Raw genomic sequence first — 57,671 nt, 5'->3', positions numbered from 1 at the left:
TTTGACTTCGTCATGCTCTTTCAATGTAAAATTGCAGATAGGACATTGTTTGGTCATGATTACACCTAAATATAACTCTCTCTAATCCTGAGTATAACGAACCAATTATTAACAAACTCCTAAGATGAATTGCGTTTGAGTTTTTGAGTGTATTCCTTTAGTGTGAAGCGTATCCTAAACGCCTTGAAAACCTCAGACATGTCGGTGCAAATGAGAGGAAGATTGCCATTGGGCTGGGCAGCCCTCGCAGATATCTTTGAGGCTTTAAAAGTAACCCGCGTCGGTACCATACGTTTAACAAATAGTAGGAATAATTTATGAAGCGACTTTTAATTTTATGTGGCGGCAAATCAGCAGAACACGAAATTTCCCTTAAAACAGCTAAGAATATTCTGAAAGCTTTGGACCGAAGCAAATTTATGCCCATTCTTGTGGCAGTGAGTCGCTCGGGTACCTGGTATTATTTCGAAGACGAAACCTTTCTTGAGGAACAAGAGTATATTAACGATGTTTATGATATTGGCCTCATTGCAAGTTTGGTAAAGTTCCCCGCCTATCCCTGCCTTTCAACTCAGCAAGGCGTTACCATTCCGATTGATATCGCTCTGCCTATTTTCCATGGCCCCAATGGGGAAGATGGAACAATTCAAGGGCTTCTTGATTTATGCGACGTTCCCTACGTTGGCTCTGGTGTTATGGCGTCAGCTATTGGAATGGATAAAGACATCTTTAAGCAAATCTTGGGTTTTCATAACATACCTGTAACCCCTTCCATCACCCTCACTCAAATGCACGACCGGCCAACGTACACCCATTTGGTGAATGCGTTGGGGGGACAAACCTTCTTTATTAAGCCCGCCTGTATGGGATCTTCTGTAGGTGTCTCAAAGGTTAAAGATGCCGAAGAATTAGACGCAGCAATCGATCAGGCTTTTCATTATTCCCATAAAGTTCTCATCGAAAAAGGTATTAATGTGCGCGAGATTGAATGCGCCGTTTTAGGGAATCTTGTTCCGCAAGCTTCTGTTCCCGGTGAGATTTGCCCCACCCACGATTTTTATTCCTACGAAGCTAAATATATTGACCCAGAGGGAGCTGGTCTGGTGATTCCCGCTATGCTCGATCCCGAAATAACGAAAAAAATTCAGGAGCTTTCTTTGAAGGTTTTTTAAGACAATCGATTGCCGGGGTTTAGCACGCGTTGATTTTTTCTTAACACCTGAGAGTTATATTTATGTCAATGAAATTAATACATTCCCTGGCTTTACTAATATCAGCATGTACCCCAAACTATGGCAAGAAAGCGGAATTTCCTATCCGGATCTCATTTCAAAATTAATTGATTTTGCCCTTGAAGAGCATGAGTTAAAGAGAAATTTAAAGGTCGACTATGAATACTTAGGAAATATGGCAGTGGAGTTGACGAGACCCACTGTATCTCAATAAAAGGAGACGACACATGAGAATTTGGCAGAAAGACTATACGCTTGATAATCTGCAACCCAGGGCAATGCCATCTATGGCCGACCATTTAGGCATTGAGGTTATAGATATTGGTGATGATTATCTAACAATGCGGATGCCTGTGGATGATAGAACACGCCAGCCACGCGGCCTTTTACATGGGGGTGCTTCATGTGTTCTGGCTGAGACAGTAGGCAGTGTTGCGTCTTTCCTATGTGTTGATGCGGAAAAATACGTTGTCGCCGGCCTTGAAATTAACGCTAATCACGTGCGCGGCATTAGTGAGGGCTATGTCGTGGGAACTGCACGACCGCTTCATATTGGGCGCAGCACCCATGTTTGGGATATTCGCATTGAAGCAGAAGCAACCAAGAAACTCATCTGCGTTAGCCGTCTCACCGTGGCTGTTCTGGAAAGATGAGGCATCAGCTCGCGCTCGTCTTTAGAAAGCGACCTTATGAGAACTGAAACTCAGAGGTCGCCCTCATTAAATATTACGACTTCTCAACAAAGTCAGCCATAATCGTTTTATTGCCTGATATTTCAAACTTAATTTCAAGCTGATCCCCATCCGCCGTTTGAATGATACCATAGCCAAACTTTTGGTGAAAGACGCGGTCGCCAGCTTGTAAAGAATGCTTCGACGCCACAGAATATTCGGCCTCAAAAATCGGACGCTTTGGTTTCAGCGTTGCGCTGTTGAATAGTTTTGTTGGCCTTGAGGGCATCGCATCGAAGCGTGGCGCGGCTGCCTCCCTGCCATTCGCCTGCACATGAGTCACATGGTCATCTGGCAATTCTTTCACAAAGCGTGACGGGACAACGTGTTGCCATCCTTGATAAGAGCGGCGGTTGAGGGCGTAGGTAATCGTTGCAGCTTTTTTAGCACGCGTAATGCCAACATAGGCAAGACGCCGCTCCTCTTCTAGTCCTTCAAGACCTGATTCATCTAGGGAGCGTGGATGCGGAAACAATCCCTCTTCCCATCCTGGTAAGAAAACCACGTCAAACTCAAGCCCTTTGGCAGCGTGAAGCGTCATGATGCTTACCATTTGCTCATGCGATTGTTTAGTGTTATCCATGACAAGACTAACGTGTTCCAAAAACCCTTGTAGTGAGTCAAATTCTTTAATCGCCGAAATTAACTCTTTCAAGTTTTCAAGACGGCCCGGGGCATCGGCGGATTTGTCCTGGCGCCACATCTCTGTATAGCCGGATTCGTCTAAAATAACTTTAGCGACTTCGGCGTGATCTGCTTCGGACAATAGCCGGCGCCAGCGATCAATATTTGTAAAGAACTCGCGCAAGGTTGTACGTACACCGCCCCGAATTAAGTCAGAGTCACACAATTCAAAGGCAGTGCGAGAGAGAGAAATCCCGGCTGCCCGCGCTTCTTTATGGATCAGCTGCAGAGTCGCCTGACCGATCCCCCGACGTGGCACATTAATGATGCGCTCAAATGCCAATCCATCATCCGGTTGCATAACTAACCTTAAGTAAGCCATCGCATCACGAATTTCTTGGCGTTCATAAAAGCGCAATCCACCTACCACGCGGTAAGGGACCCCAAGGACCAGTAAGCGGTCTTCAAACTCACGGGTTTGAAAGCCAGCACGCACCAAAATCGCCATGTTGGAAAGGGAGTCACCATAGCGTTGACGAGTCTCGATTTCTTCCCCAATAAAGCGTGCTTCTTCATCAGAATCCCAGGTGCCCCGCACCAAAACTTTCTCACCAGAATCATGATCAGTCCACAGCTTTTTGCCCAGACGGCCTGTATTGTGCTGAATTAATTCAGACGCCGCCCCAAGGATGTCCGGCGTAGAGCGATAGTTTTGTTCTAACCGGATGACAGTTGCGCCTGGAAAATCTTGTTCAAAGCGAAGAATATTACCGATTTCTGCGCCCCGCCAAGCATAGATCGACTGATCATCGTCACCCACGCAGCAAATATTGCGATTATTCATCGCCAGCATTCGCAACCATAAATATTGGGCGATATTGGTGTCTTGATACTCGTCCACCATGAGGTATTTGAATTGATGCTGGTAGATTTCCAGAACATCAGGAAATTCTGTAAATAAAGTCAGGCAATGGAGGAGAAGGTCACCGAAATCCACAGCGTTCAGAGTCAATAATCGCTGTTGGTATTCTTTATATATTTCCAGCATCAAGCTGTTACTACCTGCCTCTGCACGCGTCACTTTTGCCGGCGTCAGTCCCCTATCCTTCCACCGATTAATAATGGAAGCTGCCAGGCGCGGTGGGTTTTTCTTATCATCGATACCTTGGGCCTGCAAAATTTGTTTTAAGAGTCGTTGTTGGTCATCGGAATCAAGAATGGTGAAGTCGGGGCGCATACCAATGCGTTCCCCATGCCGTCGAACAATACGCAAGGACAGGGAATGAAAGGTCCCAAGCCATAATCCTTCAGTCGCGCGGCCTACAAGTTGCGAAACTCGTTCACGCATTTCATTAGCCGCCTTATTGGTAAAGGTCACCGCTAAAATTTGTGAAGGAAAAACATTGCCAGACGCCAAAATATGCCCCAATCGAGTGGTAAGCACACGTGTTTTACCTGTTCCAGCTCCTGCCAAAACCAACACAGGTCCTTCCGTGGTTTCAACAGCAAGTCTTTGCTCAGGATTAAGGGAATCCAAAATATTATTAGTTGGATGACGTTGCATTGCTGATGTAACTAGCACCTTTCAAGCTCACATTCTTGGCATTTTTTGAGTCGTATAGACTGATCACAATTGAAACCACTGCGGCGTCCGCATCACGCGCTTTTGAAGAAGGTGTAGCGATCTCCTAAATAACAGAGCCAGGAGATTGTCACGTCACTTCGTGCCGCGCAAGGACGAGATTGTATAATACCTCCAATTAACCTGAAGGCACTCAATTATGTCAAGTAGATTTGAATTAAACTTCAATGGTCAGTTGACTATCTTCTTCATTCCAAGGATCTGGATGGTCCTCTTTCTTGCGTGTGGCCTCTTTGTTATCGCCATCGGGTTTTTGATCGTGCCCTTCATCATCATAATCAAATAGATCAATATCAAAAGGACTGGTAAAGTCACCTAGCTCCCGAAGTGGAGGATTTTCTGAAATAAGAGGGGCCACAAGCCCAATTAAGGTTAAAATAATCACTTAAATTTATCCATCCTGGAACGCCTATTTTTATTCTGGCATAAGAATGGTTAATATAACGTCAACTCCTTATAGAAGAAATTACTGCTGTATTGATTGAGTTTGAGGTTGCGATTGCTGTTCCAATTCTTCAGGGGACTTGGATAAAGTGTCGATTGATTCAGAATTAGGAATGACATCACCCCAATTTTCTTTGAGTTTAGCGTGTTTTTCCAACAACTTTTGCAAATTTGACTGGTCATGGTTGCGATAATAACTCACCGTCAACATTGGCACCCCTAAGTGTATGAGCCAGCCTACTCCCGTTCCCCCCAAGACTAAGAGGAGCATAAAGGGGTCATGAATCAATTGGTAAACCGATATTAAAGAAAATCGATTACTCAAAAGGGTATAAAAACATGGTAGAGACACCGCTAAATTACAAATCCCCACACAAAAAGATAAAGAATAATTGGGTGAATTGTCTGATAACAAGGCACTTAACGTTGGGATAAAGATGATAAATCCTATCAAAACCATTCCAGGATAGGTCACAATCCCAACCACAAAAAGAATTAAGAGTATAACAACGATTTTTGAATTATCACGCTTTTCTTGTTTGCTCATACTAACACCTTTGCAATGATGTAGAATAGCGTAAATCCAAGGGACAAGATAGCAGACAGAATCATTGCATTATTCTGACCAATACTTTCCGAATAATGTTGATCATTATTTAATGAGGCAGCGATAGCCTTAACTTTCTTATCAATAAAAGCGGCTTCTGCCTGAGCCTGACGCAATCCCATTTGATCTGTTTCAACCAGTTTACGGTTATCTAATAATTTGACAATGGGCTTCAAATTACCTTCTTCAGCAAGCTCAATGAGCCTTTTTTCAAGATTTTGGCGCAAATGAATATTTTTAAATTGACTTAAGAGAGGAATAGTCACATCCACAACCCATTTTGCCAGTCCTTTCAGGTGAGCCAGCTTGTAGCGATACTGTAATTCAGCCAGCAATTTAATCATTGCGATATGTTTTTTAAACTTATTATTGACATCCATTTCGTGAAAAAATCGTTGAGGCACATTGGTCTCACGGGCAGCGATAAAGGCCGCAATATGGCGATCAATAATCATTTCAGGGCGATTATTTCCCATCCCAATGAAGTTTAATCCCACGACAATATCAGCTATCTTCAACGCATTAAAATTTTTCAGATTCGCACTCAAGCAAGGGATGTCGGGGCAAAGATGATAAAGGCAACTTTCAATTCCCCCTCCCATACCACGATACTCCATCGTATTACGTATCAATTGAATTTTGCGACCTAGAGTCTCATCAGGAGAATTTGCCGCCACGATTCTTACATCATTGAGATAATAAGATAATATCGGGGATGCAATTAAACGTATATAGCTTTCTAACGCATTATTATGGACAATTGCATGCGCCAGACTATTACCTAACCCCAATGGTGTAAATGATTTGCCCTGCCAGAATAAAGGGCTTCCTCTATCTAAAATCTGTAAAACACCTATAAGTCTTTCAGGAGAGGAGGTTTGGCTTGGCATAATTGCTTTTAGTTCTTCAAGAAGATGAACGCGCACATGGTCATGAAGACCATTTTTCAGCCACATAACAATATCATTTTTAGCGATAAGGTCCAGAGCAGCAATTGGATTGCGCCGCATTTCATAAGCTAAAACAGTAGGCGTATAAATATCGTCTCTCCCATTAAAAGCAAGGGGACGAGAGGCTCTACGGGACTGTATAAAATTGGTCTGAACCACCCTACCATTGGCCAACCAACTAGCAACTTCTTTTAAATTCCAGCGCAAATCATCTGTATCTGTTAGCAAGCCCCGCAATAGATCTGTCATCGCCGCGGACAGCTGCTTTTTAGGTAAAAAAGTTGCAAAACTGCCAAATTCAATGCGATCAACAATGATTGCTCGTTCGTCGGATAAATCTACAGGAGATTCACCATTTAGTAAAAAGCAGATCGTCACCCCAAGGGCAAATAGGTCAGCACAAACAGTTGCTTCCCCACGGCTGATTGGATCAGCAAGAGCAAGGGATAATGGCTCAAAAACAGAATTTTGCCCGTAACCTGGGGGCTCAGATAAACATTCACCCAGAAGAATATCATCCTGTTTACCTGTAATATCTAAAAAGATATTTGTTGGCCTTATCGCATGGTGAGAAATTTCTTCTTGGCGGAGATTTTGTAAAATATCATAAATAGGCGCGATTAGTTTTTTTGTGATTCGCTCTTCCGTCCAGGGAGTAAAGACGTCCGTTAACGACTGCATGATCGGTGCACCGGGGCGCTGATAAACCAAGGCCACGGAGCGATCTAATAATCCTTGATCCCAAGTTGTATTAGCTGCATGGGCCAACCGTAATATTCTGGCTGTTGGATTGTTATGAAATAAATTGAAAACCTTTTCAATAATGGACAAGCGGGGCGTAGGAAAAACCGAGGTCTTAAGCGCATAAAGTTTTGCTTCCGGTGACTTGAGATCCCGAACTTCATAGGCTTCAGCCGTTGCCGTATCTAATTCTGGCAGTGGCGAATACAATAAAACCTCATATCGATCTGCTAGAGTTATGCTCGTCATTACAAAACTAAATGTTACGTTTCATACTTCCAGCATACCGGGAATTTTTTAAGGATTCATTAACAAAAAACTAAGAGCTTGCCTGTTAAAAGATTAAACATGCTTTGAAAGCAAATTTTTCCCTAATGAAGATAAGTTCATCGCTTAAGAAATGATAGTTTAATGCAGTATTTATTTATGAAAAGTATGATGATTAGGAAGTAATCCGTGGAAATTAGGTGATTTTACCAGCAAAAAGTCCCCACTGGATTTGAAAATATGAGAAGGCCCAGCATCTGGGCTCTGTCCAGTTAACCTAAATACTGACCACCGTTAGTGGCGATGGTAGCCCCTGTGATAAAGCCTGCAGCATCACTGCTCAAGAATTCAACAACAGCAGCTATTTCTTCTGGTGTTCCCAGTCTGCCTACAGGAATCTGACTCACGATGGACTGTAGCACATTTTGGTCAAGCGCTCCCACCATATCTGTCTTAATATATCCAGGAGCAATCGCATTTACCGTAATTCCCTTTGAGGCACATTCTAGAGCCAAAGCTTTAGTCAATCCAATCATTCCCGCCTTCGCTGCTGAATAATTGACTTGGCCAATCTGTCCTTTTTGTCCGTTGATGGAGGAAATGTTGATCACCCGACCAAAGGCTCTTTCACGCATATATGGGACGACAGAATGACACATATTAAAACAAGAAGTTAGATTGGTGTTAATCACCTCATGCCACATTTGTGGAGTGGTTTTGTGCAGGAAAGCATCGCGTGTAATCCCAGCGTTATTAACCAAAACGTCGATTGTGCCATGCTTGGCCAAAATCTCATGCACTGCCTTTTTACAAGGCTCGTAATCGCCCACATCCCAGCGCATCACCTCAACACCTGTTTGATGATGAAATTCTTGCGCCGCTTCGTCGTTACTCATATAATTAGCAACAACCATATACCCTGCCTCTTTCAGTTGTTTTGAGATTGCCGCTCCAATTCCACGTGTTCCACCAGTCACAACTGCGATACGCATTTTAATTCTTTCTCTATCAGTTTTCTTAGATTTTACTATAATAAACAGTAATTAGTTAAATTTTTATTAAAAATATTAATTAATTACGGAAAAATGATAAAATAGATTTCGTTGTAATTAGAATTAAACTTGAATTATGTGACAGAAGAACAAATTCTCCCCTCGGCCCTGGTTGTCCACCATTGAATTTGACTCGAGGATGGCAAAGCTCTCCAGGGTGGGGGTGCCAGAGTACAGTATTTTATAGCTACCAACGTGTCCCTAGGCTCTGGCTGCTTCGAGAAATTTAAGGAAACTAGCGCGATAGATATAATCTAATCCGCATGGGTAATTTCTTGAGAAACTTTCGAGGTATAAGCTAAAAAGAACGCCGACAATAAAAATATGCTATGGATAACAACCTGCCAGAAAATTTCTCTATCAGGAATTTTATGAATATTAATAAATGTTTTGAGTAAGTGGATTGAAGAAATGCCAATCAACGCTAATGCCAATTTTATCTTCATTGTATTTGCATTGACGTGGGTAAGCCATTCGGGACTATCGGGATGCTCATCCATTTTTAGTCGTGAAACAAATGTTTCATATCCGCCGATAATCACCATAATGAGGAGATTAGAGATCATCACCACGTCTATAAGGCCCAATGCAACCAGCATCACATCTGTTTCTGCTATTTTGCCAATATCCATAAAAAGATGAACAATCTCTTTTATAAACTCATATAAATAAGCGCATTGGACAATTATTAATCCCACATAAAGGGGGGCCTGCAACCAACGGCTTGAAAAAATTGTAAAGGCCAATAATCTTTGCGGGGTATTTTTTGTCAAATTCATTATCGTTTCTCTTTAAAGGAATGCTGCCTTAATCTAAAAGGTTTAGAAGGATTTGTTAACCACTTTTATTGCCTCATCTTTTTTTTTAAAAAAAAAGAATGTTTTTAAATTGCTTGAAGTGAAATCCTTGAATGCATAGGTAGATGGGAGATTATTACAATCATATATTACGCTCAAAAGAGCTGAAAAAGTGGATTTATAATTTAGTTTAGAGGATGTCTTAAACCTCTGTAAATCAGGCTTTTTTGCATAGATTTTTTTAAAAAAGGTGCCGCGTGAGCCGTCGGGAATTAATGATCCTCTCACGACCTGTCTCAACAGGTGGGAACCATATACCAAGGCCACAGCCTTGACAGAGACAGTCCCCGAGGAAAATGTATGGTCCGGGGATTCATACCCTCATCGAACTCCGCAGCATAATAAAGGATAGTGTGAAGCGGTTCTTTTTTCAATCTAAATCGCTTTTCATCTCAATTTTAAGTTCTATGAACATATTCTTTCATTATTATTCGCGAAAAGGAATGGCAGCGAGGGAAACTGAGATTGACGATTTCTCTCTAGATTGGTAGGTTGGGGAAAAGAAATATAGATTCGAGTTTTATTTTGACACAAGCTTTTAGACAGAAAGAGCAATTAATGGAGAGAATTCCCAACGATCAACTCCATCAACAAATGGCAAATGCGATTCGTTTTTTGTCAATCGATGCTGTTGAAAAAGCAAAATCAGGGCATCCAGGAATGCCCATGGGAATGGCGAATGTCGCAACCGTTTTGTGGCAAGAATTTTTGCGATTCGACCCCACCTGCCCAACTTGGCTGAATCGCGACCGTTTTGTCCTATCAGCCGGCCATGGATCGATGCTCCTCTACTCATTGCTTTACCTAACAGGGTACAAGGACATTACGCTTGAAGAAATTAAGAATTTTCGCCAGTTAGATAGTAAAACCGCAGGTCACCCTGAATATGGTCATGCGGCTGGCATTGAAACAACGACTGGTCCCCTCGGTCAGGGTCTTTCCAATGCTGTTGGTTTGGCACTGGGGGCAAAATTGTTGCAGGCAGAGCTGGGCAACAATGTGATTAACCATAAAGTTTATACGATTGCAGGTGACGGCGATTTGATGGAAGGAATTTCCCAGGAAGTCATCTCCTTTGCGGGGAATCTAAAATTGGATAACCTCATCGTCCTTTATGATGACAATCAAATCTCCATTGATGGTCCCACAGACCTTGCCTTTACTGATAAGACGCCCCTTCGGTTTGAAGCATCCCACTGGCTAACCCTCTCCATTGATGGACATGACCCTGAGGCCATTAGAAAAGCGCTCCAACAAGCGCAAAATGCTGACAAACCAGTGTTGATTGCCTGTAAAACTAAAATCGCCTTTGGGTCACCTAATAAAGTGAATACGTCAGGAGCACACGGCTCCCCTCTGGGAGAGGATGAAATTGCGGTAACCCGTCAAAATCTCAATTGGCCGCATGCTGCTTTTGACATCCCAGAAGAGATTTTAAATACCTGGCGTGCGGCTGGGGCGCGTCACTGCCAAGAACGTGCTGAGTGGGATACTGCTTTTGCCAAACATCCTCATAAAGAGACCATCTTAGCGCGTGTAAATCGTTCTCTGTCTAAAGATGCCACTCAAAAACTGATGGATGTCCGCAAAGCTTTTGCGGAAAAGCCCCTTAAGCAAGCGACACGTCAATTGTCCCAACAGGTATTGGATGCTGTGGCCCCGTTGATGCCCGAGCTTGTTGGTGGATCGGCTGATCTAACAGGGTCTAACAATACCAAAGCCAAGGGGCAAAAACCAGTTTCAGCCCATGATTTTTCTGGCAAATATATTCATTATGGCGTGCGTGAACATGGCATGGCAGCGATCATGAATGGGCTCTCCCTTTATGGTGGCCTTCGCCCCTACGGCGGTACATTCTTGGTGTTTAGCGATTATTTGCGCCCAGCATTAAGGCTCTCAGCTTTGATGCACCAGCCAGTCATTTATGTCCTTACCCACGATTCAATTGGCCTTGGAGAGGATGGACCCACACATCAACCAATTGAGCATTTGGCGGCACTTCGGGCGATTCCGAATCTGAATGTATTTCGCCCAGCTGATGCGGTTGAGACGGCTGAATGCTGGGAATTAGCGTTTCAGTCGGTCACGACTCCCTCAGTCCTTGTCCTTACACGGCAAAACATTACGCCGTTTAGGAATGATGCCATCACCAATCTATCCGCCAAAGGGGGATATGTGACCCATGAGGAGGTGGATGCCGCGGTTACTTTAATAGCAACAGGGTCTGAAATGAGCATAGCTCTAGAAACCCGAGAAAAGCTGATGAATGAAAATATTAAGGTGCGTATCGTCTCTCTTCCCTGCTGGCGTCTGTTTGATCAACAATCTACCGACTATAAACAACAAGTTTTAGGAAATGGATTAAAAGTCGCTATTGAGGCAGCTTCTCCCTTTGGTTGGGAGCGCTACACTGGGCAAGATGGCTTGATTTGCGGCATTGATACCTTTGGCGCCTCAGCGCCCTATCTCCAACTTTATGACAAATTTGGCTTAACCGCTGATAAAATCTGTGAAAAAATTAAACTTAAACTTAAAAAGGGATAAATAATGAAACCAAGGATCGCCATTAACGGTTTTGGTCGCATCGGGCGAATGGTCTTACGTGCGATTGTTGAAAGTGGTCGCCAAGACGTCGAAGTTGTCGCTATTAACGACCTTGGCTCCATTGACGTCAATGCCCATCTGTTGAAATATGATTCAATCCACGGGCGTTTCCCAGGAACAGTGACCACTGCTGAAAATACCCTTGACGTTGGCTTTGGCCCGATCCAAGTTTTCTCAGAAAGTGACCCTGAAAAGCTTCCTTGGGGCAAGCTAGGGGTCGATATTGTAATGGAATGTTCTGGTCACTTCACCGATAAAGAAAAAGCATCTAAGCATTTGAAAGCTGGTGCTAAACGCGTTCTTGTCTCCGCCCCGACAACCAATGCTGACATGACTATTGTTTACGGCGTTAACCACCAGGAATTGACAGCAGAGCACCGCGTCGTTTCCTGTGGCTCTTGCACCACCAACTGTTTAGCTCCTGTTGCTAGCGCTTTACACGACGCCATTGGCATTGAGCATGGTTACATGACAACTGTTCATGCTTATACAGGCGATCAACGGTTGGTTGACACCATTCACAATGACCTCCACCGCGCCCGCGCCGCTGCGATGTCGATGATTCCGTCATCCACAGGCGCAGCAAAGGCATTAGGTTTGGTTCTGCCAGCACTTAAAGGAAAATTAGATGGCGCGGCGATTCGTGTCCCCACAGCTAACGTTTCTGTGATTGATCTAAAGTTTACGCCATCCCGTAAAACTTCTGTGGACGAAATCAATTCCGTCATGAAAAAAGCAGCTGCTCGCATGAATACCGTGCTTAGCATTGTGGAAGAACCATTGGTTTCAATCGACTTCAACCATGTAAGCTATAGCTCTAACTTTGATACAACTCAAACACACGTGATTGACGGACAATTCTGCCGCGTTGTTTCTTGGTATGACAATGAATGGGGTTTTTCCAATAGAATGAGCGACGTCGCCGTTGAAATAGCAAAGTTGCTTTAAATTCTCCCTTCTGTAAAAAGAAGTATTTATAGCCAAAAATAAAACCAAGTTTCAATAAAGAAGGTCATCTACTTCTAGGAACTTGGCAAAATTTGCATGCTCAAACTGTCAAAATACACTTTTTTCGTTTTTTCTTCACAAATCTTAGTATTAAAATCACTTTCCTTTATTCTTTATTAACTTTCTCCACTCTATCATGCGAAAAGTTACCTTATGTGGCATTTTTGCAACATGATTAAGGAGTGGTTTCATGAACGCATCAACTTCAGTATGCAGAACAACTGCCTTCACACTTATGCTGAACCTAACCATTAGCCAGCTTTATGCCAATGAAAAAAGAGAAAATGGTCATATTGAATGGGGGGCTTCCCCACGTCATCATTATCAATTTGTCCCTTCGGAGGGCACCCCCAGCTATAAGTGGGTAATGGAGCGTGAAAAGGAAAAATCCTTTAAATTAAAATATAGTCATGCCTCTCTCCCCACTAAATTTGATTTTAGTCAAGATATCAACGTTATTCACACTCAAGGCAATCTTGGCTCTTGCACCGCCCAGACGTTGACGCTCTCATTAGAATACTATTTAAAGAAATTTGGGATCTCAGTTGAATTATCGCCCCTTTTTGTTTACTTCAATGAGCGCAAACTTAACGGTACCATTAATGAAGATTGCGGCGCAAGTTTAACCGATGCCATTCGTGCCGTTTATAAATACGGTGCTTGCCTTGAACAAAGCTGGACTTATACTGACGATGAGACAAAATTTAAGATAACACCGCCAGATAACACCTACAGTGAAGCACGATCCCTTTTTAGAGGTATACGCTTGATCCACACCAATATTCCTCATCAACTTCAAAATATTAAACAGAGTTTAGCAGATAAAACCCCCGTTTTTTGTGGCATCAATGTCTTTCCCTCGTTTGAACATCAAGAAACAAAAAAACAGGGATCATCCCAATGCCAACAGCAATTGAAAAACCAATCGGTGCCCATGCTATTACTCTTATTGGATACGATGATGCTACCAAACACTTCAAATTTGTTAATTCACGGGGTAAAGAATGGGGTGATAATGGGTTTGGTTATCTTCCCTATAAATATTTCACTAATAAAAATCCTCATAATGTCCGACTTCATACTTATCCCAAAGAATTATGGAGCATTACGTTGATCCGAAGGGCGACTTCTTGAACAGATTCGTGTTTATTGCAGAGAGTATCTCAACGCATAAGACAGAAAAGGTAAAAAGACTCTTCTGTCTTGTGACTGGAGGATTTATCTACCATAGAAGATTCAAGAAGATTTAGAAGCTAAGTCAGTCAAAATGAATTTTTTCAATTTTTGTTGATAAAACCCAACCTATCTTCAATATCCGGGAAAGTAACTTCTGAGCTAGAAATGATATGTTCCTTTTCATTTTCATCCAGTAATATGAGACTTCCCGCCTCTGTAATAGTCAGAAACTCTCCTTCAATTTGTCCTTCTTTACCGGCAGTAGCAACGATAAATTCGCCAAGACCATGGGCAAATGATAGCCATTCATCACGCAATACAACAAACCCCTCTTCCTGCCAAGTCACATACATAGAATTAAAATTGATCACAAAATTATTTAAAAATTCCGCCGTATCTGGAATAGGTGTCACAAAATCTTTAAAAGCAATTGCCGGATAAGCAGTCAGTTCCGGTGCTCTTTCCATATTAACGCCAATACCAAGGTAACAGGGTGTCCCCTCAATCAAGCAGCTATCCATATCTGTTTCAATAAGAATTCCCGCAATTTTCTGCAGGTTGACCAAAATGTCATTCGGCCATTTTAATGTCACCCGGCAAGTGTCTCCCATATAATATTTTATTGTTTTGGCAAGAGCAAGTCCTCCTACCAGGGCAAGCTGACTCAAAACATCAAGGGAAACTTTTGGTCTGAGTAAAATGGAAAAATAAAGATTCCCCGGAGGCGAAATCCAGCGTCTACCCAACCGGCCTCTGCCCACTGTTTGTGTCGCAGCCACCACCACGGTCCCTTCAGGATAATCCTGCTGGCACAAGCGCTTCACTTCACTATTGGTGCTATCGAGGGAATCATAATGCGTAAAGTTGTAATTAATCATGATGTAAAAAATGTCTTAGAAGCAGCCAACGCCAACTGAAGGAAGAATTCTGGCTTAATGAAAAACCACGTCAAACCACCAATAATTACCCCTGTAACCAATAAAGCTCCGGTTTCTTTCAACTCACCACCTGCTGCTAATGTAAGAACTCCATCTTCTTGCGGCTCATCCATCACAATCACCTTGACCACATATAGATAGTAGGCAGCAGCTATGACGCTTACCAAAACACCGATAATAGCAACAGGCAACATATCTGCATGGAGGACAGCCTCAAATACATACAATTTCCCTAGAAACCCAGCAAGCGGGGGAACACCTGCAAAGGAAAATAACAAAAAGACCATCACAAAGGCAATTCCAGGGTAAACCTTGAATAAACCTGCTAAATCAGTGATGTTTTGAATTTCCTGACCACGCCGATTGATGATTAATAGGCAGATAAAGAAGCATAATACTGTGACAGCATAAAGAGTAACGTAAATTAAGCTGGACTCAATGCCGTAAAAATCGTGTGAGAGCAGGCCCAACATTGCATACCCCATATTCATAATAGAGCTATAAGCAAGCAAGCGCTTGATATTCTTTTGATTAAGCGCTCCAAAAACGCCAACAATCATGGTCGCAACGCCCAAAGCAGCAATCAGATATTGCCACTGATCATGGGCAAGCAACATCGGCTCAGCCAACAGGCGCGTGATCATGCAAAACGCCGCAACTTTCGGAACAGAAGCAAAGAAACTCACAACAGTTGTTGGCGCCCCTTCATAAACATCTGGAGTCCACATATGGAATGGCACCGCAGAAATTTTAAAGACAATTCCCGCAATAATAAACGCCATTCCTAAATAAAAGCCCATCGGAGCTGGATTTGCTCCTTGCAAAAACACCTGAATGGCTGCAAAGCTAACACTCCCAACAGCACCGTAGATAAAGGTCATCCCATAAAGCATAATCCCTGTGGCAAGGGAGCCTAGGAGGAAATATTTCAATCCCGCTTCAGAGGCTTTCTTATCATCACGACGAATCGCCGTCAGGACATAAAGCGACAAGCTTTGCAGCTCCAACCCCATAAAAAGGGAAAGGAAAGTTTGGCTGGAAACCATCACCATCATCCCCAAAACCGATAGCAAAATCAGGACAGAATATTCAGGCACATCAACGCCATCTTTTTTCACGAAATCCCGATTCGAAATTGCGAAGAGAGTTGTTATTGCCAAGATGATAATTTTTGAAAAGTGGGCAAATTCATCATTCACCAGCTGAGTAAATAATAATAATATCTTTGTTGGCTCTGTTATTATTGTCGCACTTAATGCCGCAAATAAGATGGCAATAGAAACAGTATTGACGACTCTTAAAGCCTCATACTTGATAAAAACTGCAAAGAGCAGCAACATCAGTGTGCCAGCCAAAATAATTAATTCTGGTAAAAGGTTCAGCATATCTGGAATTATCATGTAACCTACTCTTTTTCTCTAACTTTATTCATTGGGAATCGCTTCAGCGGAAGCCACTAATTTGATCTTATGTGCCACTGCATATTCCTGATGTTTCTTAACTAATCGTTCAACTGATGGGTTAATAATATTGATAAAGTATGTAGGATAAATCCCCATCCAAAAAACAACCACAGCCAGTGACGTTAAGATGACAATTTCACGTCCATTTAAATCAAGGAGAGACTTAAGTTCAAGATTTGTAATCTTGCCAAAAATAATTCGACGGTAAAGCCACAGGCCATAAGCCGCTCCTAAAATCATCCCACTTGCAGCCAAGGTGGTGAGGGTTGTTGTAACTTTAAAAGACCCAACGATAACCAAAAACTCGCCAATAAAACCACTGGTTCCAGGTAGCCCCACAGAAGCGAGTGTGAAAATCATAAACATGACTGCAAACAATGGCATCACCTTAACCAAACCGCCATATTTAGCAATTTCACGGGTGTGGAGTCTATCATATACAACGCCAACGCAAAGGAATAAAGCGGCTGAGACAATGCCATGACTGAGCATTTGAATCACCGCTCCCGCCACAGACTGAAGAGTGAGCGCAAAAACACCCAGCGTCACAAATCCCATATGAGCCACCGATGAATAGGCAATCAATTTTTTCATGTCTTGCTGCACCAAAGCTACTAGAGAAGTATAGATAATGGCAATAACACTTAAAATCATGACAAACGGCGCTAAAATCATACTCGCTTCAGGGAACAAGGGTATAGAAAAACGAAGGAAGCCATAGCCGCCCATTTTCAGCAAAACACCGGCTAAAATCACCGACCCTGCTGTGGGCGCCTCAACGTGAGCATCTGGCAACCAAGTATGCACAGGCCACATTGGAACTTTAACAGCAAAAGAGGCAAAAAATGCTAACCACAACCAATATTGCATCGTGCTAGAGAATTGATGGAGCGCCACTGTATCAAGGTCTGTTGTCCCAACTTGGAGATAAATTGCGATAATCGCAAGCAACATTAGCACCGACCCAAGAAAAGTATACAAGAAAAACTTGAAACAAGAATATATACGGCGCGCTCCACCCCAGATGCCAATAATAAGGAACATCGGGATCAGAACTCCCTCGAAAAAGACATAAAACAAGACGAGATCTAGAGCACAGAACATCCCTATCATTAACGTTTCTAAAAACAAAAACGCTAGCATATAACCACGAACTCTCGTATTAATGGCAGTCCAGCTCGATAAAATACAAAGCGGCGTCAAGAATGTTGACAGCAAAATAAAGAATACAGAAATACCATCAACACCGATGTGATAGCGAATTTTTAGGTCCTCAATCCACATGCTGTTTTCGACAAATTGGTAGCTCGGATTCGCCGAGTCGTAATTTACGACCAGAACCACTGACAAAACAAAGGTTAATAAGCTTGTCCATAAGGCAACAATTCTAGAATTGCGATCAATACGCCCCTCCTCCCCCCGAATAAGTAGAATAAACAGAGCACCGACAAGTGGCAAAAAGATGATAATTGAAAGTAAAGGAAAATCAGCCAGCATTAATTATATACTCACTATGATTGAAAATGCGGATTTCTCGCATCGAGACTTAATGCGACTTTTGCAATGGAACGACGATAATAGTTGGCTCTCTTTAAGGAGTTTCACGCGAAAATTGAGCCCAAAGATCGATGGATAGAAATTGGTAGGCTTCATCATAAGAAGTATCCTCCCAACTCAACACGTAAATACCATGTCATTAATAATAACATACCAACAATCATGGCGAACGCATAGTGATAGACATATCCCGTTTGCAATCGGCTGGTCAATCGAGCAACCATTAAGGATAAGTTAGAAATCCCATCCGGGCCAAAGCGGTCGATAATATTTTTATCCCCTACATTCCAAAATATCCCCCCAACAGCAAGAGCTTTGCGAACAAGGAGAAAATTATATAGTTCATCAAAATACCACTTGTTCTTAAGAAAAATATAAAATGGCTTAAAGAGTGTTGCCATAACGTCAGCTACTCCCCGCTTCCCGCCATAAATAAGGTAAGCCAGAATGATGCCTGACACAGCGCAAATTAATGGCGCCAACATAATTGTCAAAGGGATCTCAGAATGATGACCGGCAATAGCAATGGAATCGCCCCAGAAAGTAGAGGCTAATGACCCAACAAACCAATCATGGGCCACATAGCCACTAAAAATTGCCCCAAGTGATAAAATCCCAAGCGGCAATAACATCGTCCGTGGTGATTCGTGAATATGGGCCATCACTTTATCATTCGCATGGGGCTTGCCGTGAAAAGTCAATAACAGTAAACGCCACGAATAAAATGCCGTCAGGAAAGCAACCAACAACCCCAACACAAAGGCAAAATGAGAAATACTTGTGCCGGATAAGAAAGCAGTTTCTAAAATAGCATCTTTAGAATAATAACCAGCAAAGTAAGGAATCCCTGCCAATGCCAAACTTCCAATCCACATAACAGCATACGTTTTTGGGATCATTTTATAGATGCCTCCCATATGGGTCATATCTTGTTCATCTGACATGGCGTGAATCACTGAACCCGCCCCTAAAAATAAAAGCGCTTTAAAGAATGCATGTGTTACAAGGTGGAGCATTGCGGCACCATAACCGGAACACCCCGCAGCAAAAAACATATATCCTAGCTGACTGCAAGTTGAATAAGCAATCACTCGCTTAATATCAGTTTGAGTCATTGCAACAGTTGCAGCAAAGAAGGCCGTCACAGCCCCAACAAAGATGATAAGATCCCGCGCAATTGGTGCCATTTCATAGAGAAATGAAAGTCGCGCCATCAAAAAAACCCCAGCTGTTACCATGGTTGCCGCATGAATCAACGCTGAAACGGGTGTCGGACCTTCCATAGCATCAGGGAGCCAAGTATGCAAGCCAAGCTGCGCTGATTTACCCATAGCGCCAATAAAAAGAAGGATCCCAATTAACGTTAAAAGGTCAAGTTGATATCCCCAGAATTCGAATGAAGGGCGAGCATTAACTTCATCAATCAGCTTAATCGCCTGCAAAAATTGATCAATATCAACGGTATTAAATACGGCAAAAATTGTGGCAATTCCAAGAGCAAGACCAACGTCCCCCACACGGTTGACGATAAATGCCTTCATCGCAGCAGCACCTGCACTTGATCGTTCATACCAAAAACCAATCAAAAGGTATGAGGCAAGTCCTACCCCTTCCCAACCAAAGAAAAGCTGGACAAAATTTGGTGCGGTGACCAACATTAACATGGCAAAAGTAAAGAGACTGAGATAGGCCATAAACCGCGGAATTGACTTATCGTGACTCATATAGCCAATTGAATATAGGTGAACCAGGAATGAAACAAGCGTCACCACAACAATCATTGTGGCGCTGAGAGTATCAATTTTTAACCCCCAATTGACCTGAAAATCACCAATGTAGATCCAAGGTAGAATGTTAAAGACACCCGTTTGATGCAAAAAGGCGACTTTATGAAAGAGATATCCTCCTGCCATTACTGAGGCAAACATCAACAAGCAAGTAATCCACTGGGCACCGCGATCGCCTATGTATTTCAATCCCAAACCTGTTACAAGAAACCCTAGCAACGGCAGAAAAACTGCCATTTGACTCAATGTGCTAATCGTCATCCCAAACCTTTTTCACCACTAACATTAACCAAACTTTAGCATGTATCAGCTTCCACGCCAATGGGGATTAAGCAATTTATCAAGAATTTTAACAGAAAAAGGCTTTCTTCTAAATATTTTCAGGTATTTGTGGTATCACTTATGTTTTTTCATAAAAGGGCTGGAATTTTTTAGAAAAACCACTTATTAATAACATAAGGTTAATTTACGCTTTGGATTTTTGTTTATGAACGTTCTCCTTTTTATCCATGTTATCATCACTCTCGCCTTGATTGGTGTGATTTTGATTCAACGCAGCGAAGGTGGTGGTTTGGGCCTTGGCAGCGGCGGTAGCTCTTCTAATAATATGTTTAGCGCCCGCGGTACGGCCAACTTACTCACACGAGTAACAGGCGTTTTAGCGACTTTGTTCTTTCTTAACTGTTTACTCATGGGAGCAGTTGCGAAACGACAAATTAATCAAACTTCATCAATCTTAAGCACGTCGGGGGACATGGCACCACCTTCCCTTCCAGAGACTCCAAAGAACTAAATAAAAAAATAATATGAAGGGTGGCTTGTCCCCCTATATCCAAAACGCCTGAAAAAACCGGGATTATGGCAAGCAGATTTGAGGCAACTTATATGGTGGCGTGATGAGAATAGTTGGCTCTCTGTATGGAACGCCACGATAAAAGTGAACCCAAAGATGCGAATCCAGAAACTGGCTTTTTCAAGTGTTTTGGGGTATGAACTGTTTAAAGGCCCTGAAAAATGTCTAAGTTTATCTTTATTACCGGCGGTGTTGTTTCTTCCCTTGGCAAAGGTTTAGGAGCTGCTGCCCTTGCTGCTATTCTCCAATCACGCGGCTACACCATCAGATTACGCAAACTCGATCCTTATCTCAACATTGATCCAGGCACCATGAGCCCTTTTCAACATGGCGAGGTGTACGTCACGGATGATGGCACTGAAACTGACCTTGACCTGGGTCATTATGAACGCTTTACTGGCGTTGCTTCAAGACGTACCGACAACATCACCACAGGTAAAATTTATTCTTCCGTCTTAAGCAAAGAACGTCAAGGTGACTATCTTGGGGCCACAGTTCAAGTTATCCCTCACATTATCGATGAAATTAAGGCCTTCATTGTTTCTGACACAGACGATGCCGATTTTGTTATTTGTGAAATTGGCGGCACCGTTGGAGACATTGAAAGCTTGCCATTCCTTGAAGCTATCCGCCAGTTACGCAATGATTTGGGGCACGAAAATACCCTCTTTATGCACGTAACACTTCTCCCCTATATTGCTGCCGCTGGGGAAATCAAAACAAAACCGACCCAACACTCAGTGAAAGAGTTACTCAGCGTGGGGATCCAGCCTGATATTTTATTATGTCGATCTGAGCGTCCAATCCCAGAGGATGCTCGTTATAAACTTGGCCTCTTCTGCAATGTAAAACCGACGAGGGTGATCGAAGCAAACGACCTTTCTACGGTCTATGAAGCGCCAATTGTTTATCATCAAAATGGCTTAGATAAGGCTGTTTGTGATTATTTTAAATTGGAAGCAAAGGCTCCTGATCTCTCTGCCTGGCAACACATTCTTGATCGCATTCATAATCCTGAGGGAGAGGTCACAATTGCTATTGTTGGCAAATACGTTCAACTGCTTGATGCTTATAAGTCATTGCGTGAATCCCTTGTTCATGCAGGGATTGCCAATAAAGTCAAAGTCACTCTGAATTGGGTCGATTCAGAAAATCTGGATCTTTTGGAAAGATCTTTAACTGGCGTCCATGGTATTCTCGTCCCTGGTGGCTTTGGAGAACGCGGCGCGGAAGGTAAAATCCAGGCGATTCGCTTCGCACGGGAAGAAAATATTCCTTATTTTGGGATCTGTTTTGGGATGCAGCTGGCAGTGATTGAGGCTTGTCGCAGTCTTTTAGGTATTAAAGATGCCTCAACCACCGAATTTGGCAAGCCATGCACTCCTGTAGTTGGTTTGATTACCGAATGGCTTGACGCTGATAATTTAAGCAAGCGCCAAGCAAGTCAAAATCTAGGCGGCACAATGCGTCTTGGCAGCTACAGCTGTCTTTTGGCAGAAAACTCAAAAGCCAAAAGTATTTATCAATCGGCAACGATTCAAGAACGCCACCGCCATCGCTATGAAGTCAATATGACTTACGCCAAAGCATTGGAAGGAGCTGGTCTTTACATGGTTGGTGTTTCACCTGATAACGCGCTTCCTGAGGTGGTTGAACGTCGTGATCATCCTTGGTTTGTAGCAGTACAGTTCCACCCTGAGCTTAAATCAAAACCATTTGATCCTCACCCTCTTTTTGTTTCATTTATTAAAGCAGCCATCATACAGGAGCGTCTTATCTAATGTCTCAACCACTTCATATTAAAGTTAACGATGAAATCATTTTTGGAAATGACCTTCCTTTTGTATTGATCGCTGGGCCTTGCGTTTTGGAAAGTCGCCAACATGCATTGGAAATGTCGACTTCTATTGCGAAAATTGCCCAAAAACTTGACATTCCCTTTATTTATAAAAGCTCTTTCGATAAAGCGAATCGGACGAGTGCAACTGGTGAACGGGGGCTGGGCCTTGAAGCAAGCCTTGAAATTTTTGCTGAGATCAAAGAAAAAGTTGGCTGTCCGATCATTACAGATGTTCACTCTGCTGAGCACTGTGAAATTATGGCTGAAGTCGTTGATGTTTTGCAGATCCCAGCATTCTTATGCCGCCAGACTGACTTACTCAAAGCAGCTGCGGCAACTGGTAAGATTATTAACATCAAAAAAGGCCAATTCCTTGCCCCATGGGATATGACAAATGTGGCAAAAAAAATGGAAACATTTGGCAATACGAACGTTTTGTTATGTGAACGTGGTGCCTCATTTGGATACAATACCCTTGTTTCGGACATGCGATCTTTGCCCATCATGGCAAAAACAGGTTACCCTGTTGTTTTCGATGCGACCCACTCAGTCCAACAACCAGGTGGTGCAGGGACGGCTTCCAGTGGGGAGCGTCATTTCGTCCCTGTGTTGGCGAGAGCGGCCATTGCAGTCGGTGTCGCCTCAGTTTTCATGGAAGTTCACCAAGATCCAGACAACGCTCCCAGCGATGGACCCAACATGCTGAAATTGCAAGATTTAGAAATACTTCTTACCTCACTTAAAAAGTATGATGCGATCACAAAGGCGGCATAGCAATCTTATTTCTTGTATCCTGTCCGCCCCATGATGTCGTCAGCTTATTGAGAGCGAGCTCACTTCATCTTGGCTGACAAGATAAATTAAAAAGCCCCCTCTTCTTTATTTCTCTATAGAAGCGCTATCACTTTTTATAGAAAAAGCGAGCGAATAGGAAGGAAGGACAAGCGTCTCCTTTTTATCTGTTTATTATCTCCCACTCACGTTATATTGAAAACCAAATTACCTTCTCGGAGTTATAAGTATGACAGAAATTTTAAATATCGTGGCACGTGAAATTCTTGATTCTCGTGGCAACCCTACTATTGAAGTTGATGTGCTTTTAAGCGACGGTGGCTTTGGGAGAGCGGCTGTGCCATCGGGCGCCTCAACCGGGTCACTTGAAGCTATTGAGCTACGCGATCAAGACAACGGCCGCTACCTTGGTAAAGGTGTCAAGACAGCTGTGATTAATGTTGAACATGTGATTTTCCCCGCACTTCAGGGGATGGATGCCTACGAGCAGCGTCTGATTGATAAAACCTTAACCGACCTTGATGGCACACCGAATAAGTCAAAGCTTGGCGCCAATGCTATTTTGGGTGTGAGTCTTGCTGTTGCAAAAGCTGCTGCTGATTCGCATAACATGCCCCTTTATCGCTATCTTGGTGGCGTCGAGGCACATGTGCTACCCGTGCCGATGATGAACATCATTAACGGTGGCGCGCATGCAGATAATCCCGTCGATATCCAAGAGTTTATGATTGTACCTGTGGGTGCCTCTTCCCTTGCAGAAGCGGTTCGTATGGGAACAGAAGTTTTCCACAACTTAAAATCACTTTTGAAGAAGCAAGGCCACAACACAAACGTGGGTGATGAAGGTGGCTTAGCCCCCGCCCTGCAAAGCAGCGTTGAAGCCTTGGACTATATCATGCAGTCGATTGAGGCTGCAGGCTATAGATCTGGCACGGATATCGCCATTGCTTTGGACGTTGCTGCCAGCGAATTCTATAAAGATGGTAAGTATACTCTTCAAGGGGAGAATAGAGTTTTGGATGCTGCTGGCATGGTTGACTACTATGCTGATCTCGTTAAGAAATACCCGATTATTTCCATTGAAGATGGTTTGGCTGAAGATGATTGGGCTGGCTGGAAACTCTTGACAGAAAAACTAGGTCATGAAATTCAGCTGGTTGGCGACGATTTATTTGTCACTAATCCGGCGATTTTAGCCAAAGGGATTGAGTCAAAAGTAGCAAACTCCCTGTTGGTGAAAGTCAACCAAATCGGGACACTTTCAGAAACCTTGGATGCGATTCGCCTAGCTCGCATCGCTGGGTATACTTATGTGATTTCACACCGTTCCGGTGAAACGGAAGACACCACAATCGCCGATCTGGCTGTGGCTACCAATAGCGGCCAAATCAAGACAGGCTCCCTCTCCCGCACGGATCGTATTGCTAAATACAATCAATTGATCCGTATCGAAGAAGAATTAGGAGACCAAGCTGTTTATGCAGGCAAATCTGCCTTTAGGAAGCTTTAATTTCTCGCTTTGATGATATCCTCTCAGACTTGCTCTGAGGGGGATATTTTTAAATAATATCAAGGTGATGAAAAAATAGGCAAACCATGCAGTTTCCTTACTCTCGAGTGTCCCTAAAAATTGAAGAACAAAGCGCACAGAGCCCTCGTCTATTGACTTTAAAATTTTTCCTCTTGACAGGCACATTTACACTCCTTATCTTTGTCGTACTATGACTAAAAGTTTATATTCATTAAATCCCTGTTTTCTCTACAAACTACCTCACACCTTCTTAAATAACTTATTTTAGTTGCGGCTTACCACCCAGCTTTTTTGCTCCATTTATAAGTTTTGCGCTTAAACTCTCTCTCTATTTTAGAGGAGTGTACGCTAAGTCTATTAGAGGTTTATTATGAGTATGTTATTTTCTTTCAGGCCTTATTTAATTTGTCTATGTGCGGCCCTCTTTTACATTTACCAATTTGTGCTACGTGTCTCACCAAGTGTGATGGTTGATGATATTATGCTGTCTTTCCATTTGGACGCGGCAAGCTTTGCCTTTTTAACTGCCTCAGCCATGTACGCCTATAGTTTGATGCAAATTCCAGCTGGCATTTTTGCTGATAAATACGGCGCCAGAGTATGTATTTTGGCCTCTATTTTTTCTGCTCGCTTGGCGCGTTGGGCTTTAGCTTTATGGAAAATTATTGGCTTGCCTTACTGAGCCGCATTTTGATGGGCGCTGGTTCAGCCTGCGCTTTCTTATGCCTGACAAAAGTTGCCCTGAGTTGGTTTGGCGTTAAGTGGCAAGCGCGCATTTTTGGCTTCACCATGACAGCTGGCACCATTGGTGCCCTCAATGGTGGTGCCCCTATTGCTTATCTCCTTGAACTTACCTCGTGGAAAGGTGTTTTTGTATTTTTAAGTATGCTTGGCCTTTTCATTTGGACAATAAACTATTTCTTCCTGAGTGAAAAAACTGCTGACATCAATACTGATAGTATCTCCACCAGGGGGATGACTGACATCATTCGCACCATTTTTAAAAAGCGTAACTGCTGGATTAACGCCTTTGTTGCCCTGGGTATTTACGCGTGCGTTTCTGTGATTGCGGATCTGTGGGGGGTTGCTTTTTGCATGCAGGCATTTAAACTCAGCCGTCCAGAAGCTGCCCAACTCACGTCTCTCATTTACGTCGGGTTATGTGTCGGCAGTATCTTAATTCCTTTCCTAAGTGATTCATTGTTAGAAAGAAAGAAATTCATCCTACTCGGCCTTAGTGTGATCACTATTAGCCTAACTTTATTTATCTATGGCAGTCAAGGCTCTTCCCTTTGGATAGTCTCTGCCCTTCTATTTCTCACTGGTTTTTTTGCTGGCACTGAGATGCTTTGCTTTACCAATGCATGCGAGTCTGTCTCTCCAACTATCGCAGGAACAGTGACGGGATTTGTGAATTGTATTGTGATGTTGGGTGGTTCTATTCTTCAGAATATTGTCGGACTCGTCATGGATTATAGTTGGCAAGGTCACTTAAATGAGCAAGGCGAAAGACTCTATGGCCAATATGAATATCAAAGTGGTTTTGCAGTGCTGATTGCCTGTGTCTTAGGGTGCTTAGTCATCGCGACACTCATTCCTATTCGAAAAACTAAAGTACTTAATGTATAAGTCTACACGAAATCCCTCTTATAAGGTATGGGTGGATTTTGGGGCTGAGATTGGTGAAAAACAAACATCTGCTCAAATTACTCAACATTATACGCTCCAACAGCTTGTGGGTAAAAAAGTAATTGGTTGTCTGAATTTGCAGATCCTCTCACTCCGAATGGGAAAAAACTTCATTAATCACGGATTGTGAAGAAGCGAGTTTGTTAAAACTTTTATTTAAAAACTTAACTTATTTGGCATATGTCCAGCCAAAAATTTTAATAAAAACAATAGGTTAAAAAAATTATGAATGAGCACTTGTGTTTTGAGTAAAATCAGGTTAATTAGTGTTCGAGAGAAATTTAAAATAAAACTTTAACTGAGGTTATTATGAGCAATATTAATGAACGCGTTAAACAGATCATTGTTGAGCATCTTGGTGTAGATGAAGCAAAAGTTGCTGAAAATGCAAGCTTTGTTGATGACTTGGGCGCCGACAGCCTTGATACAGTTGAACTCGTTATGAAGTTTGAAGAGGAATTCGGCATTGAAATCCCAGAAACCGCAGCAGAAAAGCTCGCTACAGTTAAAGATGCTATTGCATATATTGAAGCAAACGCTCAATAATATTGCTGTTAATTATAAGCCTTATCCAGTAATCTGATCCACGGTGAGTCATGGTCTTAGTTTATAGGATTTGGCTTTTTCCACTTTACGAACTTAAAATTATTGAGAGATTTTTATGCGTCGAGTTGTTGTCACAGGAATTGGAATGGTTTCCCCCCTTGCAGATGGTGTCATTCCGACTTGGGAAAAGCTGATTGCCGGCAAATCAGGCATTAGGCCAATCACCGAGTTTGACGTGTCGGATATTCCAGCTAAAATTGCTGGGATGGTGCCACGCGGGCAAACTGAGGCACGCGGTCAAGGGCTCTTCAATGCAGACCTTTATATGGAGCCTAAAGAACAACGTAAAGTTGATGATTTCATCCTTTATGCCGTTGCGGCGGCTGATCAAGCGATTGCTGATTCTGGCTGGGCACCACAAACTGATGATGACCGCGAAATGACCGGTGTTATGATCGGCGCAGGTATTGGTGGGTTACCTGAAATTGACAGAGTTTCCATGACGCTTAATGCATCAGGTCCACGCCGTGTTACTCCTTTTTTTATTCCAGCTTCTTTAATCAACTTGGCCTCAGGTCATGTCTCCATTAAACATAAGTTTATGGGCCCAAACCACGCCGTTGTCACTGCTTGTGCTACTGGCGCTCATGCCATTGGGGATGCTGCACGTTTAATTATGTTCGGTGATGCCAATGTGATGGTTGCTGGTGGGACTGAAGCTGCCGTCTGTCGCCTCGGAATGGCCGGATTTTGTGCAGCTCGCGCTCTGTCAACCAGCTATAATGATACACCTGAAACAGCTTCTCGCCCATGGGATCAAGGTCGTGATGGCTTTGTTATGGGAGAAGGTTCAGGGATAGTTGTTCTTGAAGAATACGAACACGCTAAAAAGCGCGGCGCTAAAATTTATGCTGAAGTCATCGGCTACGGCCTCTCGGGCGATGCACATCATATTACTTCCCCCGCTGAAGATGGCGGTGGAGCTTACCGCGCGATGAAAGCAGCTTTACGAAATGCAAAAATTAATCCTGAAGAAGTGGATTACATTAACGCGCACGGCACCTCGACTCCTGTTGGTGATGCGATCGAAGTGAAAGCTGTTAAGCGGGCTTTTGGTGATCATGCTTACAAACTCTCGATGTCCTCAACAAAATCAGCTATTGGTCACTTACTGGGTGCTGCCGGCAGTATTGAGGCCATTTTCAGCATTTTAGCAATCCGTGATCAAGTTGCTCCGCCAACACTTAACCTGAGCAATCCATCTGAAGGATGTGATCTTGACTTTGTTCCTAATCAAGCAAAAGAACGCAAGATTAAAACAATTGTTTCTAACTCATTTGGTTTTGGAGGCACAAACGCCTCTCTTATTCTAAGAGCGATCTAACTATTAAAGCAAAATTTAAGGAATTATCATGACAGTCGAACAAACACTTTCTATTATTAAACCTGATGCAACACGTCGTAATCTTACCGGCAAAATTAATGCCAAGATCGAAGACGCAGGCTTGAAAATCATCGCGCAAAAGCGTCTACAATTGACAAAGCAACAAGCTGAAGCATTTTACGCTGTGCACAAAGAACGCGCTTTCTTTGGTGAATTGGTTGATTTCATGATTTCTGGCCCCGTTGTGGTTCAGGCTTTAGAAGGTGAAAATGCAGTCGCACGCTACCGCGAGGTAATGGGCGCAACAAACCCAGCAAACGCTGATGAAGGAACGATTCGTCGTGAATTTGCGGAATCCATTGAAGCAAACTCTGTTCATGGATCAGATTCTCTTGACAATGCCGCTATCGAAATTGCTTTCTTCTTCAGCAAAATCGAAATTGCTGCTTAAGCTCTCAAGTTTTGTGGGCATCTTGCTCACAAAACTCTCTCCCTTCTTTCTTTCAAAAAATTCTATGTTTCCCATTTTAGACTCTGCCTGCCCTAATCTTCACAACACTGAAGCAAAAAACATACTTCCTGGGCTATCCTTTTTAAGCAATTCTACAGAGATTCATCCTGGTGAATAGGGGGAAAAGTAAGACTAATCTTTGGCATTTTAGGAATAACGAGAAAAACTTTTCCTTTAGTTTTCTTATCAAAAAAAGGTAAAGTAAACTCAATACTTGTCGCTATTGGCCACTCCATTGTGATTGCGTGGAATAAAGCAGCGTGGTAATCTCCTTGAGAATAGAGCAAGAAGATTGCCATACCTTCTATGGAAGGCTCGCAGTGACAAAAATGAGATCAGGTGTTTGAGTAGCGAGTAATAAACTTGACCTTTTAGAAAATTGAAAAAGAATAAATGTCCTATATACCTGAAAATCCAGCACCCTGCAAAAAAACAGGGATTTATCGGCATCTACCTAATCTCATAACACTGTTGCGTCTATTTGCGACACCGCTGACCTATGTCTTAATTATGAAGGGTTTTTTCGGCTCTGCGTTTTTATGTTTTGTCTTTGCCGGGATTTCTGATGGGATAGACGGTTACCTCGCGAGACGGTGGCATGTATCAAGTAAATTTGGGCGGATTTTTGACCCTATTGCCGATAAAGCGTTGATGTTTATTGCATACTTCACGCTCGGTCTTGCGGCAAAACTTCCCCTATGGCTTGTTATTTTAGTGATTAGTCGTGATGGACTCATTTTATTATGTAGTTTTTTCACCGTTTTATTTAGATCACCGATTCGCTTGACTCCAGTATGGAGTAGCAAGGTTAATACCTGCGTACAAATCGTCCTCGTAGGCGCGGTTCTGGTTGCCCAAACAGATTATTACGGTCTGTTGATTCCAAAATTTGCCCAAACTGGCCTTATTGCTCTCTTAATTTACGCAGCTGCTCTAACCACTATTTGGTCTGGATGCGAATATGGATTATACTTTATTAAGCAGCTATATCACCTCTATGGACGAGGATCCAATGTCCCAAAATAAAACTTTTTGGCTAGGGTTAATAGTAACCGCCGTCGCCTTTTACATTTTAAACTCTTTAAGTGCGATTTTGTTTCCCTTTTTTATGGGACTCATCGGTGCCTATGCCTTTAACCATTTGGTGATTGGTTTAGAAAAATATCATATTTCCCGAGGCTTGGGCAGCGCGATAGTTATTCTCGGAGTTTTGATTAGCTTCGCCCTACTCGTCATCGTCTTTTTGCCTCTCCTCCAGCGTGAGCTTTTTATTCTCGCTAGAAGTATGCCGGCGGTTGTCGAAAATTGGGCTTCCGTGATGAAACCATTCCTAGAAAAAAGCGCTGCAGAATTAGGAACTCCTTCAGCAGCGGAGGTCAAAGCCCAAGTCACCAGCCATATGGGCGACATTATTAATTGGTCAATCAAAATTATAACGAACATTTTAACGAACGGATTGGCTTTAGCTAACATTCTGTCGCTGGTCATCCTTACGCCCATTATTATGTTTTATTTGTTAAAAGATTGGCCCAAGTTAGTAGATCACCTTGATCAATGCATTCCTTTAAAGCAGCGGGCCACCGTCCGCTTTTACGCCAGGAGAATTGATACGACGCTCTCCGCCTTTGCCAAAGGACAAGGATTGGTCTGCCTTATTTTGATGGTGATGTATTCAATTTCGCTTTGGGCGATTGGGGTCCCCCATGGGTTCTTTTTAGGAATAATGACAGGCCTTATGTCCTTTATTCCTTATGTGGGGATGTTTACCGGCCTCACAGCAACCCTCGCGATCAGTCTTGCTAACTTTGAAAGCTGGCACCAGATTCTTCTTGTTATTGTAACCTTTGTTGCAATTGGAGCTATTGAAGGGAATGTTATCTCTCCCCGTTTGATTGGCGATAAAGTCGGCTTACACCCTGTATGGATTATCTTTGCTTTGCTTGCCTCAGCCACTTGGTTTGGTTTTTTGGGGGTTATAGTTGCCCTTCCTGTGGCGGCCGTTTTGGGTGTGATTGTACGTATTCTTTTGCAATGGTATAAAACATCAAGGTTTTACAGTGGGGGCGGGAGCATTGGTCAATGACGTTTCAACAGCTCATCCTGCCCCTTCCGCTTCCCCCCAAAGAACCGATGGATAATTTTGTTGTGGGAGACAGCAATTGGGAAGCCGCCACGTGGATCAAGCGTTGGCCGGAATGGCCGGTGAAACATGTCACAATTCATGGTGAATCCGCCAGTGGCAAGACGCATTTGGCGCGATGGTTTCAGGCAAAAAGCAATGCTTATTTTATTTCAGAGGCTGACTTACAACAGAATCCAGACTTATCAATCCAAAAAGGATCAACCTTTATTGTCGATAATTATGATGAAATTCGGGACGAAAACTGGCTATTTCACTTTTATAATCTGACGAAAGAACATGAGGCCGATGTTCTTTTCTGCGGTCAACATTCACCTGGTCAATTCTTGTTTACCTTACCCGACTTGCGATCACGCATGCGATCAATTTTATCAATTACGATTGGTCAACCTGAGGAAGTACTCTTAAAAAAGATTTTTCGCCAACGCCTGGAGAATTTAGGCATCTTCTTGCCTGATGATTTTGAGGATATATCTCACTATGTCTTAAATCGGATTGAGAGATCCTATGCTGCCCTTGATTCACTTATTTTAAAAGTAAACGATGTATTGCTCCGTCAGCAACGCACCTTTTCCCTCCCCCTCGTGCGGGATGTTTTAACTCAAAGTTAGGTCTATATCTGCTCGCCTTTCGGACTCATCATGGCGAACCAAAGAGAGCGAGTGTGGCAACCTCCCCCTTTTGAGGGTTTCTTTAAATCTCTCACTTCTCAATGAGAGATAAGAGAATTACTTTCACCTGGCAAACACCGCTGAATACCTATGACATATTTGTTAATTAGGCGAAAAGCATTGTAGCCAAGATACATTAATAGCTGGGGCAAAAACAAACCAACGCTTATTACTTAAAACGTTCTTTTCGGAAGCCCACAAAAAGGTGAATCGTTGCCACTCAAAGATTCTATACACGAAGAAGCAAAGTTTTTTTGTCCATGAAGCAAGCCATTGTTTTCCCCAATTTGTGACACATGGATAAGCAGTTTGGTTAACACAGCCTGCGTTCGACATAATAAATTGATTCCCTGTACCTAATCGCCACAGATGATTTTGAGACGTTTTTAGCTTATGATGAGGCTAATAATTGAGGGAATAGTCTAATTCTTTCAAGAAATTTGCAGAGCAACCATGATAAGGGAGAATAAGCATGACAAATACCTTAACAGATCTCAAAAAGCTCTCGGCTAGTATCGAAACTCATGTAGGAAATAAAATACGAGAACGACGCATTTGTTTAAAATTAAAGCAAAGTGATATCGCCGGTAAAATGGGCATAACTGGTCAGCAAATTCATAAGTATGAGAAAGGAGTCGACCGTATCCCCGCCAGCCGACTTTATGAATTATCTAAGATTTTGTTTGTATCGCTTGATTTCTTTTATGAAGGTCTGGAGGGAGAGGCCTCCCTTTCCAAAGGCCAAGAATTAGTTGTTACTTGTGCTAATATGAAAGGTAAAAAGGTCAAAATAGAATTCTTAAATCTTGAAGTAATCCTCTGCGATCTGGAGAACTTATAGAAAAAAAGATAGTATAGCAGCCAGAGAACTGACTAAAACCCATCACTCCTTGTGTCAAGTTGACGCTATACTCAAAATAGAGTCGTCACGAGTGGGTCGAGCCAGCCGTAGATCTAAATTTAGAAATCGGCTTCTGCAAGGAGTGTGAATATAATTGCCCATTAATTCCATTGCTTTCTGGTGGATTTTAGGCGATCATAGTATAGGTCCTCTCATGCCTATCTAGGTGTGTAAAAGCTTAGTCACCACACTAAAAGTAATATTATGAACCGACAGTTTGATGATCTTCTGGAAAAGCTGAAAGCACAAGATCCCTCAACCAATGAGAAACTTGTGCGGGATGCTTATGATTTTTCCATGAAAGCACATGGCTCGCAGCTGCGCGCTTCGGGAGATCCTTACTTCACCCATCCTCTGGCAGTCTCCCAAATCCTTACCGACCTGAGGATGGATCATCAATCGGTGATCACCGGTTTTTTACATGATACCATTGAAGATACACTTGTTTCTTTTGAGGAAATCAAGGAACGGTTTGGCCCAGATATCGCCCATCTTGTCGATGGCGTTACCAAACTTTCACAGCTGGAATTGCAATCCGAACACACCAAGCAAGCTGAAAATTTCCGCAAGCTTGTGCTTGCCATGTCATCGGACATCCGCGTTCTGATTATTAAGCTAGCTGACCGGCTTCACAACATGCGCACGCTCCACTATATCACTTCGGATGAGAAAAAGCGTCGCATTTCTCGGGAGACAATGGACATCTATGCCCCCCTTGCTGAACGGATGGGGATGAAGAAACTAAAGGATGAACTAGAAGACATTGCCTTTTCTTACCTCAATCCTGAAGCAAGGGAATCATTGCAAAGCCGTCTGAACTTCCTCTATGAGAATGCTGATTACACAGTTGAAGCAATCATTGAAGACATCATGCGCGCTCTTAAAGAGCATCATATGACAGCTGTGGTCAATGGTCGTCAAAAAACACCCTACTCCATCTGGCACAAAATGCAGCACAAAAGAATTGCTTTTGAGCAACTCTCTGACATCATGGCATTTCGGATTGTGGTGAACTCAATTGCTGAGTGCTACCAGGCCTTAGGCGCTTTGCATAATCAATACCTTGTCTTACCGGGACGCTTTAAAGATTACATCTCCACCCCCAAACCCAACGGTTATCAATCGCTTCATACTGGGCTCATTGGCCCGTTTAATAGCCGTATCGAGATTCAAATTCGCACAAAAGAAATGCATTCCATCGCTGAGTATGGTATTGCAGCCCACTGGCAGTATAAGCAAGACTTCTCCCATGATGGCAAACAATATGCCTGGCTGCGCGGATTGCTTGACATTTTGGAGCAAACCACCAATCCAGAAGAATTTATGGAGCATACGCGCCTTGAGATGTTTCAGGATCAGGTTTTTTGTTTTACTCCAAAGGGTGATTTAATCTCGCTTCCAAGGGGGGCTACCAGTATTGACTTTGCCTATGCTGTCCACTCCGCTATTGGTGATCATGCGACTGCCGTTAAAATTAATGGGCGGCTGATGCCCCTTCGCACTGTTCTCAATAATGGAGATCAGGTTGATATAGTCACCTCCAAGACGCAAAATCCCTCTCCTACCTGGGAGCGATTTGTCGTTACTGGAAAAGCAAGATCCAGAATCCGTAAGTTTGTTCGCCTGCTGCAACGTGATCAATTCTCCAACTTAGGCAAGTCGATTGTCCAAAAAGCTTTTAATCACGAAAATGCTGAATTTACTGAAAAAGGGATGGAGCGGGTCGCCCGTCATTTCAAATATCAACATATCGACGATTTATACGCTGCTGTTGGTCAGGGAATTCACACACCCCGCGAAGTTCTTCAAATTGCGCTCCCTGATTTTAAAACTGGGCAAAAACCATCTTTGGAGGAAGAGCTTACCAAGAAAAAATTGCAAAGCTCAATCAATAAAGATAAAGACAGTTCAATTTCAATTAAAGGGTTGATTTCTGGAATGGCCGTCCATTTTTCTGGGTGCTGCCATCCGCTGCCCGGAGATAAAATTGTTGGAATTGTCAAAACCGGAAAAGGAGTTGCCATCCACACCACGGATTGTGATGTGGTTAAAACCTTTAAGGAAACCGACCGTCTGCTTGATCTTTCATGGGGTGATTATTTGACCCCAGATGATAAGTTCGTTGGCCGACTGAAGGCAACTTTCATTAACAAACAGGGATCTTTGGCTACATTTAGTACAGTGATCAGCAAACAAAATGGCAATATTGTGAATTTAAAAATTACCAATAGAACTCTCCATTTTTGGGATCTCATCCTCGATGTAGAGGTAAAAAACGTAGAGCACATCAACAGCATCATTGCCAGCCTTCGCACTCTTCCCATCACTAATTTTATTGATAGGATGTAAGGTCTATATGATTATTGGCATTGGGAATGATTTATGCGACTGCCGCCGTATCGAAGCAACTATTGGTCGGCACGGCCAGCGATTTCTCGATCGCATTTTTACAAAAAATGAACAGGCTCGCATCCTCAAACGCAATCAACAAGTTGCCAGTTTTGCTAAGCTTTTTTCTGCAAAAGAAGCGGTTGCAAAAGCTCTTGGCACTGGTCTAACCCGCGGTATTTCCTGGACGGATATAGAAATCACGCGCCAAGAACATCAACCGCCCCAAGTTTTATTACACAACAATGCTAAAACAGAGTTTGCAAAGCGCATTCCGATGGGAATGGATGGCCATGTTCACCTGACTATTACAGATGAGTGGCCTTATGCTCAAGCGTTTGCTATTCTATCTGCAACACCTAAAAACAGACCTATTTGAGAAGAAAGGATTTTTCATATGGACAGGACGATTAAGGAAATAAAAGGCTTATTGTGGGCTCTTATTTTCGCTCTGCTCATTCGCACATTTTTATTCCAACCCTTCAACATTCCTTCAGGATCCATGTATCCAACGTTGATGGTTGGCGATTATATTTTTGTCACCAAATACAGTTATGGGTTTAGTAAATACTCTTTCCCCTTTGCGATTGCGCCTCTTTCTAATCGCATTGCTGAAAATCGCAAGCCTGAAGTAGGTGAAGTCGTTGTTTTCACCAATCCCAAAGATACATCCATGGATTATATTAAACGCCTGGTCGGGCTGCCTGGTGACCGTATTCAGGTCAAAGCAGGGGTTTTGCATATTAATGGAGAGCCAGTAAAGCTTGAAAAAACAGATGATTATCCAATGATTGATTACCGAACTCAACAATTGATTGTGGTACCCCAATATATTGAAACGCTCCCCAATGGCAAGCAGCACAAAATTCTAAAGGCAATCCCCTTTGGTCAAGGAGCGTTAGATAATACAGAAGAGTATATTGTTCCCGCTGGGCATTATTTTATGATGGGCGATAACCGCGACAACTCTCAAGATAGCCGGGTTTTAGACAAAGTGGGTTATATCCCGGAAGAGTACTTGATTGGGCCAGCTAAGGTTATCTTCTTCTCAACGGAGGCTAAATGGTTTGAGCCAAATGCCTGGATCAGTGGGATTCGTCCTAAGCGCGTCCTCACAATGATTGATTAGTTTTTTTGGGGGGATAGAGCAATCTAGTCCCCACTTTACCATAAACACCTCTTACAGTGAGTTCTCTCACAAACATAAAATTGAGCCGTAAAGCATTTTAACCTCATTAGAACTCAAAATAGGGCCGTGATAGCCACAGACGCAAACTCAAAAATAGGCCTTTTTAGGTATTTTCAGTATATTCATCGGATCTTAAAAAAATTACTTGAATACCTCCAACATTTTCAGCTATTTATAATGTGAGCTATTTTGCATCTATAAATTAGGATACAATTAGGCTCCTTGCCAAGTTTTTGGCTGTGGCTTGAACCCAAGTTAACATCCATAAGGAGTTGTTATGAGTTTTTACGAAACAGTTTTCATTGTTCGTCAAGATTCCACACCTGCACAGGTTGAATCATTGGCGCAAGATTATACAAAAATTATTCGCGATCACGGTGGTGAAGTTAGCAAAACAGAGTTTTGTGGTCTTCGCACTCTTGCCTATCGAATTAAAAAGAACAAAAAAGGTCATTACGTTTTGATGAACGTTCAATCTTCTCCAGCAGGCATTGCTGAAATGGAACGATTGATCAAGTTGAATGAAAACATATTGCGTCATTTGACAGTTCGCGTTGAAGCTTTGGACCCAAATCCATCCCCTTTAATGCAACAAAAGAACTTCCAAATTGATCGTCCCCGCTCCTTTGATGAAGATCAAGATGATGTAGGAATCACAACAGAGACGGAGTCTGTATAATGGCTTATAATCGCGATAATAATGAAGGCCAAACTGGTCGCCCCCAAGTACGCCGTCAATTCTTCCGTCGTCGCAAGACATGTCCATTTTCTGGTCAAAATGCGATGAAGATTGACTATAAAGACATTCGCACCCTTTCAAAATTTATTTCTGAACGTGGCAAAATTATCCCAAGCCGCATCAGTGCTGTTTCCGTTAAAAAACAACGTGAACTCTCTGTTGCAATTAAGCGTTCTCGCTTCTTAGCGTTGATGCCTTACGTTAGCGACTAATGTTGTATACCAAAAATAACCTAAAGGGGCTGGGCTGTGCCTGTGCATCTTTGGGTTTATTTTTGCCTTGGCACTCATTAAAGAGTATGCGCCTTGTGGGTCCAGCCAAAACCCAAATTGTCTCAGATCTTTTTGGTATAATTGCGCCTCCTCGGATTACTTTGGTATAGAAGAGTATGATGAAAAATAAAATATTAGAAATCAGCCCTTTGCAATTATCTATATTATGCGGTCTAATAAGTGCCGCATTTTCATTTTCTAGCGCCTTTATTTTTCATTATCCTTTTTTCTTTATTATTTTCTTTGCCTTAAGCTATTTTTGGTTAACCCCCATTTTATTGGTTAGCCTAATACATGGTAGCAAATATGGTCTCGTCTCCAGCCTTATTGTCATTGGCCTTGATACGCTCATAGCGGGACCAATCCCTGCCTCCCTGACCCTTTGCACTAGCCTATTTCCAGCATTATACTTAACCCATCTCATTCAACAAAAAAACAATTCTAATTCCTTTGGTTTAGGAGCTGCGGTTTCACGCGTGTGTTTAGTCTATTTAGGTCTCATGGTTTTTGCTTTGGTCTTTATTTTTGATGCAGATACCGTAAAACAAACTGCGGCAAGCTTTATAAAAACTCTTAGCAATGCAAATATACCCAACCATAGTATATCTCACCTTTCAGAATCATTTATACAGCTTTTCCCTGCGTTTTTGTGTCTCTCAACGATAATCTCATTAATTATCAATATAATTGTGACATTGAGATTATTAGGATCCATCTCACCTGAAATTCGGCCCTATTTCTTGGCTAACGACTTGCGAATGCCAAAGTTTTGGGACATTATTTTCTTATTCGGTGTATTGCTACTATTGACACGACACGAAATGTTTGCTTTTATTGGCAAAAATGTTTTGCTTTTATCTTGCTTACCTTTATATCTATATGGATTAAGCATTGTACATGGTTGGTTAAACAGGTTAGAAAATTGGCTATTGTGGATGATATTTACTATCATACTTTCAATACTTCTTATCTGGCCGGCAATGTTAGTTATTTTATTAGGGTTGCTTGGTCCAATTTTTAGAATACAAAAAGATACAAATAAAAGCAGCTAGTGATTTTAGGAGTTAAAAAAGTATGCAAGTCATTTTATTAGAAAGAATTGAAAAGCTCGGTCAAATGGGCCAAATCGTAATGGTAAAACCTGGTTACGCACGTAACTTTTTGTTGCCAAAGAAAAAAGCGATCCGCGCCACAAAAGAGAACCTCTCTCATTTTGAAACTCAAAGAGCACAGTTAGAAGCTAACAACTTAAAACGTCGCGACGAAGCTCAATATGTTGCTGACAAAATGAGGGGCGCCTATATTAGTATTGTTCGCCAAGCAAGTGAAATGGGGCACCTTTATGGGTCAGTTCGCAGTAGCGATATTGCATCTGGTCTTCTTAACATTGGCTTTACCGTGACTAAAGCACAGATCAAATTGTTAACACCTATTAAAACAATTGGCGCACACATTGCCAATGTTATCTTGCATCCTGAAGTTATTGTCGAAGTTAACGTGGTTATAGCTAAATCAGCTGAGGAAGCAGCTTTGAAAATTGCTGAAGAAAAAACAAAGAAACAAAAGCCTCAACAATCAGAAGAAGCTTAAGCTTCCCCGAGCCATAGCCTCATTTTTTTCCTATTCATAGAAAAAGCCTCATAATGAGGTTTTTTCTGATGAAATAAAATCGGACATTACCTAGAATGTTAATTCAAAAAAAAATATTTTATCTTTTTGAATATTCTCTTATCTATATTTTTTGCCTTTTCTGCCGTCTTTTTTCTTTAAAAACAGCCTCTGCTATTGGGGGTGGGGTGGGACGTATTCTACTTAAGTTTGTAAGAAATGGTGTCAAACAAAAAAACTTAGCCCAAGCTATTCCCAATCTCGATAAAAAAACTGAACACGATATACTTCAAAAATGTGATGAGAATTTTGGCCGCAATTTTGTGGAATATTTTTTTCTCGATAGATTGAATGAAGAATCTGATCTAAAGGTAACGATTAAAACTCCAGAAATTATTGAGCACAGCCAACAAAATGATCGTCCCAAAATTGTTATCACTGCCCATTACGGAAATTGGGAAATTGCTCTTTGGGCCATGGGTCAAGCGGGTATTTCCCTAAACCCGATCTATCGGCAGATGAATAATCCCTATGTAAATGAGATGATTCTGAAACTCCGGAGTCACATTACTGAGCACCAAATAAAAAAAGGATCTACCGCCGGCAAAGATTCTTTGAGAATTTTGCGTCAAGGCAAAAATCTGGTGTTACTTGTTGATCAAAAAATGAATGAGGGAGTGGCTGTTCCCTTCTTTGGTAAAGATGCAATGACGCCAAGTGGTGTCATCAAACTTGCGTTACTTTCAAATGCTGAAATTATTCCTGCCCGCATTATCAGAAAAAATAGTATTGATTTTGATATTTTTTTGGAACCTCCCATTGAATATGACAAAAGTTCTCCAACAGTTACCTATGATACTTTGCTGAAAATTAACCAGACACTTGAAAAATGGATTCTCGACAAACCTGAACAATGGTTTTGGTTTCACAGACGTTGGGAAAAACCATTTTACCAGAAACAAGATTAACCGCTATACTAATAAGGTATATCACCCGCATACTAAGGTAACTTTTATGACTTATGTCCCTCCCCCTTTGGCACTAGAACTGGCTTCTGGTATTAAAGTCAGGGACGCCCGAGCACTAGCTAAGACGATTACCCTTCTTGAATCTCGCCTTAGTTATAAAAAGGCAATAGGCCTGGAAGTACTATCAGTCTTAAAAATAGATAATTCTTATATTAGCCGTAAAATTGCCTTTACTGGACCACCGGGTGTAGGTAAGTCAACGCTCATCGAGAGTGTTGGTTTGTCGCTTGTAAAAAAAGGCTTTACCTTAGCTATATTGACAATCGATCCTTCCTCCCCTATTAGTGGTGGCTCAGTTTTGGCTGATAAAACTCGGATGCAGCGATTGAGCAATTGTGAGGAAGTTTTTATCAGGCCTAGTGCGTCAGGCAAAGGATATCTTGGCGGTATTACCGCGGCGACACTCGATATAATGGACGTGATTGAGGCTGCAGGTTATGATTTCATCTTAGTAGAAACCATTGGGATTGGCCAAAATGAAGTGGATATTAAAGATTTAGTCGATCAACTTATTCTAATTCTTCCGCCCGCAGCTGGGGATGAACTTCAAGGCCTAAAAAAAGGAATTATAGAAGTTGTGGATCTTATTGCAGTTAACAAGCATGATGGCGCTTTGAAAAAAACGGCAGAATTGACAGCCATGCACTATGGATCAGCATTGTCTGTCTTAACAGGACATAAAACCCCCGTTAAGCTGTGCTCTGCGAAGGATGGCACGGGGATCGGTGAAATTATAGAAATGATGTGTTCATATCTTCTCAGTCCTGAAGAGCGCCAGCAGAAGCAAGTTCATTTATTAGATAGAATCGCTCCGCAAGAAATGCTTGAGATCCTCCTTCAATCTCCTCCTATAAAGCGATTATTTGCTGCTCAAAAATTGGCTATGGAAACAAAGGAATCCTCTTTAAAGCAATCGCTTACCACCATGACAGACTACCTAAAATCATGTTTAGAAATGGATAAAAATTTATGATATCTAATCTGTGCGCAAGCATCTTAATTCTTTTAGTATTTCCTGCTTTTGCCCAACCTTTCAAAGAAAAAATTGAGATCTCTGTGAATAAAATTACAGGAATTCAAAGTGGTATTTTTGATAGAGGCTTTACGTGGGTGGGAATTGATCACTTTGAAAATGGAGTTATCGTGTTTTTTGATAAACAAATGACTCCTATTTTAGAGTTTAAAAATGTGGGTAAAATTGCTGATTTTCGCATCGAAAACAAACTTCTTAGTACTCCTTTGTTAGAAATTGAATTTGAACGTCAGTACATTGAAAATGGTCAGATATATACAGCTACTGTGGCAGATTTATTTGAAATATATGATTCTCAAATACGTAAAATTTACTCCTATACTAAAAGGTTACAGTATACAATTAAAGAATTAGGTCAAACACGGCAAATAATTTTCAAGGGAACACTGAAGGCAAATGAAAAGCATAAAAATACAGTCAAGTTAATTATCCAAACAAACCAAGCAATTAAAAAACTCAAACGGAGTTATTTAATTGATCAATTCATCTTGGATGATTCTGCTGCGTCACGAACTTTTAAATATAATACTACTTTTGACAATGAAGAAAAACTTGATAAGCCGCCGGTTAATTTAAACTTATTGGGAGGGACTTTGGAGTATAAACTTTTCAATAATAGTAAAAAGTGACTTGACGACAAGGGGTGAAGTAGGTTATTAATCTTGCAAGTTTGTATTTTTCCATTAGGAGCATTATTATGGCAAAGCGCTGCGCAATAACTGGTAAAGGCGTTCAATCGGGTAACAACGTAAGTCACGCAAACAACAAAACCCGCCGTCGTTTCTTACCAAACCTCCAAGAAGTTAGCTTTATGAGCGAAACACTAGGTCGCGCAATTCGTCTACGGATTTCTACAAATGCCATTCGTACCATTGAACATAATGGTGGTATTGATTCTTTTTTGATCAATGCAAAGGCAGATAAATTCGATACTAAAGTTGCTCGATTGAAAAAACTTATTATCAAGCATCAAGCTGAAGCTGCGAAATAAATTTTCAGGTTGTCTTATTATATTTACAATACTTGAAATGACATGAGGTAGGCTGGCAAGTTTTTGGCGGTATTGATTCGGGCGCCATGCTAATAAGTTGTGCACCTTAGTAGGTACCAGGATAAAATTGAATCCCAAAATACGAAGCCAGCAGCTCCTACCTCTAAATATTTTGAGGATATATTTACCGCGTTTTTAAATTCTAAGGCGCGGTTTTTTATTGGACGGGAGTTGAAGGGAAGTATGAGTACTTCCTCCGTTGTGATGTCATTCTCTGATTAGTTAGTAATTGACCCTTGCCAGAAGCCTGCTGCCCTCTTCCCCTATCGATTTCCAGTTTAGGCTCGAGAGCAGCATACGTGGATAAGAGTGACCTCACTTTTCAATACTTCCCACAAAATAACACATGAGTCAGAACGTATGGATCAACAATTTATTATCCCCTTTATTTCATTGTTGCAGCAATCCTCTAATGAGTGTGTTTCATGGATTACTTTTTTCTTTTGTGTCATCTTCATTTTAAGTTCCATGCGTTTATTTGGAATTGTTGGTCTTTATGCCTATAGTGTTTTGGCAACCATCACCGCCAATATTCAAGTATTAAAAGTGGTTAATTTTAGTTTTTCCCCTGAACCAGTGGCTTTAGGAACAATTATTTTTGCAACTGTGTTTCTAGTCAGTGATATTATTACAGAACATTATGGCAAAGAAGCAGCACAAAAAGGGGTTTGGTTGAGTTTTGTAATGCAAATTTTCATGACGATTTTTATGCTGCTCACTATTGGTCATCCCCCCCTCGCTAGCGACATCGTATACCACTCTGCTATCGAAACCTTGTTCCTGCCATCGCCTCGCTTGTTGATTGCTAGTTTAACGGCTTTTGCTCTAAGCCAACTGTTTGAAATTCATATATTTTATAAACTCCAGGTGGCAACTTCAGGAAAAATGTTATGGCTGCGCACAAATGTTTCATCCATTATTGCCGCGCTCCTCGATAATATAATTTTCAGCACGATCGCCTGGGTAATTTTAGCGCCTGTACCTGTAAGCTTGAAAAGTTTGGTATTTACCTATATTCTTTGCACATATTTAGCGAGAGTTATTGTAAGCCTGCTCTCAACTCCAATTATCTATCTAAGTTATAAGTGTTTGCCTAAAAATGACTGATTTTTCTTTTACTTATGTCCGCTCCTCGAAAAAAAACAAGGCACGTTTGGGCGTGTTAAAAACGCCAAATGGAACCATTCAAACGCCAGCCTTTATTTTTTGCGCGACTAAAGCTGCAATGAAAGCTGTTTCGCCGCAGGACATGGTGGGGGCCGGAACCCAAATGATTTTGTCAAACACCTATCACTTGATGCTGCAACCCGGGCCTGAAGTGGTCGCTGCAGCCGGTGGATTACATAAGTTTATGGGGTGGAAAGGACCGATGCTGACTGATTCAGGTGGTTTTCAGATTTTTAGCCTGGGACATGGATCGGTAGCTGATGAAATAAAAGGAAAACGGCAAAACGTACGCCCAAAAACACTGCTCAAGATTAATGAAGAAGGCGCCAAATTCAAATCCTATATTAATGGCCAAACCTATCTGCTCACTCCTGAGCGGTCGGTGGAAATTCAACGCTTACTCGGGCCTGACTTCGCTGTTGTACTTGATGAATGTACGCCATTCCATGTTGATAAACGCTATACCGAACGCTCTACCCGCATGAGTCATCGTTGGGCGCTTCGAAGCTTGAACGAGTTCAAAAAGCATGATAACGGCAAACAAAAACTTTACGGGATTATTCAAGGTGGTGTCTACGAGGATTTGCGTAAAGAAAGCTGCGATTTTGTTAACTCTCATGAGTTCTACGGTCATGCTGTGGGTGGGTCTCTTGGGGCGAGTAAGGAGCAAATGTACGACGTTGTAGCGATGACAACAGAGCTATTAAGCTCAGAGCGTCCAATTCACCTTCTTGGCATTGGTGGAATTCGTGATATCTTCAATGGTGTGGCTCAAGGAATTGACACCTTTGACTGTGTCCACCCAACACGCCTAGCGCGCCATGGTGGCGCTCTTGTGAAACCACACAACATGCCAGATGATTCTAGGCGCGAGCATATTAACTTACGCAATAGCCGCTATCGCGCGGACTTTACTCCCATTGAGTCTGATTGCGATTGTTCGACGTGCACAACTTTCACCAAAGGTTATATCCACCATCTCTTAAAAGCACAAGAACTGCTTGCACATACCCTTATTACTGTGCACAATGTTCGATATATGAATCGCCTGCTTGAAGCTATACGCCAAGCCATTCATGACGATCGTCTTGAAGAGGAGGCAAAAAACTGGCTCGTTGATTAGAGAGGTAAAACAATCAGAATAAGAAGTATAAATAATGAGGACTGGCATACGGCATTAATACATAATTAATCTCATTACTATACAACCTCAAGTAATAAACGCAGAACAGACTATTTTTCGCCAGCCTGAGATTTACAGTTACTTCTTGACTTAGAGCCAGATAAATTGAGAAAGACATAACAGAGATCGTGCCTCTACGCCGAAAAATGCACAAACGTTGATAACGACAGTAATATTATACCTAAACCCCTTAAAAAAACGGGATTATGGCCATCACATGGCAGGCCAGTCCGGTGAAGCGTTTTTTCCTTTTTTTAGTGAATATAAAAAGCCTCAATAAGAGGCTATTTTTGTCATATAATCATCAATAATTACACTATCATTGAGACTTTGCTGAGGCGCCGTTTTTTTATCTTTGTGCCCAATAGACAGGTTTTCTAAGATACTCACTCCTTTTTCCAGATTAAGGATAGTATCCTCTGTTTCTTTAATCACATCAGGATATGAAGGTGTTTGATCAGAGATTTGACCTATGGAGCAAACCCTAGTTGCCTTGCGTACAGCACTTGAAATCACTCTCCCTAATGTTAAGCTTTCTTGACTATTTTGCTGCGAAATATAATATTTTACAAAACTGTCATACAATCCGGCCCTCGTGCCAAAGCAACTTTGGAGCAATTTCTTGACTGTTTGAGCATGACGATGCTCGGAAGCAATTGTTTTATTCAACTGAATCAATCTGTCGTAATATCCACTCAAACGTTGCATTTGCTCAATGAATTTTGTAATATTTCCTTTCGACAAGCTAATTTTTAGACCTCTTGAATTTTTGAGTTGATACTTGAGATTGTACAAGAAAATATTGAGAGCTCGATCGGAGTATTGTGCTGTCTCCACATATGATTTTAGCTTCTCAAAATCAAAGAAAATGGGATAAAATCTTTTATTATCTGCGAACTGCTGCTGACGTTGAGCTACTTCTTCTTGCAAAGTTGCCACCTTCACTTTTCCTTTTAATCGCTCAAGATACCACCCATAACTACTCAAAATTGAGTCAAACTTCATAAATATTTGCGGCAATAATATCTCGCTTGTCTCTTGATAGGAAGTTGTTTTATCCACAATATTTCCTTCCATAAAATAGCGGTGCAATTTTGCATTCATACTATTAGAAATACGTGAGAACAAATCAATGTCAGCAATATTAATGTCCGTTTTAATTTTTTTGAGATACCCTAATCGCATTTGAATGCGCAAGGAATCAATCTCACGCAAAAATAAAAAACTCTGTTTTATAAAACCATGGGCATCCATAAATGGATTGGGTAACTTTTTCTCTGTAAAATCAGCAATTTTAAAGACCTCAGTCTGAAGCTGCATGATAGTTTGCATAATACTTCCCACATGCTCATAGATTTCTAATAACTGCATCACTGATCTGCGATAATTATCAAAACTTGTCTTTTCTGTCTGCCAATTAAAGCGAGATCCAGTGGGCAATTTATCGCTAGTTTGTAAATTATCACCAGACACTTCACTAACAATCGTTTGGGTTAACCATTTTGCATAAATAAATCGATCTTCTTCAACAGCCTGAATATATGTTTTAAAAGCTTCTTCTGGTGTAAACTTTTGCTGATAGGTTTGAGGCAAGTTCTGCATCGTTTTCTCGATATAACGCTCTGCTATAATCTTTAACTCATCCCAGTGTCTTGGCTCCTTTATTTCTCCACTGAAGAGTGAAATTTTATGCGCCACATAATTTAATCCATCCTGGGCATACTTAGAAAAGGTTGACTGTTGTTTTGTCTGCAGCATCATATTCAAATAAGAGGCGTTAAGTTCCGCTATTAGATTAGCAAGCTTAGCTTTCTCGACAATCGAAGGATATTTTTGCATAGCATTTTCTGTTATATTTTCAGCAAGCTTCGGATCCCTCACTAATTGCTGCCAAATAAATTGGTAATCACGAAAATAGGTTATAAAAGCATCCATTTTGCGGGACTCCTCCCATCGGAGCTGCCAGATTTTTAGCATTTTTTCATTCACATCAATCTTCTCTTGTGCCCCTTGTGTATGAGAAGCTAATAATGGTGTCCCTTGGATAGACGCAATAAAAGATCGATGAGCAAGTGAACTATCATTTAACTGCCACATATGTTTCCAGGCAAAATTAGCTGCAGCTTTGTAATTTCCTTGCTCGTTCAAAGAAACAAATTTGCCTTCCACACATTTGCGACTAATCGCTGGGCCATATTTTTTATAAACCCAATGGCCAATGGAATAAAATTGGCTTAGAGTTGCTTGATCAACCTCATCGACTTCTTTGCGATATTTATTTTCTAACTTTTTATAAAGTTTTTCCTCTAAATTAATAAGTTTACCATTGAGTATTTCCGTCAACATCTCATACCAGGATGTATTTTTGTCGCCATGTCCACCATCAATCCATGGGTCATTAAACAACAATTTTGCATATAGCTTCTTCGCCTCACTGTACGAGGCTCTAGCAAAAACTGAATCTGGAACAGGGATTAAAGCTTCATATTCTGCAACGATACGCCTTTGCGGTGGGGGGGCAAGTTCAGTGACGGGAAACTGCTCTACAGATAGGAGCGGCGAGAGCAAATGAAAAACAAAAGAAGTTTTATCGGTCATACATCTTTCCTTTTCAAAACGGTCTAATTTTGGTGTGTTGCCACGCTGGCCTGCTCACGAATATTCTTTAATACCCAATAAAAAGACATTAAAGTCGGTAAAAAAGCTGTTATTGCTATTATCACATTCCCATCATAAACTTGGGAGGTATAGACAATCGCCACACCAAAGGAAAGCCATGCAACAACGTCGGCCGGTATTAATTTTCGGTATACTGGCTGTTTATTTCCTAATATTGCCATAACAAGCTGTAATTCTTTAATCTCTGTTTTGTGCACTTTATTTTCTTCTTGTAATGCTGCAATCGACTCTTGCTGCTTCTCAATTTTTTGGTTTAACAGCGCGACGCTATTTTCGACACTGAGATTTGTATGCGCAACTACTGTCATTCTCCTTCCATTCCTTGAATTTTCGGAAAAAGAAAGTGTATCAGTCCCCTTTTCCGCCCCACTGCATGAACCACAAATTCCCAGAAGAATGAGGAAAATATTTAAAACTTCCATAAAAGCCACCATATTGATTACTATTTTTTTTGCAAAACTCCATGACACAACAATATTATTATACTCTACGTTCCACAATAACTTATTAATTTCATTTTTAATTTTTTTAAGAGAATTATATTACATTCATTTGTGAGTTTATGGTTTTGGCAAATTACCTCACGACACTCATTCATAAATGACGTAAATGGTGGGGTTTCTATAAAGAGAGCAGGCTCTGTCGCCGAGTAATAGAGAGGGTAGCGCCTAGGTTGCAGAACCTGAAGCGTAATATAAAAGAAAATAAAATCAAGTAATTACTGTAATTTTAATTGGAAATTTGATTTTTTATAGGACCAGCTTGGCGCTTAGTTTACTATAATAACCTAAGACAAAAACCCGAATAGCGCTGGAAAGGTTATAAATTGAATCGCTCTTCAGCCGATCATGATCTATATGTTGGACAAGCGCTCTCAATGACAGCCCTTCTTCTATAGCAATTTTTTTTAAAGCATCCCAAAATTCCGGCTCAAGGGAAATACTGGTGAGATGACCTGAGAGATTGATGGATTTTTTGACGATTCCTGTCATCTTTGATCTCTAGCTTCTCTCCCCTCTCTTCTGCTTAAAGAGGGTATTGAGACATATTTAGCTAAAAAAAGCCAAAGGAGATTTGATAAAATCAGGCGCACAGAGCTCTCCCTTAGTTTGAAGTAAAAAACTCAATTTTATCCAACGTGGCAATGACCTGGAAAGTCCCGTAATCAAGCGTCATATTTTTAATAATACCGTGATTTAAGACATCCTGCTTGATTTCATAATCTGGGTCAGGGCTTTTACTATTCAATGGATAAACCCCTAATTTCATTGACCAAACTTTGTTTAAATCTGCAGGCAGCGGTTTATCACTAATAATATTGAGCTTTGATTCTTTTGCAGGGGTAATCACCGTGTTCACCGCCACTGCTTCTTGCGTTTCAGCACTCCCATCAAAGACAATGTTTGAGACGACAGAATTTCCAAGCATTGCCTTTTGAACTGCATTAATTAAATGATGTAAAGGAAAAATTGTTTCATGGGGAATGTCCATTTCTGCATAATTTGGCAAATGATAAATCACTTTTCCAGGGGCTTTTTCTGCGCCCTTATGAGCCTCCCCACGAATGACATCCTCTTCTTGGCCATTCCTTAACGTGCGAGAATTAAAGCGATAATGATTACCGGCATAATCCTGCCAAGTTGCGACATTGGTGTTAACTTGCTCCCCTTCGCCGGAGGTTGAATAAATAATCAGACTTGAGTTTTGCTCAAACACCCAACCATCACCCGTATCAAAAATTTTAATTGTCATAAATCCATTTGCATCGTCAATGTCATCATTGACGGAGCCTTTATCAAGCGAAATTTTGTAGGTGGCTATGTGGGGTAAAATGATAGCAGCTGGATTCTGAGGAACAGTTTTCTCTTTTGATTGAGAATCACCTGAGTTTTGAGGTATTGCGTCATTTTTTGGCTTATTTTGAGCAGGAAAAGTCATTCCTGCAATTTTTTCTTTGCTAGAATTAACCGGCGAGGAATTTACCTGAAGATATTGATTAAAAAATTTTTTAATAGAACTAAGATATCCCTCGCCATTATTTGCCTGTACAGCAACACTCATTGATAAAAACAGTCCTAAACTACGCCCCAAAAACATTTTACAGCCTGATCCAAATATTAATACATTAGAGTCCCTTTAATAATTAATAATGCTTATCCCTTATAATATAAAGTAATATCCGCGTTTTACAGTGATATTTATGCAACAACGTGTCTATCCCATCACACCATTTACTCTTCGTAAAGATCAGCAGGAGCCTCTTTTAACAAAATCAACCCTTGTATTCCCTTTAAAATCATTTCAAAATAAAGTAAAATTAAATATTAGATTTCAAAATAACGTGGGATGAAAATGCGCATTAGCTTTAACGATAAAATTAGCCACGATTCAGGCGTTCTTGTTCTTTTACAATCCAGCACAACCCTTAACGGGATAACCAAAGACATTGACCAAAAATTAAATGGTCAAGTTAGAAAAATCCTCGGAGCTGACTCTTTTTCCTTTAAAAAGGGAAGTATTGTTAAGCTTCCACAGCCAGCAGGGCTCCCTTTTTCTGAAGTGATTGTAATTGGTGTGGATGCAGAAAAACCATTATCCGCCCAAGATATTGAAACTTTAGGGGCAAAAATTCACACCTCTCTAGGCAACTCCCAGGAAAAGTACGCGACAATTGTCACTTCAGAGATTAAGGCGAATGTGAAAGATCTTGTCGCTCCTGCTCTTATTGCCAATGGTGTATTGTTGAAATCATGGTGCTTTGATGATTATCGCACACAGCTTGAAAAATCTGACCGTTGCCAGACAAAAAGGTGGGAATTTATTACTGACGATACCGCCGCAGCAAAAGCAGATTTTAAAACACTTGAAGAAATCTCAGAAGGGGTCTTTTTGACGCGTCACGTTGTCTCCGAACCTCCAAATGTTATCTATCCAAAAACACTCGCTGAAAGAGCCAAAGAACTTGAAAAGCTCGGTGTTAGGGTTGAAATTTTTGATGAAAAAGATCTAAAAAAATTGGGATTAAACGCTCTCCTGGGCGTGGGTCTTGGCAGCGAAAAAGAATCGCACATGGTTGTGATGCATTGGGAAGGTGGTAAAAAAGACGCGGATCCTATCGCTTTCGTGGGCAAAGGAGTTACTTTTGATACGGGTGGAATCTCCATTAAGCCTGCTGGCGATATGGATGAAATGAAGTGGGATATGGCAGGTGCTGGCGTTGTTTTAGGATTAATGCGTGCTCTTGCGGGAAGAAAAGCAAAAGTGAATGCTATTGGTGTCATGGGTCTTGTGGAAAACATGCCTTCTGGCTCAGCACAACGCCCCGGTGACATTGTGAAATCCTTATCCGGGCAAACTATCGAGATCCTTAATACAGATGCCGAAGGTCGCCTGGTTTTGGCTGACGCTTTATGGTACACTCAAGACCGATTTAAACCAAAGACGATGATTGATTTGGCCACATTAACGGGAGCAATCATTATTTCTCTTGGCAATGAACATGCAGGACTCTTCTCAAACAGTGATGAACTTGCCAATAATCTGGCTGACTGCGGCCTAGCAACAGGTGAAAAATTGTGGCGCCTCCCCTTGGCAAAAGCTTATGACAAAGACATCGATTCTGTCGTTGCTGATATGAAAAACATCGGCTCTGGTCGGGGTGCTGGCAGCATTACCGCCGCCCAATTCTTGCAACGCTTTGTTAACAAGACAACTTGGGCTCACCTTGATATCGCGGGGACATCCTGGAATAAAAAAGGTGGGTCCCTGGCCCAAGCTGGCGCAACTGCTTTTGGTGTCAGGCTTTTGAATCATTTTGTTGCAACGCACTACGAACACTAACTCCCCCTTCCCCTTGAAACTTGGTCTCAGGGGGAAAATTTTTTGCGATAGGGCATTATGGAAGTTTCATTTTATCAGCTATTGAAAACACCGTTAGAAAAAGCACTCCCTAAACTGGTTGAAAAAATTTACCAAGGAGGTTACCGTGTCCTTATTGTTTGTGAGAGCCAAGAACGTGTTGAAGCATTAAATACCGTTTTATGGACCTTTTCTCCTGGCGCTTTTGTTCCGCACGGTTATGAAGGCGATCCTAAACATCAACCCATTTGGTTGACCACAGAACTAAAAAATGTGAATGAAGCTACTTTAGTCATTATCACGAATGGGGCCTACGTTGAAAGCTCAGAGTTTGAGAAATGTCTAGATGTATTTGATGGCAATGACGAGCTCAGTCTCAAAAGGGCAAGAGATCGTTATACTAAATATAAAAATGCAGGATTTCCCATGGCTTTTTGGCGCCAAAGTGAGACCGGTGCCTGGGAAACAATTTAAATTTCCTGTGAAATGGTGAATGAAATGAAGATACCCTACTCATTCACCTCTCAACCTAGCCCTAAAATGGCATCCACACCTTAAAAATTTTTAGGAGGATGACGCAGCCTACAAGAAAAAAACTATCTTCCCGCTTAGATCATTGACTGATTTCTTCGACGACAAGTATCTCCTGTAAAAAGATGAAAAAGCTCGTTACTTCCACTTATAAACTCTCTATGTGAGGCGCGGGGAGTTATATTCTTCAATAATCGTAAATTTTGTCTAGGTATCTGAGGCCCTTGTAACGGATGAAAGCACTTGAAGGTTATCATCCTCTTTGACCACGTCTGCACCGTTTACTGAATAGCAAAGCATCGGGTCAAGAAGACACAACCTTAACACCATTAATTCTGGAAGCCGTTAATATTAAGAGGCATCACTGTACCTAAGTTTTTAAATGTTAATTGTAACATTACTCTGGTATCGGGGCGAAGGTCGCGATCGCTATAGCCTAAACGGACCACTGATAAAGTTGTTTTCAAACACTCATTCTCATGGGCTAACATCACGCTTCTTGATAGTACTCTAACATCATTCACTTCAGGTCTTAGGTTACGAATTTCCCCATAAGTTAAAGTGACATCTTTATATCTAGCAGTTGTTATCCCCCAATTCATTTGTGAGCTTGTTTTCTTTGAAGTTGAATACCTTGAACCATAATAAATATGGCTAACATTTAAGGTTAAATAGTTGAAATTTAATCCTACAGAAGATTCAGCAACATCAAATCTAAATTGTTTTTTGCCCGTAATAAACCTGGATTGTAGCTGAATAAGTTGATGCGGTTTAAAATCAATTTTACCAACAATGCCAGAGCCGTCATTATCTTCACCAGATGAATATGGGAGTGCTGTTTTATGATCTAATCGCTGGATTTGGCCTAAAAACAAGAAGATATGTTTTTGATCTCTAAAGTAATTACGCGAATGGAAACCGTAAACAGCTCTATTCCCAGTATCAACACGGTCCACCCCATAGAAACGGTTCATCATATAAAGGTTTGTCGTATCCAAGGTAACAAAAGGGGTATCTTCGTTGGGAATATCAATAGAGTTCCCCGCTTGTGTTCCTGTGACAATCATCGCTGCGGGTTCAAGGATCCACTGTGAAGAATCGAAGAACTTCACTAAAGGATAACGCCAATTTAAAGAAACTTGGGGAAATAGACGGCGCCTAAATTCATGATAAGGATCATCGGTGGGAGTTACCTGATACCCGTTAATTGTATAGATATCCCCCCGCATTCTTGCCTTTAATTGCCAGACATCACCCCAATTGGAAACATATGGGACTTGGCCATAAAGGTCCAAAGAGCCACGACTCATCTTTCTGGCAACCTGACCAGGGATACTTGATTGACGACTTAAATTCAACATATTGACATTAAAGCCATACGTTTCCCCTAAATCCCCAGGCATTGTCTCAAAATTGTAGTCGATGACTGGGTAAATATACGGCACCACTTTAGGATTATCTGCCTGAAAAACATAGCTACGGACGACACCATAGCTTGTATCTTTAAACCGCTCTAGGGCCAAAGTAGAGGTTAAGGCTGTCTGTAATTCTATTGGTGATGTATTGCCAATCGTAATTGGGTAGCGTCTAAGATAAGTTAAATCACTCGCCCGACGAATCTTTGCCGTAAAGAGAACGTCTGGTGTTACCTCAACCCTAGTATCAAAGAAAGCATGCCAACGATGCTTTCCTGGGACGCGATAAGCATTGGGGTTGTTGGCTTGGGCGTTATGATTGTGGCTGTCGCCCGTAAAACTGGCGTTAATTCGCATATCTGCAGAAGAATAAAGATGACGATACTCTCCACCAATGATTGGCCCTTCTTTGCTTGTATATATAGGGTAAAGGGTTAAATCACTGTTTGGGCTGATATCCCAGAAAAATGGTTGTGCAAAGATAAAGCCAAAATCACCACTACTCCCAAATGTAGGTGTCAATAAACCGGTCTTGCGCTTGACACTTGGATCAGGGTGGAAAAAGTAAGGTGTATAGAAAACCGGAATTCCCCAAAAATCCATAAATAAGTTATGGTAAACAAGCTCTTTTTTCGCCGAATCATGAATAACTTTATTGGCTCTTAACTGCCATAAGGGCGGAGAATTTGGCTGTTTCTTACACACATGACAGGGAGAATAAACACCATTCCATAGAATAGTTTTTTGACCATGAAACCTCTGTCCTTTAATGGCCGCCATGCGGGAATTATCAACCAGAAGCATCTTAATATTATTTACAAACCCATCATCGAATTTATTTTTTAACTCTGCATAGTCACAAAAAGAAAAAATTCCGTCCTTATCCCGCAGCCAAACATTCCCTTCCGCATAAATAGTATCATTTTGCTGATCATATCTTAACGTATCTGCGTATAATAATTGGTGATCATGGGAGACATAGACTTTTCCTTCTGCAACAACAGTTTTGGTCTGTTCGTTGTAGTCCAAATCATCTGATATGAGAACAAAAGGATCTTCCTTCGACGATGTCGATGCTAAAGTAAATCCCAGCGAGGAGGATAATAACAGAACTGCTGCTGTAAGAGCTAGTGACCTAAAATTCATTTTTTTAAATAACATCGGTTTTATAAATTAATTTAACTTGAGTTTAATGTAGGAAAATTTCTTCCTTGGTCATCCGTGAACTACAAGAAGTTGATTTTTCATAGTAAATCTTACTTTTTTCTTGGCGCCTAAATCCATGTATAAAAATCTAACAGCCTGGATCTAGGGTCATGATTAAGTAAGATTTCTTTGAAAACCCTCTTCATCTAGCCTGAAGATAGCAAAAACTTTAAGATAACTGACATTCTTATTTATCCTTACATCGAATTTAAGTTAATTTTACTATATTTAAGACTTATCCTTCTTCAAGGTGCAATATTAATGTGTGGCTTAACAATAAAATTATTATTGTTGGACACCAAACCGCAATCAATATAGGTAGCTTTTCAGCTAATCCCAGAGCTAAGACCACGTTGTTTAAAAAGTAAAAAATTAATCCAGAAAATACGGCCAGAGCTACCAGCGTAACTGTCCCCCCCCGTCGAATGGGTCGCAGTGCGAACGATCCCGCCAAATAAATCATGGCAAAAAAGACTCCAAGAGATCCCCAAATACTATGCCAATGCAAGGAATAGCGCACTGCAGACAGTCCGGATTTCTTTAGCAATCTAATGTAATCAGGTAACTGCCAAAAGGATAAAAAGTCTGGTGGCAAGTTACTATCTAAGATTTTTTGAAAGGTGAGATATGTTTTCAGCTCATATGAGTCAACAATACGCGTCCCTTTCCCAAGACTAAAGATAGTTACATTTTCTAAAAGCCATTCGCCATTCTTGATTTTTGCTTGTTTCGCAAATAGTCGTTCCTGTAATCCTGCGGGCTCTGAAAAATTATGAAAGGTCACATTGCGAAACAATTTGTGAGGCACATCAATCGTTTCAAGGTTAATAATGCTTTGTCGATTATCTGTATTTTCACGCAACCAAATCCCATCATCAAAAATGCTAATTGTCACATTAGAATCTGAAAAAGCACGGCTTTCCATCTCACTCTGTTTTTGGGTGAGAATTGAGGAAATAGGATCTATAATGACAATGAGAATTAAAAATGCCATTACCACAACAGTACTAAAACCAGCAATAATCTGACGAATAGCGATGCCTAAATTACGAACAATTGTAATCTCGCTCGTTCGATTCAACTTCGAAAACGTAATAGTCGCAGCAATAAAAATAACAAATGGTAAAACTATCTGAATATGTTTGGGAATTTTCAGAATAATTAAATTAATAACCTCACCCAGTGAAACGGCTGAAGCTCCCACGAGTCGCCTGCTATACTCTGCAAACTCAGCCAAAGAAATCACAAATAATGCCACTCCCATAACAATCAAAATCCAAAGCAGAAATACTTTGGAAAAATATAGATTTATTTTGGAGAATAAGTACCTAAGAAACATGTCTCATACTTCTCTGATTAGTTCTTTGAAAAAGTGAGAAAACGTTCTTGGCCCTGGCCAAGCAAATAAAATAGAAAACAGTAAGCCCAATCAATAAAAGGTAAGCCACACATAAAACAAGATATGACTTGTTGATCATGTTAATCAAAGCATAGATAGTAATCTGCAATAAAACTCCAGAAGCCACCGTTAACAAAACAATCTTGCTATCCCCTCCCCGTTGATATGGTGAAGTTAAAAGAAGGACTACTACATGCAAGATAAAGAAGAAAGCAAGGTAAGATCCAATGATTCTTTTATGAGCCTCTGCCATCATTTTAAAGCGATCGGTGCTTGGGAGGTCCGCTGCGGGACACAATAACTGGGATAGAGAAAAAGCACTATCAGAGATAACGGCGGTGGCTTGCGGTTGCAAAACTTCCAGATCGTACAGTAACTCATGAAAGAAAAATGCTTTATTTTCTTCAATTTTTGTTGCCTGAATCTGCCGACAACCATTGAACAGCTCTAGATAAATCCGACCATTTTTTGTGATAACTTCACCCTTCTGGGCAAAAATGGAGACTTGCGGTTGGCCTGGTTCATCTTTGTATATAAAAACATTATGGAGTTTGTCGCCTTCTATATGGTCCTGCACGTAAATGGTCATCCCATTAAACTTAGAAAAAGCACCATCGCGTAAAATAGCTGAAGAAAATTCTTGGACAATGCTGTTCTTTAGGCCTGTAAATTTATCTGCCGATTGCGGCGCTATGCTGTTGCTCACCCAGAGCGTAAATCCTGCCAAAAACGCTCCCATGAGTAAAAATGGGCGCGCAATCTGCAAGAGACTCAATCCAGCTGACTGATAAATTACAAACTCGTTTTCACTACTAAGCTTATGAATGGTAGATGCCGTTGCAATCAAACAACAAATTGGTAAGATAACGATCACCAAACCTGGCAATAAAAACGCAATAATTTTGATAAACTTGGTGATAGTAATGCCATTATTTGCAACAATTTCTAAAAACCTCAAAGACTGTGTCAGCCAAGCAGTAAAAACCAATATAACAGTCAGCAACGTGACTGCTATAAAGAGTTGCCTCAATAAATGGCGTGAAATAATTGTTCCTTGCATCAACATTTTTATGGATTCATAGACTCTAACTACCTATATATAGTTTGATAATAAGGGTGGATAGCCCTTTCTAATTTTAAGAAAACTCTCTAGGTAGTACAGAAAAACTCGTATTTTGATTTTAGTTGTACTATATAGTGTTAATTAATAGCAACTTGAAACTATTAAAAATTTGGTAAAAGGCTAGTCCATGCGCTTAAAAAACTTTACTATAGCTATTCTTCTGCAATTCCTATGTGTTGGAAACACCTTTGCATTTCCTGCAGCTGCAACTTCTAAGATTATTGTTATTGTTAACAAAGATCCCATTTCTCAGTCAGATTTGGATAATCGCGTTAAACTCATTACGTTAATGAGTGGAATGTCTGCCCAAAAGCAAGATATGGAGAATATGCGCAATCAAGCCTTACAATCCCTGATTCAAGAAAAAGTTCAAATCCATGCAGCAAAAAACAAAAAGATTAACGTTTCAGATGACGAGGTTAACCAAACCATCCAGGCAATGGCTCAAAACAATGGCATGAGTGATGAGCAGTTCTCAGATATCCTACGCAGCAATGGTATACCTAAGGAAACATTGGCAACCCGTATTAAAGCGCAAATGTACTGGGTTAAATATATTCGTCAAGAATACCCACTTAGCCCTGATGTGAGCGATAAAGACATTGATAAAGCTTTGGAAAAAATGGAAAATGCCAAAAACCAAACCCAATATTTAGTTTCAGAAATCATGTTATTGGTGAGCTCTCCTAGACAAGAAGGTAGTGTTCTCAATGACGCACATAAGCTTGTCGCTGATCTGAAAGCTGGTGCTAACTTTGGCATGTTGGCACAACAACTTTCTAAAGATTCTAGCGCGGCCTCCGGCGGTGATTTAGATTGGGTTACTATGGAAGAAATTGACCCCGCCATCGCCAGCTCCCTTCGAAAACTAAAACCGGAGGAAATTTCACCACCAATTCGTACCCCTGCCGGCTTTAAAATTATCAAACTCAGAAAAATTCGCCAGGCTGGCGAAGCAGACCCTAACGAGGCAAAAATCACTTTTTGCCAAGTATTTTTGCCTGAAACTCCAACGTCATCTTATGAAGAAAGTGCTGCTTTCTTAGAAGAGCTCATGAATGTCAAAGGTTGTGACAGCTTCAAAAGCAAAGCCAAATCCTTCAACATTGACTATAAATACAATTCTAATATTAAAATGGGTGAGTTGCCTGAACAGCTACAAGGATTATTGAAATCAGCGTCCCTTGGCAAATGTCTTGAGCCAATTCCGACAGAAAAGGGGCTTTTGGTACAAATGGTATGTGACTACAAAAAAGCTGAATCA

At 41.3% G+C, this 57,671-nt stretch carries 54 protein-coding genes and 1 other RNA gene (2 of these 55 cut by a window edge); 36 read left to right on the top strand and 19 right to left on the bottom strand.

The window, feature by feature from the left end:
• On the bottom strand, positions 1–57 hold the 5' portion of the coding sequence (locus IG80_RS0100565; RefSeq protein WP_032112157.1) for a hypothetical protein. 237 nt of this gene lie to the left of the window's left edge; the window shows 57 of its 294 coding nt (coding positions 1–57); the start codon lies at positions 55–57; its stop codon lies off the left edge, out of view.
• 260 nt (positions 58–317) lie between these two features.
• Here IG80_RS0100565 and IG80_RS12245 point away from each other — a divergent pair, with 260 nt between their 5' ends.
• From IG80_RS12245 to IG80_RS0100555, 3 genes are read left to right on the top strand one after another with little or no spacing between them, the layout of a single operon-like run.
• Positions 318–1,172, top strand: coding sequence for a D-alanine--D-alanine ligase family protein (locus IG80_RS12245; protein WP_052045804.1), 855 nt, complete (start codon positions 318–320; stop codon positions 1,170–1,172).
• Between the two features lie 4 nt (positions 1,173–1,176).
• Positions 1,177–1,446, top strand: a complete 270-nt coding sequence (locus IG80_RS16655; RefSeq protein ID WP_084755996.1) for a hypothetical protein — start codon at positions 1,177–1,179, stop codon at positions 1,444–1,446.
• Positions 1,447–1,459: 13 nt separating this feature from the next.
• Positions 1,460–1,885, top strand: coding sequence for a hotdog fold thioesterase (locus IG80_RS0100555; RefSeq protein WP_032112156.1), 426 nt, complete (start codon positions 1,460–1,462; stop codon positions 1,883–1,885).
• Positions 1,886–1,958: 73 nt separating this feature from the next.
• Here IG80_RS0100555 and IG80_RS0100550 read toward each other — a convergent pair whose 3' ends face one another.
• The 7 genes from IG80_RS0100550 to ssrS all read right to left on the bottom strand — a co-directional run bounded on the left by IG80_RS0100550 (position 1,959) and on the right by ssrS (position 9,490).
• Complete coding sequence (locus IG80_RS0100550) at positions 1,959–4,169, bottom strand: ATP-dependent helicase (protein WP_232224293.1); 2,211 nt, start codon at positions 4,167–4,169, stop codon at positions 1,959–1,961.
• Positions 4,170–4,386: 217 nt separating this feature from the next.
• Entirely contained in the window at positions 4,387–4,614 is a 228-nt protein-coding gene (locus tag IG80_RS0100545) for a hypothetical protein (RefSeq protein WP_032112154.1), read from the bottom strand.
• Between the two features lie 81 nt (positions 4,615–4,695).
• The gene (locus IG80_RS0100540; RefSeq protein WP_032112153.1) at positions 4,696–5,220 is read right to left on the bottom strand and encodes a hypothetical protein; all 525 of its coding nucleotides are present in this window, start codon (positions 5,218–5,220) and stop codon (positions 4,696–4,698) included.
• A complete protein-coding gene (locus IG80_RS0100535; RefSeq protein ID WP_032112152.1) occupies positions 5,217–7,220 on the bottom strand; it encodes a protein kinase family protein in 2,004 nt (667 codons plus the stop codon). The genes IG80_RS0100540 and IG80_RS0100535 overlap by 4 nt, the downstream gene beginning before the upstream one ends.
• Positions 7,221–7,510: 290 nt before the next feature.
• Complete coding sequence (phbB, locus tag IG80_RS0100530) at positions 7,511–8,230, bottom strand: acetoacetyl-CoA reductase (RefSeq protein ID WP_032112151.1); 720 nt, start codon at positions 8,228–8,230, stop codon at positions 7,511–7,513.
• A 314-nt stretch (positions 8,231–8,544) separates the two neighbouring features.
• The gene (locus IG80_RS0100525; RefSeq protein WP_032112150.1) at positions 8,545–9,069 is read right to left on the bottom strand and encodes a TIGR00645 family protein; all 525 of its coding nucleotides are present in this window, start codon (positions 9,067–9,069) and stop codon (positions 8,545–8,547) included.
• 264 nt (positions 9,070–9,333) lie between these two features.
• Positions 9,334–9,490: non-coding RNA, 6S RNA (gene ssrS / locus IG80_RS13750), on the bottom strand.
• Positions 9,491–9,705: 215 nt separating this feature from the next.
• Between ssrS and tkt the strand changes: the two genes are divergently transcribed.
• From tkt to IG80_RS0100505, 3 genes are all read left to right on the top strand, one after another.
• Positions 9,706–11,691 carry a transketolase gene (gene tkt, locus IG80_RS0100515; RefSeq protein ID WP_156961974.1) on the top strand — a complete coding sequence of 662 codons (1,986 nt, stop codon included), beginning with the start codon at positions 9,706–9,708 and terminating at the stop codon, positions 11,689–11,691.
• Between the two features lie 3 nt (positions 11,692–11,694).
• Positions 11,695–12,699, top strand: coding sequence for a type I glyceraldehyde-3-phosphate dehydrogenase (gap, locus tag IG80_RS0100510; RefSeq protein ID WP_032112148.1), 1,005 nt, complete (start codon positions 11,695–11,697; stop codon positions 12,697–12,699).
• A gap of 250 nt (positions 12,700–12,949) precedes the next feature.
• Complete coding sequence (locus IG80_RS0100505; RefSeq protein ID WP_032112147.1) at positions 12,950–13,873, top strand: C1 family peptidase; 924 nt, start codon at positions 12,950–12,952, stop codon at positions 13,871–13,873.
• 163 nt (positions 13,874–14,036) lie between these two features.
• Here IG80_RS0100505 and IG80_RS0100500 read toward each other — a convergent pair whose 3' ends face one another.
• From IG80_RS0100500 to nuoL, 4 genes are all read right to left on the bottom strand, one after another.
• Positions 14,037–14,813 carry a biotin--[acetyl-CoA-carboxylase] ligase gene (locus tag IG80_RS0100500; protein ID WP_032112146.1) on the bottom strand — a complete coding sequence of 259 codons (777 nt, stop codon included), beginning with the start codon at positions 14,811–14,813 and terminating at the stop codon, positions 14,037–14,039.
• On the bottom strand, positions 14,810–16,273 hold the full coding sequence (locus tag IG80_RS0100495) for an NADH-quinone oxidoreductase subunit N (protein ID WP_032112145.1): 1,464 nt from the start codon (positions 16,271–16,273) through the stop codon (positions 14,810–14,812). Before IG80_RS0100495 ends, IG80_RS0100500 begins: the two co-directional genes overlap by 4 nt.
• 24 nt (positions 16,274–16,297) lie before the next feature.
• On the bottom strand, positions 16,298–17,830 hold the full coding sequence (locus IG80_RS0100490) for an NADH-quinone oxidoreductase subunit M (protein WP_032113215.1): 1,533 nt from the start codon (positions 17,828–17,830) through the stop codon (positions 16,298–16,300).
• Positions 17,831–17,988: 158 nt separating this feature from the next.
• Positions 17,989–19,941, bottom strand: coding sequence for an NADH-quinone oxidoreductase subunit L (gene nuoL / locus IG80_RS0100485; protein WP_084755990.1), 1,953 nt, complete (start codon positions 19,939–19,941; stop codon positions 17,989–17,991).
• A 226-nt stretch (positions 19,942–20,167) separates the two neighbouring features.
• Here nuoL and secG point away from each other — a divergent pair, with 226 nt between their 5' ends.
• From secG to tgt, 27 genes are all read left to right on the top strand, one after another.
• Complete coding sequence (gene secG, locus IG80_RS0100480) at positions 20,168–20,473, top strand: preprotein translocase subunit SecG (protein ID WP_032112144.1); 306 nt, start codon at positions 20,168–20,170, stop codon at positions 20,471–20,473.
• 221 nt (positions 20,474–20,694) lie between these two features.
• Entirely contained in the window at positions 20,695–22,314 is a 1,620-nt protein-coding gene (locus IG80_RS0100475) for a CTP synthase (protein WP_032112143.1), read from the top strand.
• Positions 22,314–23,147: a 3-deoxy-8-phosphooctulonate synthase gene (gene kdsA, locus IG80_RS0100470; protein ID WP_032112142.1), complete on the top strand. Its 834-nt coding sequence runs from the start codon at positions 22,314–22,316 to the stop codon at positions 23,145–23,147. The genes IG80_RS0100475 and kdsA overlap by 1 nt, the downstream gene beginning before the upstream one ends.
• 247 nt (positions 23,148–23,394) lie before the next feature.
• Positions 23,395–24,675 carry a phosphopyruvate hydratase gene (gene eno, locus IG80_RS0100465; RefSeq protein WP_032112141.1) on the top strand — a complete coding sequence of 427 codons (1,281 nt, stop codon included), beginning with the start codon at positions 23,395–23,397 and terminating at the stop codon, positions 24,673–24,675.
• Between the two features lie 391 nt (positions 24,676–25,066).
• Positions 25,067–25,378, top strand: a complete 312-nt coding sequence (locus tag IG80_RS15460) for an MFS transporter (protein ID WP_032112140.1) — start codon at positions 25,067–25,069, stop codon at positions 25,376–25,378.
• Complete coding sequence (locus IG80_RS0100455; protein ID WP_075553128.1) at positions 25,297–26,325, top strand: MFS transporter; 1,029 nt, start codon at positions 25,297–25,299, stop codon at positions 26,323–26,325. Before IG80_RS15460 ends, IG80_RS0100455 begins: the two co-directional genes overlap by 82 nt.
• On the top strand, positions 26,318–26,515 hold the full coding sequence (locus tag IG80_RS0100450; protein ID WP_198027052.1) for a hypothetical protein: 198 nt from the start codon (positions 26,318–26,320) through the stop codon (positions 26,513–26,515). The genes IG80_RS0100455 and IG80_RS0100450 overlap by 8 nt, the downstream gene beginning before the upstream one ends.
• A gap of 179 nt (positions 26,516–26,694) precedes the next feature.
• On the top strand, positions 26,695–26,931 hold the full coding sequence (locus IG80_RS0100445) for an acyl carrier protein (protein ID WP_032112138.1): 237 nt from the start codon (positions 26,695–26,697) through the stop codon (positions 26,929–26,931).
• Positions 26,932–27,046: 115 nt separating this feature from the next.
• Complete coding sequence (gene fabF, locus IG80_RS0100440; RefSeq protein WP_032112137.1) at positions 27,047–28,315, top strand: beta-ketoacyl-ACP synthase II; 1,269 nt, start codon at positions 27,047–27,049, stop codon at positions 28,313–28,315.
• A gap of 28 nt (positions 28,316–28,343) precedes the next feature.
• A complete protein-coding gene (ndk, locus tag IG80_RS0100435) occupies positions 28,344–28,766 on the top strand; it encodes a nucleoside-diphosphate kinase (RefSeq protein ID WP_032112136.1) in 423 nt (140 codons plus the stop codon).
• Between the two features lie 453 nt (positions 28,767–29,219).
• Positions 29,220–29,852: a CDP-alcohol phosphatidyltransferase family protein gene (locus IG80_RS0100425; RefSeq protein ID WP_052045802.1), complete on the top strand. Its 633-nt coding sequence runs from the start codon at positions 29,220–29,222 to the stop codon at positions 29,850–29,852.
• Positions 29,788–30,909 (top strand): AI-2E family transporter, encoded by a 1,122-nt coding sequence (locus IG80_RS0100420; RefSeq protein ID WP_084755988.1) that lies wholly within the window; start codon positions 29,788–29,790, stop codon positions 30,907–30,909. The genes IG80_RS0100425 and IG80_RS0100420 overlap by 65 nt, the downstream gene beginning before the upstream one ends.
• A complete protein-coding gene (locus tag IG80_RS0100415) occupies positions 30,906–31,577 on the top strand; it encodes a P-loop NTPase family protein (protein ID WP_032112133.1) in 672 nt (223 codons plus the stop codon). The genes IG80_RS0100420 and IG80_RS0100415 overlap by 4 nt, the downstream gene beginning before the upstream one ends.
• Before the next feature lie 532 nt (positions 31,578–32,109).
• Positions 32,110–32,478 carry a helix-turn-helix domain-containing protein gene (locus IG80_RS0100410; RefSeq protein ID WP_052045800.1) on the top strand — a complete coding sequence of 123 codons (369 nt, stop codon included), beginning with the start codon at positions 32,110–32,112 and terminating at the stop codon, positions 32,476–32,478.
• Between the two features lie 264 nt (positions 32,479–32,742).
• Complete coding sequence (locus IG80_RS0100405; RefSeq protein ID WP_032112132.1) at positions 32,743–34,887, top strand: RelA/SpoT family protein; 2,145 nt, start codon at positions 32,743–32,745, stop codon at positions 34,885–34,887.
• Between the two features lie 7 nt (positions 34,888–34,894).
• On the top strand, positions 34,895–35,305 hold the full coding sequence (acpS, locus tag IG80_RS0100400; protein WP_032112131.1) for a holo-ACP synthase: 411 nt from the start codon (positions 34,895–34,897) through the stop codon (positions 35,303–35,305).
• Positions 35,306–35,323: 18 nt separating this feature from the next.
• Positions 35,324–36,055, top strand: coding sequence for a signal peptidase I (lepB, locus tag IG80_RS0100395; protein ID WP_032112130.1), 732 nt, complete (start codon positions 35,324–35,326; stop codon positions 36,053–36,055).
• Positions 36,056–36,392: 337 nt separating this feature from the next.
• Positions 36,393–36,794, top strand: a complete 402-nt coding sequence (rpsF, locus tag IG80_RS0100390; RefSeq protein WP_032112129.1) for a 30S ribosomal protein S6 — start codon at positions 36,393–36,395, stop codon at positions 36,792–36,794.
• Positions 36,794–37,066 carry a 30S ribosomal protein S18 gene (gene rpsR, locus IG80_RS0100385; protein WP_032112128.1) on the top strand — a complete coding sequence of 91 codons (273 nt, stop codon included), beginning with the start codon at positions 36,794–36,796 and terminating at the stop codon, positions 37,064–37,066. The genes rpsF and rpsR overlap by 1 nt, the downstream gene beginning before the upstream one ends.
• Positions 37,067–37,242: 176 nt before the next feature.
• Positions 37,243–38,178, top strand: coding sequence for a DUF2232 domain-containing protein (locus IG80_RS0100380; protein ID WP_084755985.1), 936 nt, complete (start codon positions 37,243–37,245; stop codon positions 38,176–38,178).
• 22 nt (positions 38,179–38,200) lie between these two features.
• Positions 38,201–38,716 (top strand): 50S ribosomal protein L9, encoded by a 516-nt coding sequence (gene rplI / locus IG80_RS0100375; RefSeq protein ID WP_032112126.1) that lies wholly within the window; start codon positions 38,201–38,203, stop codon positions 38,714–38,716.
• A gap of 95 nt (positions 38,717–38,811) precedes the next feature.
• Positions 38,812–39,702, top strand: a complete 891-nt coding sequence (locus IG80_RS0100370) for a lysophospholipid acyltransferase family protein (RefSeq protein WP_032112125.1) — start codon at positions 38,812–38,814, stop codon at positions 39,700–39,702.
• 46 nt (positions 39,703–39,748) lie between these two features.
• Positions 39,749–40,735: an ArgK/MeaB family GTPase gene (locus IG80_RS0100365; RefSeq protein WP_052045798.1), complete on the top strand. Its 987-nt coding sequence runs from the start codon at positions 39,749–39,751 to the stop codon at positions 40,733–40,735.
• Positions 40,736–40,818: 83 nt separating this feature from the next.
• Positions 40,819–41,424 carry a hypothetical protein gene (locus IG80_RS0100360; protein ID WP_156961973.1) on the top strand — a complete coding sequence of 202 codons (606 nt, stop codon included), beginning with the start codon at positions 40,819–40,821 and terminating at the stop codon, positions 41,422–41,424.
• Positions 41,425–41,492: 68 nt separating this feature from the next.
• On the top strand, positions 41,493–41,786 hold the full coding sequence (rpmB, locus tag IG80_RS0100355) for a 50S ribosomal protein L28 (protein WP_032112123.1): 294 nt from the start codon (positions 41,493–41,495) through the stop codon (positions 41,784–41,786).
• Between the two features lie 369 nt (positions 41,787–42,155).
• A complete protein-coding gene (locus IG80_RS0100350; RefSeq protein ID WP_232224291.1) occupies positions 42,156–42,953 on the top strand; it encodes a queuosine precursor transporter in 798 nt (265 codons plus the stop codon).
• Positions 42,946–44,136 carry a tRNA guanosine(34) transglycosylase Tgt gene (gene tgt / locus IG80_RS0100345; RefSeq protein ID WP_032112122.1) on the top strand — a complete coding sequence of 397 codons (1,191 nt, stop codon included), beginning with the start codon at positions 42,946–42,948 and terminating at the stop codon, positions 44,134–44,136. The genes IG80_RS0100350 and tgt overlap by 8 nt, the downstream gene beginning before the upstream one ends.
• Positions 44,137–44,469: 333 nt before the next feature.
• Here tgt and IG80_RS0100340 read toward each other — a convergent pair whose 3' ends face one another.
• The 4 genes from IG80_RS0100340 to IG80_RS0100325 form a co-directional block, all read right to left on the bottom strand.
• Entirely contained in the window at positions 44,470–46,794 is a 2,325-nt protein-coding gene (locus tag IG80_RS0100340; protein ID WP_032112121.1) for a hypothetical protein, read from the bottom strand.
• 23 nt (positions 46,795–46,817) lie between these two features.
• Entirely contained in the window at positions 46,818–47,297 is a 480-nt protein-coding gene (locus tag IG80_RS0100335) for a hypothetical protein (RefSeq protein WP_156961972.1), read from the bottom strand.
• Positions 47,298–47,624: 327 nt separating this feature from the next.
• Entirely contained in the window at positions 47,625–47,867 is a 243-nt protein-coding gene (locus tag IG80_RS0100330; RefSeq protein WP_032112119.1) for a ribbon-helix-helix domain-containing protein, read from the bottom strand.
• Between the two features lie 112 nt (positions 47,868–47,979).
• A complete protein-coding gene (locus IG80_RS0100325) occupies positions 47,980–48,936 on the bottom strand; it encodes an EipB family protein (RefSeq protein WP_198027050.1) in 957 nt (318 codons plus the stop codon).
• Between the two features lie 285 nt (positions 48,937–49,221).
• Between IG80_RS0100325 and IG80_RS0100320 the strand changes: the two genes are divergently transcribed.
• Both IG80_RS0100320 and IG80_RS0100315 read left to right on the top strand, forming a co-directional pair.
• Positions 49,222–50,715: a leucyl aminopeptidase gene (locus tag IG80_RS0100320; RefSeq protein ID WP_232224290.1), complete on the top strand. Its 1,494-nt coding sequence runs from the start codon at positions 49,222–49,224 to the stop codon at positions 50,713–50,715.
• A 57-nt stretch (positions 50,716–50,772) separates the two neighbouring features.
• On the top strand, positions 50,773–51,207 hold the full coding sequence (locus tag IG80_RS0100315; protein ID WP_052045794.1) for a DNA polymerase III subunit chi: 435 nt from the start codon (positions 50,773–50,775) through the stop codon (positions 51,205–51,207).
• Between the two features lie 386 nt (positions 51,208–51,593).
• Here the strand turns inward: IG80_RS0100315 and IG80_RS0100310 are convergent, their stop codons facing one another.
• From IG80_RS0100310 to IG80_RS0100300, 3 genes are all read right to left on the bottom strand, one after another.
• Positions 51,594–53,825 carry an LPS-assembly protein LptD gene (locus IG80_RS0100310; protein ID WP_032112116.1) on the bottom strand — a complete coding sequence of 744 codons (2,232 nt, stop codon included), beginning with the start codon at positions 53,823–53,825 and terminating at the stop codon, positions 51,594–51,596.
• A 295-nt stretch (positions 53,826–54,120) separates the two neighbouring features.
• The gene (locus IG80_RS0100305) at positions 54,121–55,224 is read right to left on the bottom strand and encodes an LptF/LptG family permease (protein WP_032112115.1); all 1,104 of its coding nucleotides are present in this window, start codon (positions 55,222–55,224) and stop codon (positions 54,121–54,123) included.
• The gene (locus tag IG80_RS0100300) at positions 55,214–56,344 is read right to left on the bottom strand and encodes an LptF/LptG family permease (RefSeq protein ID WP_032112114.1); all 1,131 of its coding nucleotides are present in this window, start codon (positions 56,342–56,344) and stop codon (positions 55,214–55,216) included. The genes IG80_RS0100305 and IG80_RS0100300 overlap by 11 nt, the downstream gene beginning before the upstream one ends.
• Positions 56,345–56,534: 190 nt before the next feature.
• On the opposite strand from IG80_RS0100300, the gene IG80_RS0100295 reads away from it, so the two are divergent.
• Positions 56,535–57,671, top strand: the 5' portion of a protein-coding gene (locus IG80_RS0100295) for a peptidylprolyl isomerase (RefSeq protein ID WP_032112113.1). 141 nt of this gene lie beyond the right edge of the window; the window shows 1,137 of its 1,278 coding nt (coding positions 1–1,137); it begins with the start codon at positions 56,535–56,537; the stop codon falls past the right edge of the window.

The sequence above is a fragment of the Candidatus Paracaedibacter symbiosus genome (assembly GCF_000757605.1).
GTDB classification, from domain to species: Bacteria; Pseudomonadota; Alphaproteobacteria; order Paracaedibacterales; family Paracaedibacteraceae; genus Paracaedibacter_A; species Paracaedibacter_A symbiosus.
Note: the sequence above shows the minus strand (reverse complement) of the source record. Positions and strands in the feature narration are given on the sequence as shown.

Bases quoted from the DNA above. Each gene is read 5' to 3' on its own strand.
- IG80_RS12245 (WP_052045804.1), top strand. From the start codon at position 318: ATGAAGCGACTTTTAATTTTATGTGGCGGCAAATCAGCAGAACACGAA.
- IG80_RS0100555 (WP_032112156.1), top strand. From the start codon at position 1,460: ATGAGAATTTGGCAGAAAGACTATACGCTTGATAATCTGCAACCCAGG.
- IG80_RS0100540 (WP_032112153.1), bottom strand. From the start codon at position 5,220: ATGAGCAAACAAGAAAAGCGTGATAATTCAAAAATCGTTGTTATACTC.
- IG80_RS0100535 (WP_032112152.1), bottom strand. From the start codon at position 7,220: ATGACGAGCATAACTCTAGCAGATCGATATGAGGTTTTATTGTATTCG.
- phbB (WP_032112151.1), bottom strand. From the start codon at position 8,230: ATGCGTATCGCAGTTGTGACTGGTGGAACACGTGGAATTGGAGCGGCA.
- IG80_RS0100525 (WP_032112150.1), bottom strand. From the start codon at position 9,069: ATGAATTTGACAAAAAATACCCCGCAAAGATTATTGGCCTTTACAATT.
- tkt (WP_156961974.1), top strand. From the start codon at position 9,706: ATGGAGAGAATTCCCAACGATCAACTCCATCAACAAATGGCAAATGCG.
- gap (WP_032112148.1), top strand. From the start codon at position 11,695: ATGAAACCAAGGATCGCCATTAACGGTTTTGGTCGCATCGGGCGAATG.
- IG80_RS0100505 (WP_032112147.1), top strand. From the start codon at position 12,950: ATGAACGCATCAACTTCAGTATGCAGAACAACTGCCTTCACACTTATG.
- IG80_RS0100500 (WP_032112146.1), bottom strand. From the start codon at position 14,813: ATGATTAATTACAACTTTACGCATTATGATTCCCTCGATAGCACCAAT.
- IG80_RS0100495 (WP_032112145.1), bottom strand. From the start codon at position 16,273: ATGATAATTCCAGATATGCTGAACCTTTTACCAGAATTAATTATTTTG.
- nuoL (WP_084755990.1), bottom strand. From the start codon at position 19,941: ATGACGATTAGCACATTGAGTCAAATGGCAGTTTTTCTGCCGTTGCTA.
- secG (WP_032112144.1), top strand. From the start codon at position 20,168: ATGAACGTTCTCCTTTTTATCCATGTTATCATCACTCTCGCCTTGATT.
- IG80_RS0100475 (WP_032112143.1), top strand. From the start codon at position 20,695: ATGTCTAAGTTTATCTTTATTACCGGCGGTGTTGTTTCTTCCCTTGGC.
- kdsA (WP_032112142.1), top strand. From the start codon at position 22,314: ATGTCTCAACCACTTCATATTAAAGTTAACGATGAAATCATTTTTGGA.
- eno (WP_032112141.1), top strand. From the start codon at position 23,395: ATGACAGAAATTTTAAATATCGTGGCACGTGAAATTCTTGATTCTCGT.
- IG80_RS15460 (WP_032112140.1), top strand. From the start codon at position 25,067: ATGAGTATGTTATTTTCTTTCAGGCCTTATTTAATTTGTCTATGTGCG.
- IG80_RS0100455 (WP_075553128.1), top strand. From the start codon at position 25,297: ATGTATTTTGGCCTCTATTTTTTCTGCTCGCTTGGCGCGTTGGGCTTT.
- IG80_RS0100450 (WP_198027052.1), top strand. From the start codon at position 26,318: ATGTATAAGTCTACACGAAATCCCTCTTATAAGGTATGGGTGGATTTT.
- IG80_RS0100445 (WP_032112138.1), top strand. From the start codon at position 26,695: ATGAGCAATATTAATGAACGCGTTAAACAGATCATTGTTGAGCATCTT.
- fabF (WP_032112137.1), top strand. From the start codon at position 27,047: ATGCGTCGAGTTGTTGTCACAGGAATTGGAATGGTTTCCCCCCTTGCA.
- ndk (WP_032112136.1), top strand. From the start codon at position 28,344: ATGACAGTCGAACAAACACTTTCTATTATTAAACCTGATGCAACACGT.
- IG80_RS0100425 (WP_052045802.1), top strand. From the start codon at position 29,220: ATGTCCTATATACCTGAAAATCCAGCACCCTGCAAAAAAACAGGGATT.
- IG80_RS0100420 (WP_084755988.1), top strand. From the start codon at position 29,788: ATGGATTATACTTTATTAAGCAGCTATATCACCTCTATGGACGAGGAT.
- IG80_RS0100415 (WP_032112133.1), top strand. From the start codon at position 30,906: ATGACGTTTCAACAGCTCATCCTGCCCCTTCCGCTTCCCCCCAAAGAA.
- IG80_RS0100410 (WP_052045800.1), top strand. From the start codon at position 32,110: ATGACAAATACCTTAACAGATCTCAAAAAGCTCTCGGCTAGTATCGAA.
- IG80_RS0100405 (WP_032112132.1), top strand. From the start codon at position 32,743: ATGAACCGACAGTTTGATGATCTTCTGGAAAAGCTGAAAGCACAAGAT.
- acpS (WP_032112131.1), top strand. From the start codon at position 34,895: ATGATTATTGGCATTGGGAATGATTTATGCGACTGCCGCCGTATCGAA.
- lepB (WP_032112130.1), top strand. From the start codon at position 35,324: ATGGACAGGACGATTAAGGAAATAAAAGGCTTATTGTGGGCTCTTATT.
- rpsF (WP_032112129.1), top strand. From the start codon at position 36,393: ATGAGTTTTTACGAAACAGTTTTCATTGTTCGTCAAGATTCCACACCT.
- rpsR (WP_032112128.1), top strand. From the start codon at position 36,794: ATGGCTTATAATCGCGATAATAATGAAGGCCAAACTGGTCGCCCCCAA.
- IG80_RS0100380 (WP_084755985.1), top strand. From the start codon at position 37,243: ATGATGAAAAATAAAATATTAGAAATCAGCCCTTTGCAATTATCTATA.
- rplI (WP_032112126.1), top strand. From the start codon at position 38,201: ATGCAAGTCATTTTATTAGAAAGAATTGAAAAGCTCGGTCAAATGGGC.
- IG80_RS0100370 (WP_032112125.1), top strand. From the start codon at position 38,812: ATGTTAATTCAAAAAAAAATATTTTATCTTTTTGAATATTCTCTTATC.
- IG80_RS0100365 (WP_052045798.1), top strand. From the start codon at position 39,749: ATGACTTATGTCCCTCCCCCTTTGGCACTAGAACTGGCTTCTGGTATT.
- rpmB (WP_032112123.1), top strand. From the start codon at position 41,493: ATGGCAAAGCGCTGCGCAATAACTGGTAAAGGCGTTCAATCGGGTAAC.
- tgt (WP_032112122.1), top strand. From the start codon at position 42,946: ATGACTGATTTTTCTTTTACTTATGTCCGCTCCTCGAAAAAAAACAAG.
- IG80_RS0100340 (WP_032112121.1), bottom strand. From the start codon at position 46,794: ATGACCGATAAAACTTCTTTTGTTTTTCATTTGCTCTCGCCGCTCCTA.
- IG80_RS0100335 (WP_156961972.1), bottom strand. From the start codon at position 47,297: ATGGAAGTTTTAAATATTTTCCTCATTCTTCTGGGAATTTGTGGTTCA.
- IG80_RS0100330 (WP_032112119.1), bottom strand. From the start codon at position 47,867: ATGACAGGAATCGTCAAAAAATCCATCAATCTCTCAGGTCATCTCACC.
- IG80_RS0100325 (WP_198027050.1), bottom strand. From the start codon at position 48,936: ATGAGTGTTGCTGTACAGGCAAATAATGGCGAGGGATATCTTAGTTCT.
- IG80_RS0100320 (WP_232224290.1), top strand. From the start codon at position 49,222: ATGAAAATGCGCATTAGCTTTAACGATAAAATTAGCCACGATTCAGGC.
- IG80_RS0100315 (WP_052045794.1), top strand. From the start codon at position 50,773: ATGGAAGTTTCATTTTATCAGCTATTGAAAACACCGTTAGAAAAAGCA.
- IG80_RS0100310 (WP_032112116.1), bottom strand. From the start codon at position 53,825: ATGAATTTTAGGTCACTAGCTCTTACAGCAGCAGTTCTGTTATTATCC.
- IG80_RS0100305 (WP_032112115.1), bottom strand. From the start codon at position 55,224: ATGTTTCTTAGGTACTTATTCTCCAAAATAAATCTATATTTTTCCAAA.
- IG80_RS0100300 (WP_032112114.1), bottom strand. From the start codon at position 56,344: ATGCAAGGAACAATTATTTCACGCCATTTATTGAGGCAACTCTTTATA.